Source organism: Rhizobium sp. 862_C5_N1_2 (assembly GCF_051811205.1).
Taxonomy (GTDB): Bacteria; Pseudomonadota; Alphaproteobacteria; order Rhizobiales; family Rhizobiaceae; genus Rhizobium; species Rhizobium leguminosarum.
In genome coordinates, this window is record NZ_JBPWPT010000002.1 from 1 (window position 1) to 57,105 (window position 57,105).

Annotated in this window: 53 protein-coding genes and 5 pseudogenes; 34 read left to right on the plus strand and 24 right to left on the minus strand. The window is 59.4% G+C overall.

The genetic code is table 11. The features are described 5' to 3' along the window. The 9 genes from repA to ACD590_RS24380 all read left to right on the plus strand — a co-directional run. On the plus strand, window positions 1–1,194 hold a 1,194-nt coding region (gene repA, locus ACD590_RS24340), incomplete at its 5' end, for a plasmid partitioning protein RepA (RefSeq protein WP_018245756.1). Between the two features lie 4 nt (window positions 1,195–1,198). After that, window positions 1,199–2,200, plus strand: a complete 1,002-nt coding sequence (repB, locus tag ACD590_RS24345; protein ID WP_047620582.1) for a plasmid partitioning protein RepB — start codon at window positions 1,199–1,201, stop codon at window positions 2,198–2,200. Window positions 2,201–2,354: 154 nt separating this feature from the next. Beyond that, window positions 2,355–3,659: a plasmid replication protein RepC gene (gene repC, locus ACD590_RS24350; RefSeq protein ID WP_439003570.1), complete on the plus strand. Its 1,305-nt coding sequence runs from the start codon at window positions 2,355–2,357 to the stop codon at window positions 3,657–3,659. 113 nt (window positions 3,660–3,772) lie between these two features. After that, window positions 3,773–4,657: a dihydrodipicolinate synthase family protein gene (locus ACD590_RS24355; RefSeq protein WP_047622954.1), complete on the plus strand. Its 885-nt coding sequence runs from the start codon at window positions 3,773–3,775 to the stop codon at window positions 4,655–4,657. A gap of 7 nt (window positions 4,658–4,664) precedes the next feature. Then, window positions 4,665–5,342: a GntR family transcriptional regulator gene (locus tag ACD590_RS24360; RefSeq protein WP_018245752.1), complete on the plus strand. Its 678-nt coding sequence runs from the start codon at window positions 4,665–4,667 to the stop codon at window positions 5,340–5,342. Between the two features lie 55 nt (window positions 5,343–5,397). After that, entirely contained in the window at window positions 5,398–6,726 is a 1,329-nt protein-coding gene (locus ACD590_RS24365) for an ABC transporter substrate-binding protein (protein WP_018245751.1), read from the plus strand. After that, a complete protein-coding gene (locus tag ACD590_RS24370; RefSeq protein WP_113543068.1) occupies window positions 6,726–7,664 on the plus strand; it encodes a carbohydrate ABC transporter permease in 939 nt (312 codons plus the stop codon). Before ACD590_RS24365 ends, ACD590_RS24370 begins: the two co-directional genes overlap by 1 nt. Then, window positions 7,664–8,479: a carbohydrate ABC transporter permease gene (locus ACD590_RS24375; protein ID WP_003550140.1), complete on the plus strand. Its 816-nt coding sequence runs from the start codon at window positions 7,664–7,666 to the stop codon at window positions 8,477–8,479. The genes ACD590_RS24370 and ACD590_RS24375 overlap by 1 nt, the downstream gene beginning before the upstream one ends. An 18-nt stretch (window positions 8,480–8,497) precedes the next feature. Next, complete coding sequence (locus tag ACD590_RS24380) at window positions 8,498–9,451, plus strand: sugar kinase (RefSeq protein WP_439003571.1); 954 nt, start codon at window positions 8,498–8,500, stop codon at window positions 9,449–9,451. Between the two features lie 78 nt (window positions 9,452–9,529). Here ACD590_RS24380 and ACD590_RS24385 read toward each other — a convergent pair whose 3' ends face one another. The 3 genes from ACD590_RS24385 to ACD590_RS24395 form a co-directional block, all read right to left on the minus strand. After that, complete coding sequence (locus ACD590_RS24385; protein WP_334545746.1) at window positions 9,530–10,375, minus strand: carbohydrate ABC transporter permease; 846 nt, start codon at window positions 10,373–10,375, stop codon at window positions 9,530–9,532. Between the two features lie 5 nt (window positions 10,376–10,380). Beyond that, window positions 10,381–11,319, minus strand: a complete 939-nt coding sequence (locus ACD590_RS24390) for a carbohydrate ABC transporter permease (protein WP_334545745.1) — start codon at window positions 11,317–11,319, stop codon at window positions 10,381–10,383. Window positions 11,320–11,405: 86 nt separating this feature from the next. Continuing rightward, window positions 11,406–12,653 (minus strand): ABC transporter substrate-binding protein, encoded by a 1,248-nt coding sequence (locus tag ACD590_RS24395; protein ID WP_018245746.1) that lies wholly within the window; start codon window positions 12,651–12,653, stop codon window positions 11,406–11,408. A 574-nt stretch (window positions 12,654–13,227) separates the two neighbouring features. On the opposite strand from ACD590_RS24395, the gene ACD590_RS24400 reads away from it, so the two are divergent. Beyond that, window positions 13,228–14,262 carry a LacI family DNA-binding transcriptional regulator gene (locus tag ACD590_RS24400; RefSeq protein ID WP_018245745.1) on the plus strand — a complete coding sequence of 345 codons (1,035 nt, stop codon included), beginning with the start codon at window positions 13,228–13,230 and terminating at the stop codon, window positions 14,260–14,262. A gap of 19 nt (window positions 14,263–14,281) precedes the next feature. On the opposite strand, the gene ACD590_RS24405 is transcribed toward ACD590_RS24400, so the two are convergent. Together ACD590_RS24405 and ACD590_RS24410 are read right to left on the minus strand one after the other, a co-directional pair. Continuing rightward, on the minus strand, window positions 14,282–15,217 hold the full coding sequence (locus ACD590_RS24405; RefSeq protein WP_439003572.1) for an alpha/beta hydrolase: 936 nt from the start codon (window positions 15,215–15,217) through the stop codon (window positions 14,282–14,284). Further along, a complete protein-coding gene (locus ACD590_RS24410) occupies window positions 15,214–16,362 on the minus strand; it encodes a Gfo/Idh/MocA family protein (RefSeq protein ID WP_439003573.1) in 1,149 nt (382 codons plus the stop codon). The genes ACD590_RS24405 and ACD590_RS24410 overlap by 4 nt, the downstream gene beginning before the upstream one ends. A gap of 278 nt (window positions 16,363–16,640) precedes the next feature. Between ACD590_RS24410 and ACD590_RS24415 the strand changes: the two genes are divergently transcribed. After that, a complete protein-coding gene (locus ACD590_RS24415) occupies window positions 16,641–17,459 on the plus strand; it encodes a sugar phosphate isomerase/epimerase family protein (protein ID WP_439003574.1) in 819 nt (272 codons plus the stop codon). A gap of 92 nt (window positions 17,460–17,551) precedes the next feature. Here ACD590_RS24415 and ACD590_RS24420 read toward each other — a convergent pair whose 3' ends face one another. Further along, complete coding sequence (locus ACD590_RS24420; protein ID WP_018245741.1) at window positions 17,552–18,313, minus strand: DeoR/GlpR family DNA-binding transcription regulator; 762 nt, start codon at window positions 18,311–18,313, stop codon at window positions 17,552–17,554. 245 nt (window positions 18,314–18,558) lie between these two features. On the opposite strand from ACD590_RS24420, the gene ACD590_RS24425 reads away from it, so the two are divergent. The 8 genes from ACD590_RS24425 (at window position 18,559) to ACD590_RS24460 (ending at window position 26,316) form a co-directional block, all read left to right on the plus strand. After that, window positions 18,559–19,359 (plus strand): class I fructose-bisphosphate aldolase, encoded by an 801-nt coding sequence (locus ACD590_RS24425; RefSeq protein WP_018245739.1) that lies wholly within the window; start codon window positions 18,559–18,561, stop codon window positions 19,357–19,359. A 3-nt stretch (window positions 19,360–19,362) separates the two neighbouring features. Then, entirely contained in the window at window positions 19,363–20,304 is a 942-nt protein-coding gene (locus tag ACD590_RS24430; protein WP_439003575.1) for a PfkB family carbohydrate kinase, read from the plus strand. Between the two features lie 335 nt (window positions 20,305–20,639). Next, complete coding sequence (locus tag ACD590_RS24435; protein WP_020572891.1) at window positions 20,640–21,785, plus strand: ABC transporter ATP-binding protein; 1,146 nt, start codon at window positions 20,640–20,642, stop codon at window positions 21,783–21,785. A gap of 126 nt (window positions 21,786–21,911) precedes the next feature. Beyond that, the gene (locus ACD590_RS24440) at window positions 21,912–22,988 is read left to right on the plus strand and encodes a Gfo/Idh/MocA family protein (protein WP_193442966.1); all 1,077 of its coding nucleotides are present in this window, start codon (window positions 21,912–21,914) and stop codon (window positions 22,986–22,988) included. After that, window positions 22,988–23,833: a sugar phosphate isomerase/epimerase family protein gene (locus ACD590_RS24445; RefSeq protein WP_439003576.1), complete on the plus strand. Its 846-nt coding sequence runs from the start codon at window positions 22,988–22,990 to the stop codon at window positions 23,831–23,833. The genes ACD590_RS24440 and ACD590_RS24445 overlap by 1 nt, the downstream gene beginning before the upstream one ends. Beyond that, window positions 23,830–24,639 carry an alpha/beta fold hydrolase gene (locus ACD590_RS24450; protein WP_168298289.1) on the plus strand — a complete coding sequence of 270 codons (810 nt, stop codon included), beginning with the start codon at window positions 23,830–23,832 and terminating at the stop codon, window positions 24,637–24,639. The genes ACD590_RS24445 and ACD590_RS24450 overlap by 4 nt, the downstream gene beginning before the upstream one ends. Window positions 24,640–24,643: 4 nt before the next feature. After that, a complete protein-coding gene (locus ACD590_RS24455) occupies window positions 24,644–25,345 on the plus strand; it encodes a ribulose-phosphate 3-epimerase (RefSeq protein ID WP_439003577.1) in 702 nt (233 codons plus the stop codon). A gap of 14 nt (window positions 25,346–25,359) precedes the next feature. Beyond that, complete coding sequence (locus tag ACD590_RS24460) at window positions 25,360–26,316, plus strand: ROK family protein (RefSeq protein ID WP_439004042.1); 957 nt, start codon at window positions 25,360–25,362, stop codon at window positions 26,314–26,316. Window positions 26,317–26,343: 27 nt separating this feature from the next. Here the strand turns inward: ACD590_RS24460 and ACD590_RS24465 are convergent, their stop codons facing one another. Then, entirely contained in the window at window positions 26,344–26,739 is a 396-nt protein-coding gene (locus ACD590_RS24465) for a DUF4112 domain-containing protein (protein ID WP_018245731.1), read from the minus strand. Between the two features lie 288 nt (window positions 26,740–27,027). Then, complete coding sequence (locus ACD590_RS24470) at window positions 27,028–28,845, minus strand: methyl-accepting chemotaxis protein (RefSeq protein ID WP_113543062.1); 1,818 nt, start codon at window positions 28,843–28,845, stop codon at window positions 27,028–27,030. 224 nt (window positions 28,846–29,069) lie between these two features. On the opposite strand from ACD590_RS24470, the pseudogene ACD590_RS24475 reads away from it, so the two are divergent. Together ACD590_RS24475 and ACD590_RS24480 are read left to right on the plus strand one after the other, a co-directional pair. Next, a pseudogene (locus tag ACD590_RS24475) lies at window positions 29,070–29,319 on the plus strand (plasmid stabilization protein). Beyond that, complete coding sequence (locus ACD590_RS24480) at window positions 29,316–29,729, plus strand: type II toxin-antitoxin system VapC family toxin (protein ID WP_018245729.1); 414 nt, start codon at window positions 29,316–29,318, stop codon at window positions 29,727–29,729. The pseudogene ACD590_RS24475 and the gene ACD590_RS24480 overlap by 4 nt, the downstream one beginning before the upstream one ends. 45 nt (window positions 29,730–29,774) lie before the next feature. Here the strand turns inward: ACD590_RS24480 and ACD590_RS24485 are convergent, their stop codons facing one another. The 8 genes from ACD590_RS24485 to ACD590_RS24520 form a co-directional block, all read right to left on the minus strand. Continuing rightward, complete coding sequence (locus ACD590_RS24485) at window positions 29,775–30,023, minus strand: hypothetical protein (RefSeq protein WP_018245728.1); 249 nt, start codon at window positions 30,021–30,023, stop codon at window positions 29,775–29,777. Window positions 30,024–30,213: 190 nt separating this feature from the next. After that, a complete protein-coding gene (locus ACD590_RS24490) occupies window positions 30,214–31,290 on the minus strand; it encodes a DUF5666 domain-containing protein (protein WP_018245727.1) in 1,077 nt (358 codons plus the stop codon). Continuing rightward, complete coding sequence (locus tag ACD590_RS24495) at window positions 31,287–32,180, minus strand: DUF6502 family protein (RefSeq protein ID WP_439003578.1); 894 nt, start codon at window positions 32,178–32,180, stop codon at window positions 31,287–31,289. The genes ACD590_RS24490 and ACD590_RS24495 overlap by 4 nt, the downstream gene beginning before the upstream one ends. Window positions 32,181–32,333: 153 nt before the next feature. Beyond that, window positions 32,334–32,708, minus strand: a complete 375-nt coding sequence (locus ACD590_RS24500; RefSeq protein WP_018245725.1) for a hypothetical protein — start codon at window positions 32,706–32,708, stop codon at window positions 32,334–32,336. Window positions 32,709–32,718: 10 nt separating this feature from the next. After that, window positions 32,719–33,765 carry a flagellar hook-associated family protein gene (locus ACD590_RS24505; protein WP_439003579.1) on the minus strand — a complete coding sequence of 349 codons (1,047 nt, stop codon included), beginning with the start codon at window positions 33,763–33,765 and terminating at the stop codon, window positions 32,719–32,721. A 2-nt stretch (window positions 33,766–33,767) separates the two neighbouring features. Continuing rightward, complete coding sequence (flgK, locus tag ACD590_RS24510) at window positions 33,768–35,228, minus strand: flagellar hook-associated protein FlgK (protein WP_283186743.1); 1,461 nt, start codon at window positions 35,226–35,228, stop codon at window positions 33,768–33,770. Between the two features lie 13 nt (window positions 35,229–35,241). After that, entirely contained in the window at window positions 35,242–36,534 is a 1,293-nt protein-coding gene (locus ACD590_RS24515) for a flagellar hook protein FlgE (protein ID WP_131605106.1), read from the minus strand. A 325-nt stretch (window positions 36,535–36,859) separates the two neighbouring features. Then, entirely contained in the window at window positions 36,860–37,732 is an 873-nt protein-coding gene (locus ACD590_RS24520; protein WP_283186744.1) for an EF-hand domain-containing protein, read from the minus strand. A 163-nt stretch (window positions 37,733–37,895) separates the two neighbouring features. Here ACD590_RS24520 and ACD590_RS24525 point away from each other — a divergent pair, with 163 nt between their 5' ends. From ACD590_RS24525 to ACD590_RS24535, 3 genes are all read left to right on the plus strand, one after another. Continuing rightward, the gene (locus ACD590_RS24525; RefSeq protein WP_018245720.1) at window positions 37,896–38,543 is read left to right on the plus strand and encodes a TetR/AcrR family transcriptional regulator; all 648 of its coding nucleotides are present in this window, start codon (window positions 37,896–37,898) and stop codon (window positions 38,541–38,543) included. Window positions 38,544–38,751: 208 nt separating this feature from the next. Beyond that, complete coding sequence (locus tag ACD590_RS24530) at window positions 38,752–40,935, plus strand: DUF1217 domain-containing protein (protein WP_439003580.1); 2,184 nt, start codon at window positions 38,752–38,754, stop codon at window positions 40,933–40,935. Between the two features lie 239 nt (window positions 40,936–41,174). Beyond that, on the plus strand, window positions 41,175–42,962 hold the full coding sequence (locus ACD590_RS24535; RefSeq protein WP_439003581.1) for a methyl-accepting chemotaxis protein: 1,788 nt from the start codon (window positions 41,175–41,177) through the stop codon (window positions 42,960–42,962). Window positions 42,963–43,001: 39 nt separating this feature from the next. Here ACD590_RS24535 and ACD590_RS24540 read toward each other — a convergent pair whose 3' ends face one another. After that, window positions 43,002–43,805 (minus strand): crotonase/enoyl-CoA hydratase family protein, encoded by an 804-nt coding sequence (locus ACD590_RS24540; protein ID WP_131598596.1) that lies wholly within the window; start codon window positions 43,803–43,805, stop codon window positions 43,002–43,004. 88 nt (window positions 43,806–43,893) lie between these two features. Here ACD590_RS24540 and ACD590_RS24545 point away from each other — a divergent pair, with 88 nt between their 5' ends. From ACD590_RS24545 to ACD590_RS24565, 5 genes are all read left to right on the plus strand, one after another. Continuing rightward, window positions 43,894–44,478 carry a TetR/AcrR family transcriptional regulator gene (locus ACD590_RS24545; RefSeq protein ID WP_439003582.1) on the plus strand — a complete coding sequence of 195 codons (585 nt, stop codon included), beginning with the start codon at window positions 43,894–43,896 and terminating at the stop codon, window positions 44,476–44,478. 273 nt (window positions 44,479–44,751) lie between these two features. After that, the gene (locus ACD590_RS24550) at window positions 44,752–45,591 is read left to right on the plus strand and encodes a transporter substrate-binding domain-containing protein (protein WP_012755573.1); all 840 of its coding nucleotides are present in this window, start codon (window positions 44,752–44,754) and stop codon (window positions 45,589–45,591) included. Between the two features lie 167 nt (window positions 45,592–45,758). After that, window positions 45,759–46,421 carry an amino acid ABC transporter permease gene (locus ACD590_RS24555; RefSeq protein WP_047622998.1) on the plus strand — a complete coding sequence of 221 codons (663 nt, stop codon included), beginning with the start codon at window positions 45,759–45,761 and terminating at the stop codon, window positions 46,419–46,421. Window positions 46,422–46,427: 6 nt separating this feature from the next. Continuing rightward, entirely contained in the window at window positions 46,428–47,087 is a 660-nt protein-coding gene (locus tag ACD590_RS24560; RefSeq protein WP_011648868.1) for an amino acid ABC transporter permease, read from the plus strand. Window positions 47,088–47,099: 12 nt separating this feature from the next. After that, on the plus strand, window positions 47,100–47,870 hold the full coding sequence (locus tag ACD590_RS24565) for an amino acid ABC transporter ATP-binding protein (protein ID WP_018245713.1): 771 nt from the start codon (window positions 47,100–47,102) through the stop codon (window positions 47,868–47,870). Window positions 47,871–47,965: 95 nt separating this feature from the next. On the opposite strand, the gene ACD590_RS24570 is transcribed toward ACD590_RS24565, so the two are convergent. Together ACD590_RS24570 and ACD590_RS24575 are read right to left on the minus strand one after the other, a co-directional pair. Next, complete coding sequence (locus tag ACD590_RS24570; RefSeq protein WP_018245712.1) at window positions 47,966–48,394, minus strand: type II toxin-antitoxin system VapC family toxin; 429 nt, start codon at window positions 48,392–48,394, stop codon at window positions 47,966–47,968. Beyond that, a complete protein-coding gene (locus ACD590_RS24575; protein ID WP_017991284.1) occupies window positions 48,391–48,657 on the minus strand; it encodes a type II toxin-antitoxin system Phd/YefM family antitoxin in 267 nt (88 codons plus the stop codon). The genes ACD590_RS24570 and ACD590_RS24575 overlap by 4 nt, the downstream gene beginning before the upstream one ends. A gap of 256 nt (window positions 48,658–48,913) precedes the next feature. Here ACD590_RS24575 and ACD590_RS24580 point away from each other — a divergent pair, with 256 nt between their 5' ends. From ACD590_RS24580 to ACD590_RS24600, 5 genes are all read left to right on the plus strand, one after another. Further along, window positions 48,914–49,663, plus strand: coding sequence for a GntR family transcriptional regulator (locus ACD590_RS24580; protein WP_018245711.1), 750 nt, complete (start codon window positions 48,914–48,916; stop codon window positions 49,661–49,663). A gap of 3 nt (window positions 49,664–49,666) precedes the next feature. Then, window positions 49,667–50,452 (plus strand): transporter substrate-binding domain-containing protein, encoded by a 786-nt coding sequence (locus ACD590_RS24585; RefSeq protein WP_018245710.1) that lies wholly within the window; start codon window positions 49,667–49,669, stop codon window positions 50,450–50,452. An 80-nt stretch (window positions 50,453–50,532) separates the two neighbouring features. Continuing rightward, a complete protein-coding gene (locus ACD590_RS24590; RefSeq protein WP_018245709.1) occupies window positions 50,533–51,204 on the plus strand; it encodes an amino acid ABC transporter permease in 672 nt (223 codons plus the stop codon). After that, window positions 51,201–51,860: an amino acid ABC transporter permease gene (locus ACD590_RS24595; RefSeq protein ID WP_018245708.1), complete on the plus strand. Its 660-nt coding sequence runs from the start codon at window positions 51,201–51,203 to the stop codon at window positions 51,858–51,860. The genes ACD590_RS24590 and ACD590_RS24595 overlap by 4 nt, the downstream gene beginning before the upstream one ends. Next, complete coding sequence (locus tag ACD590_RS24600; protein ID WP_018245707.1) at window positions 51,838–52,563, plus strand: amino acid ABC transporter ATP-binding protein; 726 nt, start codon at window positions 51,838–51,840, stop codon at window positions 52,561–52,563. Before ACD590_RS24595 ends, ACD590_RS24600 begins: the two co-directional genes overlap by 23 nt. 151 nt (window positions 52,564–52,714) lie before the next feature. Here the strand turns inward: ACD590_RS24600 and ACD590_RS24605 are convergent. The 5 genes and pseudogenes from ACD590_RS24605 to ACD590_RS24625 all read right to left on the minus strand — a co-directional run. Beyond that, a pseudogene (locus tag ACD590_RS24605) lies at window positions 52,715–53,083 on the minus strand (type II toxin-antitoxin system RelE/ParE family toxin); the annotation flags it as partial. After that, window positions 53,083–53,340 carry a ribbon-helix-helix domain-containing protein gene (locus ACD590_RS24610; RefSeq protein WP_018245705.1) on the minus strand — a complete coding sequence of 86 codons (258 nt, stop codon included), beginning with the start codon at window positions 53,338–53,340 and terminating at the stop codon, window positions 53,083–53,085. The gene ACD590_RS24610 and the pseudogene ACD590_RS24605, both read right to left, overlap by 1 nt. Window positions 53,341–53,608: 268 nt before the next feature. After that, window positions 53,609–53,698: pseudogene (locus ACD590_RS24615) on the minus strand (PspA/IM30 family protein); the annotation flags it as partial. A gap of 293 nt (window positions 53,699–53,991) precedes the next feature. After that, window positions 53,992–54,992: pseudogene (locus tag ACD590_RS24620) on the minus strand (IS30 family transposase). A gap of 459 nt (window positions 54,993–55,451) precedes the next feature. Then, a pseudogene (locus ACD590_RS24625) lies at window positions 55,452–56,878 on the minus strand (ISNCY family transposase). Between the last annotated feature and the right edge of the window lie 227 nt (window positions 56,879–57,105).

The window sequence follows — 57,105 nt, forward strand, 5'->3', positions numbered from 1 at the left end:
ATGCAGCCGAGTCTTGCTGTTCAGGACGATCAAGAGCACCTCCCATCGCTTCTGGCAACAGATGCGAAGGAGTTATCCTATCAACTTCAGCAGCATCAGGCAAAAATCTTCCCCCCGCTGTCGCAAAAGACGATCAGAACATTTTCGCCGGCGGAAGCTGCGGCCTTTATCGGCATCGGCGAAGGTTATCTCCGCCAGGTGGCCGCCGACGGCCATGGGCCCGATCCGCTCGCAAACGGACGGCGGCTTTACAGTGCAACGGATATGGATCGCATTCGCCGGGTCCTCGACGAGCGAAACGGAACGCCGAAATATGTGCCGGCGCGCAGGCCGGGCGAGAAGCTCCAGATTATCTCCGTCATGAATTTCAAGGGCGGCTCGGGCAAGACCACCACTGCGGCCCATCTGGCCCAGTTCATGGCGCTGCGAGGCTACCGCGTGCTCGCCGTCGACCTCGATCCGCAGGCCTCCTTGTCCGCCTTGTTCGGTCATCAGCCGGAGTTCGACGTCGGAGAGGGCGAAACGATCTACGGTGCGATCCGATATGAGGAGCCGCGCCCCATCGCCGACATCGTGCGCGCCACCTACACGCCAAATCTCCATCTCATTCCGGGCAATCTCGAGCTGATGGAATTCGAGCACGAGACGCCGAAGGCGATGGCGTCGGGGACGGCGGAGACGATGTTCTTTGCCCGCATCGGCGAAGTCCTGACGGAGATCGAAAGCCTTTACGACGTCGTCGTCATCGACTGCCCGCCACAGTTGGGTTTCCTCACGATGTCGGCGCTCTGCGCGGCAACCTCGGTCTTGATCACGGTCCACCCGCAGATGCTGGATGTCATGTCGATGTCGCAGTTTCTGACGATGACGAGTGAGCTGATGTCGGTCGTCGAAAAGGCCGGCGGACGTACCAGCTATGACTGGATGCGCTATCTCGTGACCCGGTTCGAGCCGAACGACGGACCGCAAAGCCAGATGACCGGCTTCATGCGGGCGATCTTCGGCAATCGAATGCTGCACAATGCCATGGTGAAATCGACGGCAGTCGCCGATGCCGGCGTTACCAAGCAGACTCTCTACGAGGTCGAGCGGTCGCAGTTCACACGCGGAACCTACGATCGGGCGCTGGAATCCCTCAACCTCGTGAATGGCGAGATCGAGGCGCATATTCGCTCGACCTGGGGAAGGAAATAGATAGATGGCGCGCAAGAACCTCATCGAAATTTCCGCTCCGAACCCGGAAAGGATGGACGCGGTTGCACCACGCGACAATCGTCCGATCGCCGGATTCGTGCCGCAGGAGCGCAGTGCTGCGCCTGTCGGCGGCATTACGAAAACACTCGGCAACATTACCGAGAAAATGGAGCGTGCGAGTGAACTGGAACGGCAGCTTGCCACCGGCCAGACCATCGTCGAACTCGATCCCGGCCTGATCGACGCTTCCTTCGTCAGCGACCGATTGGCGATCGATGCGGCCGAACTCGCACAGCTCGTCGAGCAAATCCGTGAGCACGGGCAGCAGGTTCCGATCCTAGTCCGCCCACATCCCGAAACCAGGGGACGCTACCAAGTCGCCTATGGCCATCGTCGCCTGGCTGCCGCCCGAGAAATCGGCATCAGGGTGCGCGCGGTCGTCCGCGATCTTACCGACGGTCAACTGGTCGTCAGCCAGGGACAGGAAAACAGCGCTCGAACCAATCTCTCCTACATCGAGCGCGCGCTCTTTGCATCGCGGCTCGAGGAACGCAGCTTTGGCCGCGATGTCATTATGGCGGCTCTCGGCGTGGACAAGGCGGCGCTGTCGAGAATGCTGATCGTCATACGACAGGTCCCCCTGAGGCTCGTCAACGCCATCGGTGCGGCACCTGATATCGGCCGCCGGCGATGGTTGGAATTGGGCGAGCGGCTTGAGAAAGCCGACGTCGAGAAGATCATCGCGGAGTTGTCCGCGGACGACGCGCGCAAAATTTCGAGCGACGAGCGGTTTCAGCGGGCACTCGTTCTGGCAACGAAGAAGACGGCTGCGCCGAAGCCGGCGGTGGCCAAAACCCAGGTTACTGGCGTGCCTGTCATGATCAAGAAGACAGTATCCGGTGCGACCTTCGTCTTCGACGGCAAGATCGCGCCCGGTTTCGATCAATTCGTCCAGGAACGGCTGAAGGGCCTGTTCCAGGAGTTCAACAAGGACAGAGGAGCGTAGAGCGCAAAAGAAAAAGGCCCCCAACGACGCCGTCGTGGAAGCCCTTCTCAGATCTTAAGCACATCGAGAATCGCATTTCCACGAATCACAGTCAAGCGTCTTAGGCACCAAATTGGTGGATGGTTTTCTTTTGCCTGAACGAAGGTGAAGGCAAATGGAGAGTGGATATGTGACGACGCCCTTCGGGCGGCGGCCGATGTCGCTTGGCATGCTGGCAAGTCAGCAATTGGCCGAGACCATCGAGCCGGGAATGAAGCGCAGCAAGTGGAAGCTGTTCAGGGCGATCTGTGAGGCGCGGCCGGCGCTCGGCGTGACCGATCGGGCGTTGACGGTGCTCGATGCGCTTTTGACCTTCTACCCAGACGACGAGATTTCCGAGGAGAAGGGCCTGATTGTCTTCCCGTCGAATGCGCAGCTGTCGCTGCGTGCTCGCGGCATGACGCCGGCCACCCTCAGGCGGCATCTTGCCGTCCTGGTCGACGCCGGCCTGATCCTGCGCAAGGACAGCCCGAACGGAAAGCGCTATGCGCGCCGCGACAGGGCAGGGGCCATCGGCGAGGCCTTTGGCTTCAGCGTCGCGCCGCTTCTGGCGCGTGCTGTCGAGATCGAAAGCCTGGCCGCCCAGGCGGTTGCCGACCGGGAACTGTTGCGGGTGACCAGGGAACGCCTGACGGTGGGCCGGCGCGATGTCTCCAAGCTGATCGCGACGGCTATCGAAGAAGGAGTTTCCGGTGATTGGGAAGGCATTTCGGCGATGTTTCGAACGCTCCTTGCCCGGATTCCGCGCGTGGCGACCGCAGAAGAACTGGCACCGTTGCTCGATGAGATGGGGCTGCTGCGTACCGAGATCGTCAACGTGCTGGAAAGACGGATAAAAACGAAAAAAATAGACGCCAATGAGTCTCAAATTGAGCGTCACAAACAGAATTCAAATCCCGACTTCATTTATGAACTTGAACCAAGCTTCGCAACGAAGCAGGGCGAAAAGGCAGCAGCCGATCATGAACCGAACGCCGGACCGCCGGACGAGCGAAGATTGAAACAGCCGAAGCCGTCCGGCGGGATGAGCAACAGGGCGGGAGGCGCGGTCGATCGAGGGGCCGGGCCAAGCCTGAAATCCTTCCCGCTCGGCCTCGTCCTCCAGGCCTGCCCCAGTATTCTCGACTACGGGCCAGGCGGAACCATCGGTAACTGGCGAGACCTGATGTCGGCCGCCGTCGTTGTCCGCTCGATGCTCGGCGTCAGTCCCTCGGCCTATGAGGAAGCCTGCTCCGGTATGGGGCCAGAAAACGCCGCAACCGTGATCGCTTGTATCCTGGAAAGGGGAGGGCACATTAACTCGCCCGGTGGTTACCTCAGGGATCTGACCCGAAGGACCGAAAGGGGCGAGTTTGCGATCGGCCCGATGCTGATGGCGCTCGTTCGGGCGAACGGACCGGCAGCAAGGCATGCCAGTTGATCGTAAGGAAGCTACGGCCGCGACAATCGCGTAACGAGGCGGTGTGTAATCACCTCTTTACAGCTAACATGTTAGTCTGCTACGTCTGACGCGGTAATTGGGAGGAAGCATAGTTGACACAGAAATTCGGGCTCTCGGTCGCGCTTGCGACACCGTTCGACAGCAATGGCGATATCGCGATCGAGGCGATGATCGAGCAGGCGCGGCGCAGCCTCGCGGCCGGATGCTCGAGCGTTACGCTGTTCGGGACGACGGGTGAAGGCTCTTCCATCGGAACGCAGGAACGTGAACGTGTCCTCGCTTCGATGCTTGATAGCGGGATAGCAGCAAAGCAAATCATCGTCGGCGTGCTGGTCGACGCGGCCGAGGATGCCGCGATGCTGGCAAGTCACGCGCTTTCCAAAGGAGCCCGAAATATCCTTCTTGCTCCCCCTTCCTACTTCAAGAACGTGAGTGATGACGGCGTCTTCCAGTGGTTTTCGGCTGTATTCGCCATCCTCGGCGACAAGGCGCGAGACATTATCGTCTACAACATTCCCTCGCTCACCATGGTTCCGCTGACCATATCGTTGATCGGTCGGCTGCGGACCGCCTTTCCCAACATCGTTATCGGCGTCAAGGATTCCTCCGGCGACTGGCCTTTCACGGAAGCACTATTGAAGGCGCATGGCGATCTCGTCATCCTGGTGGGGGACGAACGTCACCTGGCGAGGGGCGTGCGGCTTGGCGGCCAGGGTGCGATCTCCGGCATGGCGAATTTCGTGCCACGCGAGGTCAAGCTGATGGCGGAGGAAGGCATGGACGATTCCCGCATCGAGGATTTCGTGGAGGAACTGCTGAAATTTCCGGTGACTGCGGCCGTGAAAACCATGGTCACTCACGTGACGTCGGATGAAATCTGGCTTGCGGTTCGTCCGCCACTCGTCTCAATATCCGCAGAAGGGCAGGCGCAACTCTTTCGTGCCTTCGATACTCTTTTCCGCTCGAAAGCGGCATAGGGCGGACATGTTTCTGGGAGAGGCGATGGACGGAACCGACGAGCAGCCGACACTGCGGGAAAAGGCGTATGAAAGCTTCACACGCCACCTTCTTGCGCGTGATGTGCGCCCCGGCCAGTTCGTTTCGCAGCGTCGCCTCGTCGAGCTGACGGGGCTGACGCTTGGCGCCATCCGCGAACTTATCCCGAGGCTCGAAGCCGAAGGGCTGATCAAGACAGTGCCCCAGCGGGGTTTGCAGATCGCTCATATCGACCTTAACCTCATTCGCGAGGCGTTCCAGCTGCGCGTCTTCCTGGAGAAGGAAGCAGTTGCGCTTTTCACCCGCTCTGCGTCTGACGAGACGATCGCCAAGCTTCTGAAACAGCATCGGGATATTGCCGATGCCATTCGAAACGGCGATGGATCGCACGAATTGGAGGTGCACGCGCAAGCTGTCGATTGGGGCATGCACGACGCCTTTATCGATGCTTTAGGAAATACCATCATCTCGAACGCCTACCGGGTGAACTCGATCAAGATGCGCCTGATCAGTCAGGATCGTTTTCGCATCGATGGTCACGTCGGACCTGTCATGGGCGAGCACCTCAAGGTGCTCGAGGCAATCGAACGACGATCGGCGGAGGACGCCGTCAACAGCCTTGTCGCACACATCAATCATGCAAGAGATCGTGCGCTCAGGATATAATCGGAAATAAACAGCCGGGGGTGAGGAGATCGCCGGCAAAAGGAGGAGGAATCACATGTCATCGTTTTTAAATCCGACGAGACGCGGCTTTCTGGCGGGTACGGCCGCTTTTGGGGCCAGCAGCATGCTCGGCGTGCGGCTGGCATCGGCTGCGGTCGATTGGAAGCGCTTTGCCGGCACGACGCTCGAAGTCAACCTGGTCAAGAGCCCTCGCAGCGAAATACTTCTGAAGTACCTGCCTGAATTCGAGGAGCTCACCGGCATCAAGGTCAATGCCGAGGCGACGCCCGAACAACAGCAGCGTCAGAAGACGACCATCGAGCTGAGCTCCGGCAAGCCGAGCTTCGACGTAGTGCACATGAGCTATCATGTCCAGAAGCGGCAGTTCGAAAAGGGCGGCTGGCTTGCCGATATCAGCGGTTTCCTCAAGGACCCCTCTCTGACCGACCCGTCTCTGGTTGAAAGCGACTTCGCCGAAGCCGGCCTGACTTTTGCCAAAGATCCGGACGGCGTTTTGCGTTCGCTTCCATTCTCGGTCGATTACTGGATCATCTATTGGAACAAGGCGCTGTTCGAGAAGAAGGGGCTTGCCTACCCGACGACGTTCGAAGAACTCGCCAGTGCTGCGGAGGCGCTCACCGATCCTTCCACCAACACCTACGGTTTCGTCGCCCGCGGCCTGAAGAACGCCAATACGCCGGTCTGGACGTCGCTGCTGCTCGGTTATGGTTCGAGCCCGCTCGGTCCTGATGGCAAGCTGCGCACAACATCGCAAGAAGCGATCGATGCGGCCAAGCTTTACCAAAGGCTGATGACCAAGACCGCCCCTCCCGGCGTCTCCGGCTTCAACTGGGCCGAGGCGCAGTCGGCCTTCCTGCAGGGCAAGATCGGTATGTGGCTGGACGGCGTCGGTTTTGCGCCGCCGATCGAGAATCCGGAAAAGTCACGCGTCGTCGGCCAGGTCGGTTACGGCATCATGCCGAAAGGTCCGAAGGCACAGGCCGCTGGCACCTTCGGCGACGGGCTTGGCGTCGTCGCGGCAAGCCAGAAAAAAGAGGCCGGGTACCTCTTCTGCCAATGGGCGATTTCGCATGAAATGGGCGCACGTCTGCTGCAGGCCGGCGCCGGCGTTCCTTTCCGCCAGTCTGTCCTCGAGGATGCGAAAGTCCGTGAAGGCGTCAAGATGCCGAGCGCATGGCTTGATGCCGTCGTCGGTTCCGGCAAGATCTCGAAGCTCGCGCTGCCGGTCATCATTCCGGTCACCGAGTTCCGTGACGTTTATGGCGTCGGTCTTACCAACATGATCGGCGGCGCCGATCCCGAAACCGAACTGAAGGCAGCGACGGCACAGTTCGAACCCGTCCTGGCGAAAAGCGAGGGATAATGGCCTCGACAAGTATCGAAACGACCGCAGTGGCCAAGACGTCGAAAGGAAGGAGCAAACCGGATCGGTTTGCTCCCAACTACTGGCCCTTTGTCATCCCGGCGCTCATCGTCATATCAGCCGTCATCGTCTTTCCATGGGTGTTTACTGTGTGGATGAGCGTCAACAGCTGGACGCTCGGCCAATCGCAGGTCTTTGCTGGGCTGGACAATTACGCGCGCCTCGCCACCGACATGCGCTTTTGGGAGTCGCTGTGGCATACGGTGCTCTATACGACGCTGTCGGTGGTGGTTCCCCTTTTTCTGGGGACGCTCGCGGCGCTGATCTTCGATGCTCAATTTCCACTGCGCGGTCTTATCCGCGGCATATTCGTGATGCCGATGATGGCGACACCGGTCGCCATCGCACTCGTCTGGACGATGATGTTCCATCCGCAGCTGGGCGTCCTCAACTATCTCCTCTCCTTCATCGGCATCGGCCCGCAGGAGTGGATCTATAATCAGAGCAGCGTCATCCCGTCGCTGGTGCTGGTCGAGACCTGGCAGTGGACGCCGCTTATCATGCTGATCGTGCTCGGCGGTCTGGCGGCGGTTCCGCGCGAGCCCTATGAAAGTGCTGAAATCGACGGAGCCAATGTCTGGCAGAAATTCCGCTATCTGACGCTGCCGATGATCGCGCCGTTCCTGATGATTGCCGTGATTATCCGCAGCATCGATGCGGTGAAAAGTTTCGACATCATCTATGCCATGACCCAAGGCGGCCCCGGCACGGCGTCGGAGACGATCAACATCTATCTCTACAACACCGCTTTCGCCTACTACGACATCGGCTATGGCTCGGCCATGGCGGTTGTTTTCTTCATCCTCATCGTCCTGCTCTCCTTCGTCCTTATGATGCTCCGGCAGCGCGTAAATTGGTCCGACGGGGAGGCACGCTGATGAAGCGCAAGACACTCGATCGCATCGGATTGCTATTTGTTGCTTTGGTGATGATCTCGCCGGTCGTCCTGTTCTTCCTCTGGATGATCTCGCTGTCGCTGAAATATGAGATCGACAACGGCGCCTATCCGCCGATCTTCATCCCGGAGCGTTTGGCCTGGTCGAACTATCTGAAGGTCTTCGAAGAGAACAACTTCTTCCTCTATCTCTGGAATTCGGTGCTGGTGACGGGTGCGGCCACGCTTCTGGCGTTGCTGATCGGCGTGCCCGCCGGATATGGCATCGCGCGGCTGAAGGCGGAGAAGTCCGCGATGGTCATCATGATCGCACGCATGACGCCCGGCCTTTCTTTCCTGATCCCGCTCTTCCTGCTGTTCCAGTGGCTGAATCTGCTCGGCACGCTCATGCCGCAGATCATTATCCATCTCGTGGTCACCGTGCCGATCGTCGTGTGGATCATGATCGGTTATTTCGAGACGACGCCGATGGAGCTGGAAGAGGCTGCAAGCATCGACGGCGCAACACCCTGGCAGGTTTTCCGGTTGGTGGCCTTGCCGATCGCAAGGCCGGGCATCGTGGTCGCCTTCATCCTGTCAGTCATCTTCTCGTGGAACAACTTCGTCTTCGGCATCGTGCTCGCCAGCCGCGAGACACGCACGCTTCCGGTCGCGGTCTACAACATGCTCTCGTTCGAGCAGGTCAGTTGGGGTCCGCTGGCGGCGGCGGCGTTGATTGTCACCTTGCCCGTGCTGATATTGACGGTGTTTGCGCAACGGCAGATCGTGGCGGGCCTGACGGCCGGGGCCGTCAAGTGAGCGGGTGAGACAACGGTTTTGACGACTTCTGCCTTCGACCCGCCTCCCGGTCAGGCGCGCCGCGTTTTGTGTGTCGGCGCGGCGGTTATGGACACGTTGTTTCGCGTGCGCTCGTTACCGACCGGCCAGGGAAAAATTCTGCCTTACGATATGCTGCAGATTGCCGAAGGCATGGCATCGAGCGCGGCCTTTGCGGTCACCCGGCTGGGCGGCAAAGCCAGCCTCTGGGGCGCAGTCGGCGGTGACGCCACCGGCGACCGCATCATCGCCGACCTCAGCGATAGCGGCATAGACACGAGCGGCATGGTGCGTGTGGCAGGCGCCCGCTCGGCCGTCTCGACGATCCTTGTCGATGACCAGGGCGAGCGCTTGATCGTGCCTTTCTACGATGCCGGCCTGCACGAAACGGTCAAGCCGGTCACAAAACAGGACGTTTCTGCTTTCGATGCGGTGCTGGTCGACGTCCGGTGGCCGAAGCTTGCTCTGCGGGCGCTGTCGGCGGCCCGAGAGGCGGGCAAGCCGGCCATTCTCGATGGTGACGTTGCAGGCGATGGCGTGATCGAGATGTTGGCACCGGCCGCCAGCCATATCGTATTCTCGCAGCCGGCCGCCGAACGGCTTGTCGGGACAGCAGAGCTGTTGAAGGTCGTCGGCGTTCTGAAGCGAAAGTTCGAGCATGCCTTCATCAGCGTCACGGCTGGCGAAAATGGCTGCTTCTGGTTCGACGACCGAACCGGCGAAATTGTCCATCTTGCCGCTCCGAAGGTGAGGGCGGTCGATACACTCGCGGCCGGCGATATCTTCCATGGCGCTTTTGCGCTGGCTACTGCGGAAGGCTTGCCGATCGAAGAGACGATGCGATTGTCATCCATGGCGGCGGCACTCAAATGCCAGGTATTCGGTGGACGTATCGGTGCGCCCACCAGAGCCGAAGTCTGCGATGCCCTGCGGGATTGGAGCGCTGGGCGGTAGTCTTGGCGGGCAGGCAGATCGGAAAAGCGATCTGCCTGCGGTATGCGTTCTCAAAGCCAGTTTAGGATCAGCGCTCCATCAGCTTTTGACCGAGCCGGCTGTCATGCCTGCCAGGAAGTAGCGCTGAGCAACGAGGTAAAGGACCAGAAGGGGAAGGGAACCGAGCACGCTCATCGCCATCATCTCGTTCCACTCGAAGGCGTGCTGGCCCATCAGAAGCTGGATGCCGATCGGAACGGTTCTAAGATCCATCGATTTCGTCAGCGTCAGCGCGAAGAGGAATTCGTTCCAGGCCAGCAGAAATGTGTAGACCGCCGTGGCGACGATCCCGGGGATGGAGACCGGAACGATGACGCGCCAGAGCGCCGTCCAGCTCGAGCCGCCGTCGACAAGGACGGCCTCGTCCAGCTCTTTCGGCAAGGTGTTGAGATAGCCTGTCATCAGCAGGATGGCATAAGGCAGTGTGAAGACCATGTAGGTCAGGATCAGCGCCAGATAGGTATCGAAGATCCTGAAGGCGACCACCATTCCGAAATAGGGGATGAGAAGGGTGATCGGCGGAACGGTCTGGGTGCTGATGATGAAGATGTTCAAGGTGTTCTTGAATCGGAACTTATAGCGGCTGAAGCCGTAGGCGGTCACGATGGCTACGACGAGGGTCAGGCAGGTGACGACGCCGGCAACGAAGTAGCTGTTGATGAAGAACCGCACTTTCACCGGATCGTTGAAGATCGTCAGATAGGCGGCCACCGTAAAATCCTGCGGAAAAAGCCGCGGCGGAAGGGCGAAGATTTCGGTATTCGATTTCAGCGAACTGAAAAACATCCACACGATCGGGAAGGCCGAAAAGACCAGGCCGATCGCCAAGCCGAGATAGGTCAGGATGGTCGGCAATACCGAGCTCTTGAAGGAACGCTTTGCCATGGCGATCACCTGCGCTGCTGGTGTTTGATGTAGAAGTAGGTGACGCTCATCGAGATGATGAGGATGATCATCGCGCTCGCCGAAGCCAACGAGAATTCGTACTGGGAGAAGGCGAGCTTGTAGGTGAAGGTGGAGAGCACTTCCGTCGAATAGATCGGCCCGCCGCCCGTCGTCATCCAAACGAGTGGAAAAACCTGCATCGTCCAGATGAAGTCGAGAAGCGCGATGCTGATGATGATCGGCATCAACTGCGGAATGGTGATGTACCAGAACTTTTGGAGTCCATTCGCGCCGTCGATACCGGCTGCCTCGTAGAGCTCCTTCGAAATGCCCTGGAGGCCGGCGAGCAGGCTGACCATGTAGAGTGGATAACCCGCCCAGATATTTGCGAAGGTCAAAGCGTGGATGGCGGTGCGCGTGGACGAAAACCACTCGACCTTGAAGTTGATGATATGGAGCGCCAACAGCACGCTGTTGACGACACCGTTCGGGTCGAGCAACAGGCGCCAGATGATGGCGATGATGACGGCGGTGAACAGCCAGGGCAGGATGAAGAGCACACGCAGGATGCTGCGAATGAGCGGATCGACGCGGTTGGTGTTCAACAGCAGCGCGAAGGCCAGGCCGATGATGAAGTGGAAGACGACGCTCATGATCGTGAAATAAAGCGTCTGCACCACCGACTGCCAGAAGACCGGATTCTCGAAGATGGTCAGATAATTCTGGAAGCCCGCGAAGGCAGCGTCCTTTTTCATGATGGCGCCGTCCATCAATGAATATTTGAAGACCATCACCATCGGGAACAGCATCAGCAGAACAAGCAGGAGGGTCGCCGGCGAAACGTAGAAATACGGCACCAGCTTCCTCAAGGTGCTGTAACGAAGCCATCCTTTTCTTGGCGCTTTGGCGTGCGCAGCGACCAGAGCCGGAGCGGAATGATTCATGAGCTGTGACTTCCATTCTGCCGAGATTTGACGACTGCACCGGCAGCGCCAGGGCGCGCTGCCGGTGATCCGTGAAAGCGACGTGCTTAGAACTTTGCGAGCCACGCCTTCTGGGTATTGGCAGCCGCATCCTTGGCTGACTGCCCCCCGTCGAACATCTTTTGAACTTCGACGTTCATGTCGCGCATCAGCTCTTCGGCGACCGGAAGGCCGACGAATTCGTTGGCAGGATAACCGCTTTGGAAGATTTTGAAAGCTTCAGCGAAGATCGGGTCCGAGGCCACGAAATCCGGCTTGGCATGGACGTTGCCGGGGAAGGCGTTGGCAATCGAGACCAGACGGCCGTTGACGTCAGGGCTCATCAGATATTCGACGAGCTTCCAGGCTTCTTCCTTGTGCTGGCTGCCCTCGCTGATGCCGATGCCCCAGGACGCATAGGGCATGCCGCGCTTGCCGGTGTAGCCGTCAGTGGCCGGCAAGGCTGATATGCCGAAATTGAGCTTTGGATTTCGCTCGCGGATGAGGGTCACATGGGCGAGGGAATCCACCATCATGCCGACGCGGCCGTTGACGAATTCCTCGACCTTGTCCTGTTCCTTCTTGGCGAAAATGCCGGGAGAAATAACGCCTTCTTTATTGAGGGAAGCGATATAGTCGAGCGTTCCGACGACAGCGTCATTTTCGAGGTCAGGCTTGCCGTCCTTTAGCATCGAGGCGCCGGAGGCCCAGACCCAGGACATCACGTCGTTCTGGATTCCGCTCGGAGATTGCAGCGAGAGCGGCAGAACCCAGCCATACTGGTTCTTCGCGGCGTCGGTCATCTTCTTCGCGGCGTCTGCAAATTCCGTGCGGGTCGTCGGCAGCTTGTCGACGCCGGATGCCTTGGCGATATCGAGGTTCACGAAGACGGGATAGACGAAGGATGCGAGCGGGAACATCACGCTCTTGCCATCGACCTTGACGATATCGGTGATCTGGCTCTTGTCGTACTTGGCCTTCTCCATCAATTCGTCCATCGAGGCGATTGCGCCCTGCTTGGCGAGCCCGTTTACCCAGGCGCCATCCAGCCCCACTACGTCGCTCAGCGTTCCCGAGGCGGCGCCGACGACGATCTGGTCACGCGTCGTGGCATAGGGACCGCTGACCAGCGTCACCTTGATGCCGGGATTTTTGGCTTCGAAATCGTTCATAATGCCGCGCAAGGCGCCGGACGGCATTTCGGGTTCCCACCATTGAATGAATTCGATGGTGGTGTCGGCAAACGCGGATGTGGCGCAGAGCGCCCATACCGCTACGGCAGCCCGCATGGTCACGCCGAATTTTCTGATATTCATCTGTGCCTCCCAAAGATTGTCAGTTAATCGATCCTCCTCAAGATCGTAGGCAAAGTAGGTTCCCTGAAGCCCCCATCTGTCAATGAAGAACTGTGATCGGGAAAGGATGGGAGGTCGACATTCGCGGCGCGTGTTCAGTTAAATCATTGATAGAAAATAATAAAATTAATTGACATCGTCAGTATTTTTCTGCAGCATTTGTGTTGCTTGTGACGTATTTTTTCTTTACTTTCGTAAACAAATGAAAGTTTACCCAACAAAATGAAAAGAGTGGCGCCCGGCAGTCTTCACTGTAAATTTTCGAATTTAGGCGCTGAAACAAGCGCCTTTTGCAACCACGCGGCGCAGACTGCGCAAGTCGCAGATGAAGGGAACATTTCGATTTTCGAAAGGGAGGGGATGGCCCGCACCAAAATGACGGATCACACCGGCTTACGTGTTGGTTTTCGACGATTCCGGAAAACGAAGATCACCCTGTACAAATTGCCGAATGCGTGATTTGGCGCGTCAGTGGACCTGCCGTTGAGTGAGAAATCATTCCTGACCAGTTGTCGTCTCGCCAATAAGGAATTGAATGGCCAAGAAAAGCTATAAATCGATGGATGACTTCGCAACCGCCGCCGGCGTATCGCGTCCGACATTGTCGAAATATTTCGATGATCCCTCGCTGATCAAGGAGGTCACCCGCAAGCGTATCGAGGCGGCTCTCAAGAAGTCGAATTTCGAGCCGAACCTTTTCGCGCGGCATCTCAATCGCAAGCGGACCAGGAATATCGGTATTCTGGTCCCGACCATGTCGGATCCCTTTTATGTGCAGGTGGTGTCGCTGATCGAGCTGGAGTTGCGCGAAAAGGGTTTCTGGCCCGTCCAGATATCTTCGCACACGCGGCCAGAGCTGGAGGCGGAGGCCGTGCGGACCCTGCTCTCGCTGAAGGTTGCAGGTGCGATCGTGGCGCCGCTCGGGGCCGGTTCTCGCCGTTCTGCGCTGGAAAGACTAAGCGACGCAATCCCCGTCGTCTGCTTCGACAACCCTGCCAGCGCTGACCTTCCTTATGTCGGCAACGACAACGCGCAAAGCATGGCAGCCATTGTGCAATATCTCTGCCGATCCGGTGAGCCACCGATATTCCTGGAAATTCCGCATTTGACAGAAAATGCCGGCGAGCGGCAGGCGAGCTACCGCGCGACCATGGCGAGGGAAGGGCATTCCCCGCTCGTCATTGATTGCGACGCACCACCTTCCTGGGAATTCGAGCGTCTCGGATACGAGCAGATGCAGAGAATTCTTGCGAATGGCGGTCTTCCCGGCAAAACGCTGCTATGCGCCAACGACCGCTTCGCTTTCGGCGCGATGGCAGCCGCATTCGCTTCGGGACTGAAAATCGGCCGGAGCGACGCTTGTGACGTACGCATCGCCGGGCACGACGATCACCCGCTGAGCCGATATACCTGTCCGTCGCTGACGACCATGGCCCAGAACGCGCCCGAGATCGCGGCAAAATCCGTCGAGCTTTTGCTGGCGCACATCGAGAGCGAGGATGATGGGACGACCCCTGTGACCAACAGGGTGATCCTCGAGGCGACGCTTGTTATGCGCGACTCGGCTTGAGACTGGGCGGGTTCCCGCTTCAACGGGCAAGCGCAGGGTCCATGGCGCGCCATGCCATTGCAATGGCTTCAAGGGCCTCTTGCCCCTCCGGAATGGCCCGTCTCTTTGATACGAAGCCATGGATCTGTCCGGGCCAGGTCCGGCTTGTGGCCTGCGCTTCCAAGCTCAGCCGCTCGGCATAGGCCGCCCCTTCGTCAAATAGTACGTCGTATCCGGCAAGGATCACGAAGGCTGGCGCCACCCCCGCCAGCGACGCTGCGCTGAGCGGCGAGGCGCGCCAATCCGGCCCGCTCGCGGCTTCCGGCAGATAGTGGTCTCGGAACCATTTCATCGCCGCGGCCGTCAGACCGAAACCCTCCGCATAACGCAAGTAGCTGTCGCTTGCCTGCGACTGGTCGGTCACTGGATAGATCAACACCTGTCCGATGACAGCCGGCACCTGTCCGTCCCGCGCCAGGAGGGCGACGACGGCGGCAAGATTGCCGCCGGCGCTATCGCCGGCGACGATAATCCGCAAGGGATCGATGCCGAGGGCATCAGCTTGATCGGTCATCCAGACGAGTGTTGCGGCGCAATCATCGATCGCGGTCGGAAAGGGGTGTTCCGGGGCCAGGCGATAGTCGGGTGAAACCACGACGGCGCCTGCCATATTGGCAAGCGTCCGGCAGATATCCTCATGGGTTTCCGGCGCGCCGATCACAAAGCCGCCGCCATGGAGATAAAGCAAGGCCGGTGCACCCTGGCGCGGCGCGGCCCGACCGCGCCATATCTTCAACCTGATGGCGCCCACATGGCTTTCCAACATCTCGGCCACGTCCTCGAGTGGCCACTGGATGTCTGCGAAACTGTCCAGATACTGCTGCCGCGCCTGCGCCGGGGTACAACTTTCCACCGGCGTTTCCGGATCGCCCGGCCAGGCAAGGGCGCGTTTGGCGGATTCGTCCAGTTGCGTCATGCCAGCAAGTTCCTTGCTTCGTCTTCCCGCAATTCTTTTGGCTGCGCGACGATACCCGTAATAGTCTGCGCGATACCGGTTTCACCTGCACGCAGGATCGCTTCCATGACTTCGAGCACATGCAGGGCGAGATCGCCCGAAGCGCGTGGCGCACGGTCTTCGATGATTGCGCGCGCGAGATCGGCAAGGCCAAGCATGCGGTAGTTGGCACGATCCGGCGCTGCGATCGGCCAGTTGACGGCACCGAAGAGTTCGCCTGATGTATCCGTTTCCTGCCAGGGAGCGCCACGGCTGGAGAGCGCGACGGAGCCGCCGAAATTGTCGGGGTCGGGCAGGCGCAGCGAGCCTTCGGTACCGTGGAGCTCGATGGGGTGGTTGGAGTGGCGGAAGACGTCCCAGGAGCTGCCGAAGGTGACCGTGGCGCCGCAATCGAATTCAAGCAGCGAAAGCACGCTGGTCGGCGTGCCCACCCTGAATGTGGTGCCCCGTTTCGGCCCCTCGGCGGTGATGAGCCGCTCTTCCTGCCCGCTTGTGGCGACGGCCTGCACACGGCGGATCGGCCCCATCAGATTGACCATCATCGTGAGATAGTAGGGCCCCATATCCATGACCGGGCCGGCGCCGGCCTGGTAGTAGAAGCTGGGATCCGGATGCCAGTGCTCCATGCCGCGCCCCATCATGAAGGCTGTTCCAGTCACCAGCTTGCCGATAGCGCCGGCTTCCATCTGCCGCCGGGCATGGCGTCCGGCCGCTCCCAGGAACGTGTCTGGCGCCGAGCCGAGCATGAGGCCCTTGCCGGCGGCGGCATCCACCAGCCGGCGTCCTTCCGCGGCCGTGACGCCGAGCGGCTTCTCCGTGAAGACATGCTTGCCTGCCGACAGCGCTCGTATCGAAACGTCAAAATGCGCAGCCGGGATTGTCAGATTGAGGATCAGGTCGATGTTCTTGTCGTCAATGAGGCTATCGACGTCAGCCGCCCGCAGATCGAATTCCGCCGCGCGGCGCTTGGCGGCGTCTGCGTTGAGGTCTGCACAGGCGATGATTTCGACGTCGCGGAATAGCGGCGCGTTGCGCATATAGGCGAGCGAAATATTGCCGCATCCCACAACGCCTATCCTGAGTTTCATACCATTGGTCTGTGTCATCGAAGAACCTGATTTTGCCGTTGCGGTGCGAAGGGTTGAGGTGCGTTACATTTTAATCGCAAGGAATAAAATATATTGACGCACGGTAACATTTGACCGTAGGTAATGGCAAGACGCTGGCGTCGCAATCCCCGCTGAAGAGCGCGCCGTTCCGATCTTCCGCCGCCTCTCCAGGCGGAAACGGTTTGGCAAGGCCGGCGAAGCCACGAGGATTGCTCGCGCGGGGAGCCGCCGGCTTTGGTACCGGCTGTCATCAACGAATAGGTCAGGACCGAGATATGAAAAACGCTGAGCTGCAGATCGGCTGCCAAACATTCACCTGGGAGATGCTGGGTACCGGTTGGAGCGGCGGTGCGGACGATCTGGTGCGCGCCATTGCCGATGGCGGATATGCCGGTGTCGAAATCACCGATACGATGATCGGTCACTACGCGCTCAAGCCTGCCGACTTTGCCCGCACCCTGACGGATGCCGGCTTGGCGCTGGTTTCCTTTGCCTTCGGCTCCCCCAGCGGCTTCACGATGGCGGAAAAGATTGCCTCCGATCTCGACGCGGCGCGGCGATGGGTCGATTTCGCGGCGAACTTTCCCGGTGCGATGGTATCGATGGGATCGGCGACGGTCGTCTCGGATGGTCCACTCGATGAGAAATTCGCCATTGCGGCCGAGTGCTACAATCGTGCGACCGAGATCGGACAGTCGGCTGGCGTCGCCGTTGCGGTCCATCCTTCCTCGCACCACAATACGCTCCTCTTCACCCGCAACGACTATGATCGCCTCTTTGCTCTCTTGGATCCAGGCGTGGGTTGGGTGCCGGATACCGGCCATATCCTGCGTGGCAGCCAGCAGATCGACGACACGCTGGCGGCCCACCGGGACCGGATCCGCTACTTGCATCTGAAGGATGTCGACGCCGGCGGGACCTGGGCGATGCTGGGCGAAGGCGTCTGCGACGTGCCTGCCGTGATTTCGGCCGTTCGGGATGCGCCGAACTTTATCGGCTGGATCGTGGTGGAAGAAGAATCGGACCATGCCGGAACCGATCCTGCCGCGGCCGTTCGCGCGAACCGCGAGACGCTTCGACGTCTGGGATTTTAGCCCTTCTCGTATTCCATGGCGTCGGCCAAAGCCATCCGTCGACGCCAAAGCCGCTCCTGTCTCTCTTGTAAATTGGAGAGGTGGACTGCAGGTCACGCGTAGCGAACCTCCACGCCCAGCTTGTCCAGCCGGTGGCGAATGCTGTGCGGCATGTTGCTGTCCGTGATGATCAGGTCGACGCGCGATAGCGAGAAGGCTTTGGAAGAGGCGCCGATGTCAAATTTGCTCGAATCCGCCACGAGGACGACACGCCGGGCCATGCGAACCAGGTTGCGCTTGGTTCGCGCAATATCCTCGGAGACATCGACGACATCGAAGGCCTGATCGATCGCGTGAGCGCTGACAAAGGCCTGGTGGGCGACGAGGCCGCCGACCGCCTTGTCGGAGTCCGATACGATCGTGCTCACGGTGCTGGGAAATACGCGGCCGCCGATCATGTGCACGTCGAGCCCTGGCCGGTACATCAGATGCTGCGCGATGTTCATCGCCGTCGTCGCAACCACGACGTTGTTGACCGGGGGCATCTGCATGGCCACTTGCAACAGCGTCGAACCGCTGTCGAAGACGATCGACTGATTGTCGATGATCTGCCGCGCAGCCATCTGGGCGATGCGTCGCTTCGCATCGAAATTGCGCTGCATGCGTTCCTCGAAGGCCGCCGCTGGCGAGTCGGATGGCAGGGCGATTGCCCCGCCATGTGTTTTGATCAGTTGCTTCTTCGCGTCCATGATTTCGAGGTCGGAGCGGATCGTCACTTCCGAGACCTCAAAGAATTCCGCGAGCTGGCGGGTGCGTGCCTGACCGACCCGTTGAAGTTCCAGCATGATCTGCTGCCGCCTCTGCTCCGCAAGCATTTGTGATCCCGACCTGTCGCTCTTTGCGACCAAATGACTTTTGAAAAACGAAAGTTTGCCGCCTTATCCTACGACTCCTGCTACAAAAATAGCCGCAGGGCGACGAAAATGCACGTCAAAAATTCATCATCCATGTAAAAACGAAAGAAATCGAAATATTGAATATTTGTTTGTTTTCGAGTTAGGGTTTCCTCAGCATCGGCGCCAGCAATCGCAAAGCCGGCAATCACGAAGGAAGTATCGCCATGGGTCTCGGAACCAAAGTCCGCCTCGCACGCCTGTTCTCGAACCCATCGGGTCATCTTTTCGGAGGCGCCGTCGATCATTTTGTCGGTTATGGCAATGTTCGTGAGGGCGGGCTTGCCGACCTGCCGGGTGCGCTCAGACGCGTCATGGCGGGGGGACCCGACTACATCAGCATCCAGCCCGGCGCGGCGCGCCACCTCTGGTCGGAATATGCCGGGAAGGCAGCGCTCGTCATTCAGGGTGGTTGCTTCACCGCTGACGACCGCATTCGCCAGCTTATTGCGACCCCGGAAGACGCGGTGCGCTATGGTGCGGACGCTCTGGCTGTCGCCATTCCCGTGCGCGGCGCCACCGAAGGAGAGTATATCCGCTGGCTCACCGATACGGTCAACGCCGCCGCCCGCTTCGAGATGCCGGTCGTTGCTCATGTCTATCCCCGTGATTTCTCCGACGGCGGCAAGATCGTGTTCACCCCGGATGAGATTGCCTATGCCGTGCGCATCGGATTCGAGGCCGGAGTCGACGTGATCAAGGTCGGCTATACCGGCGATTTCGAATCCTTCCGCGAGACCGTTGCGACCTGCCCGATTCCGGTCGTGATCGCCGGCGGCCCCAAGACCGAAACGCTGCTCGGAGCGCTCGTCCAGACCTCGGAGGCATTGCGCGCTGGAGCCAAAGGCGCGGTCGTCGGTCGCAACCTTTGGGGCCACGGCGATACGACCATGGCCGCGCGCGCCTTCAAGTTCGTCATTCATAAAGGCATGACGCCGGAGGATGCGCTGGCGGCGGCCGGTGCTTGAGACGTGTCGCGCCCTTTCCAGGTTCTGGGCTTCGGCGCCCTGGCAATCGATGACATCATCTATGTCGATCGGGGGCTGACGGCCGGCAAGGGAAAAGTGATTAAGCGTGCCACGGACCATGGCGGCAACGTGGCGACGGCCCTGGTTGCCGCCGCCCGGCTTGGTGGGCGGGCCGGCTTCATAGGCTGGCTCGGCGATGAGCCAATGGCCGATGTGGCGGGTAGCGAACTCGAGCGTAACGGCGTCGACATATCGCTGGCTCCCCGCCACGCTGATGCTGCACCGATCCGTTCCGTGATCACGGTCGGTCCCGACGGCGACCGATTCATCGCTTATGACGACGATGTGCTGCACGGCACGTCGGATGCGCTGCCCGACGATGTTCTGATGCAGGCCCCGGTCCTGCTGATCGATGGCTATGCCACGCACGCCGAAAGTGTCGTGGCGCGCGCACGCGCCCTGGGTCTGGCCGTGATTGCCGATATCGAATGGACGGTCGGTGCCGCGACAGACCGGATCCTGGCTTTTGCCGATCACCTCGTGCTGCCGCTCGCCTTTGCGCAGGAATACACCGGCGAAGGTGATTCCACGATGATCCTGGAGAAGCTCTGGTCCGGGGATCGGTCCGCGGTTGTCCTTACTGATGGCGAACGAGGAACCTATCTCCGCCAGAAGGGCGATACCGTCAGGTGGCATGTGCCGGCCTATCAGGTTCAGGCGGTCGATACGACCGGCGCCGGTGATTGTTTTCACGGTGCCTACGCCCTTGCCCTCGCTAGGGGTAAGCGCCCGCTTGATTGCGTTGCCTATGCCACGGCGGCGGCCGCCATTTCCGTGACCGCACGGGGAGGGCGCCGAGGCCTGCCAGATCACCGGACATGTCTGGCATGGATGGCGGCGGAGAATGCACCTGCGCCGCTCCCGATGTCGAGATGCCAAAAGTGAGCGCAGGTGTGACCGGTGTCGACACTGGTCGACCGACCGAGCGGTGCGTCGCTGATCTGCAATTGAAGCGCCTTGCGAGATCTCTTGACAGTCATGGCGTTGGCCATAAAAGTTACGCGCGATAAAAAATATAATTCCGCAAATGAATATTCGTTTCATATAGAATGATAATATTTTTCAACTAGATACGATTTGTTTCCGATAGATTGTGATGAATTCACCTCGATTCTTTTGTTGACTTTGACGCTCAGGCCTGAGCTTTCTTGTCAAAAGGATCGGAGACGGCGGGGAGCGCCGTTCAAGATGTGATCCGGACTGGTACGGGAGGACGAGACGTGGCTGTGGTTGTACTCGACAAAATCTGCAAGACCTATGGAAACAGCTACCATGCGATCAAGGATCTGAGCCTGACGATCCATGATGGCGAGTTTCTGATTCTGGTCGGGCCGTCCGGATGCGGAAAATCGACCGCTCTGCGCATGATTGCCGGGCTCGAGGAAATCAGCAGCGGAACATTGAGCATCGGCGGTCAGGACGTCGTGGATCTCGCGCCCAAGGACCGGGACATTGCCATGGTCTTTCAAAGCTATGCGCTTTATCCGCACATGACAGTGTTCGACAACATCGCCTTTTCGATGAAGCTGGCCGGAAAGAACAAGGCCGAACGCACCAAACGCGTGCATGAGATCGCCAAGATCCTGCAGCTGGAATCCTTGCTGGGCAACAAGCCCGCACAGCTTTCCGGCGGCCAGCGCCAGCGTGTTGCGATGGGCCGCGCCATGGTCCGTGAGCCCGCGGCATTCCTCATGGACGAACCGCTCTCGAACCTTGATGCGAAGCTGCGTGTTCAGATGCGGGCGGAGATCGCCAGCCTGCAGAGACAGCTGGGCGTGACGACGATCTACGTGACGCACGACCAGACCGAAGCGCTGACCATGGGCGATCGGGTCGCGGTGCTGAAGGGCGGCGTGCTTCAGCAAGTGGATACGCCCAAGGCTCTGTATCACCGCCCGGTCAATGCGTTTGTCGCCGGCTTCATCGGTTCGCCGTCGATGAACCTTTTCGAAGGGCGTCTGGAGGGCGGGCGGATCCATCTGCCGGGCTTCTCCATTCCGTTGTCCGACGGCGCCTTCGAACGCGCTCCCGGTCTTTCCGCCTTCGAGGGAAAGGCCCTGATCTTTGGGGTCAGGCCCGAGGACCTCTACGACAGCCGGTTGCCGTCGGGTGCCTCCCATCCGACGATCCCGGTTGTCGTGAAGTCGATCGAGGAGCTAGGCTCCGAGTTGATCGTGCATTTGAAGATCGACGCGGTCCGGATCGACTCAGGCGACCCCGATGCTGTCGAGGACTTGAGCGGGGCCGCCAACGCCGTTGCGCGGTTCGAGGCTGTCAGTGCGGTCGAGACAGGCCAATCGATCAATGTGGCGATCGACCCGGCGAAACTGCACTTTTTCCATCCGCAAACGCATATGGCGCTCTGAATTGACGAGGGAGCAGCGGGCGGCGCTGGTGGCGGCCCGGCCAGAAGACGTCGTTGACGTTTGAAAGCATTCCATCCGACGCCGAAACCGGCGTTCACTTCAATATCCGACCCGAAGGGCTTTTCGATGCCAGCAAAACAGGAACGACGTCTCCGCATCGGCGTATTGGGAGCGGGCCAGATTGCCCAGGCCGCGCACTTCGAGAGCTGCACGAAGGCAGCCAATGCCGACCTCTATGCGATTTGCGACGTTGCCGAGGATCTCCGTGAGCGTATGGCAATCACCCACGGGGTGGAAAAAACCTATGACGATTACGATAAGATGCTGGCCGATCCCGACCTCGATGCCGTGGTGATCGCGACCGCCGATGCCTTTCACGTCCCGGCTTCCATTCGCGCCCTTCAGGCAGGCAAACATGTCCTGTGCGAGAAACCCGTCGGTGTCACCGTCGAGGAATGCCTTGAACTGAAAGCTGTAGTCGACAGGGCGGGAAAGGTGTTTCAGGTCGGGCATATGAAGCGTTTCGACGCGGGGCTCCAGGCTGCCAAGTCCTTCATCCGCGATGAAATGGGCGAAATGGTTGCTCTGAAAGCATGGTATTGCGACAGCACGCACCGCTATCCAATGACCGATGCGGTCCAACCCCTGATCGTCACCAGCGCCAATGCGCGGAAGCCCACCGCCAATCCGAAAGCCGACCTGCGGCGCTACTACATGCTTGCCCACGGTTGCCATCTGATCGACACCGCACGTTATTTCGCCGGCGACATCGTTTCCGTCAACGCTCGCCTGTCGGAGCGCGCCGGTATCTGGTGCTGGTTCGTGGACGTGGAATTTGCCTCCGGCACGCTCGGCCATCTCGATCTCACCGTCCAGGTGCGCATGGACTGGCACGAAGGCTTTCAGATCTATGGCAAGAATGGCAGCATTTTGGGCAAGACCTATAACCCGTGGTACTACAAGACCAGCGAGGTGGACATTTTCCGAGAGGCGGACGGCGCGACCCATCGAGTTCTCGGTGCCGACGGCCATTTCTATCGCCGTCAGGTCGAAGGCTTCGCCCGCACCATTCTGGATGGCGCCGTGATGGAAGGCGCCGACATCGATGATGGTCTGGCATCCGTCCGGGCCATGGTCGCCGTCGCGCGTTCGGCCGAAAGCGGCAAGGCGGTTGCGCTGTCCGACGTCACGGGTGGCGTGTGATGAAGCTCGGCATCTTCGCAAAGACCTTCGAGGGAACTGAACCCGCAACCGTTCTCAACTCGGTCGCCGCGGCCGGATTCACCTGCGCCCAATATAATATGGCCTGCTCGGGCCTTGCGCCGATGCCGGAGATCATCACGGAAGCCCAGGCCCGCTCGGTCGCCGAAGCCGCGCGCGAGAGCGGCGTCGAAATCGTTGCCGTTTCCGGCACCTTCAACATGATCCACCCGGATACTGCCGTTCGCGCGGCCGGCCTTCGTAACCTCGCGACGCTGGCCGAGCGCAGCACCGGCATGTCGACCGCCCTGATCACGCTCTGCACCGGCACACGCGATCCCATCGACCAGTGGAAGGCCCACGCCGACAACAATACGCCGGAGGCCTGGCGGGACCTCCTCGAAGCGATGGGAACGGCCATCGAGATCGCCGACCGCTACGATGTCGATCTCGGCATCGAGCCCGAGCTTGCCAATGTCGTCAACTCGGCTGAGAAATCCCATCGGCTGATCACGGCACTAAAGAGCCCCCGCATCAAGATCGTGCTCGATCCGGCCAATCTCTTCGAGCTCGCGACGTTGGATGAGCAGCGGAGCATCGTGTCTTCCGCCATCGACCTTCTGGCCGATCGGATCGTCATGGCGCATGCGAAAGACCGCAATCGCGACGGTAGTTTCGCGACCGCCGGCAAGGGCGTCCTCGATTACGCGCATTATCTCGGCCGTCTCAAGGCGATCGGCTTCGAGGGCAGTCTCGTCACGCATGGTCTTTCGGCTTCGGAGGCGGCCGGTGTGGCGGCCTTTCTGAAGAATAGCCTCGACGGTCATTCTGCGGGGGCAGGAAGATGAGACGGGCTCAACCGTTCGAAACCAGCGACGGGACCATTCTCAATGTGGATATGGCGGGCGAGGGCGCGTCCGCCATATTCCAGCATGGCTTATGCGGAGACGCGGCGCAGTCCGACGAAGTCTTTCCGCTCGAAGCGGGTTTTCGCCGGGTAACGATCGAAGCGCGTGGCCACGGCCACTCCCAAGCCGGCAATCTGGAGCGGTTGTCGATCGCGACCTTCTGCGATGATATCGCCGCCTATATCGAGAAAAACCTTACGCCGCCGATCATGATCGGCGGCATCTCGATGGGTGCTGCGATCGCCTTACGTCTCGCGGTCACGCGGCCCGATCTTGTCAAGGCTCTGATCATCGCAAGGCCGGCCTGGCTGACGGCAACCGCGCCGGAGAATATGGCGCCCAATGCCGAAGTCGGGCGGCTTTTGAAAACTCTGCCGCCGGATGAGGCAAAGACCACGTTCCTGGCAGGGCCGGTGGGCGTGCGGCTCGCCGCCGAGGCTCCGGACAATCTGGCGTCACTCGCCGGCTTTTTCTCCCGCACGCCTTTGGATGTGACCGCCGAACTGCTCACCAGGATCTCAAATGACGGTCCTGATGTGACCGACGAGGAGGTCGGCAATATCGCCGTACCGACGCTCATCATCGGCCATGATCGGGACAGCATTCATCCTCTTGGCCACGCATGTGCTCTTGCCGAGCGCATTGCCGGCGCGCGTTTCGTGCAGATCACATCGAAGACTGTGAGCCGTCCGCAATACGTCGCCGACTTCCGGCTTGCCATGGGCCATTTTCTGAAGGAGCTCTGAAACAATGACGACCCCCTCCAAGACCTGGATCGCTGATCTTCCGAAGGATCGCTTGATTGCTGAATTCTCCGTCTGGTCGGCCGATCTTGTGCGTCTCGCCGATGATCTGATGCGTGTCGATCCGCACGTCGACATCCTCCATATCGATGTCGCCGATGGTCATTTCGCGCCGGCAATGTTGTTTTTCCCCGATCTCGTCGCCGGGGTGCGCAAAATTTCCGCGCGCCCGATCCATGTTCACCTGATGGTCGCCGACAGCATCATCCTGTCGCAGATCGAGCAGTTCGCCGATGCGGGCAGCGACCTGATTAGCCTGCATGTTGAAAACGAAAGCGTCGCCGACCAGGCGCTCGATCTCCTCGATCGCCGCGGCGTCGCCGCCGGCATGGTCCTCAAAGTCGATACTCCCGTCGAGCGGGTCGAAAGATACGTTTCCCGGCTGAGTTTCGTGACGCTGCTCGGCACGGCGATCGGTGTGAAGGGCCAGGGCCTCGACGAAAAGGCCGGCGCCCGGCTTCAGCAGGCCAAGCAGATCATCGCCGGCTGCGGCGCGGCGCATCGGATCGTGCTTGCGGCCGACGGCGGTATTCGCGAGCACACCGTGCCTCACCTGCGCCAGTCGGGTGCGGAGACGGTCGTTCTCGGTTCCCTGGCTTTCAATGCGCCGTCGCTCGACGAGCGGATGGCATGGGTCCGCGCACTCTAACTGATGGTCTTCACATGCAGCAGGTTGCCATTGGAATCGACCTCGGTGGGACGCAGGTACGCGCTGCCCTCGTCGACGAGCAAGGCCGGATTCTGGCGCGCGCAGCCGAACCGACGGATGCGCTGGGGGGTCCCGACCGCGTGCTCGCCCAGATTTGCGGCCTGGCGGATGGACTGCTTGCAGCATCAAACCCTGCTTCGGTGGTGGGCGTCGGCGTATCCGCTCCGGGCCCACTCGATACGGTTGCCGGTGTCGCGACTGATATCCCGACCCTCTCCGGCTTCGTCGATTTTCCGCTGAAGGCGGAGTTGCAGAAGCGGTTTCCGTTTCCGGTCGACCTCGAGAATGATGCTATTGCCGCTGCCATCGGTGAGTGGCAATTCGGAATTGGCAAGGGGCTTGATAACCTTGTCTATGTCACGGTCAGCACCGGAATCGGCGGCGGCGTTATCTCGGATGGTCGCGTGGTGCGCGGCCGCAAGGGCATGGCGGCTCATGTCGGCCACATGTCGGTCGTGCCGAACGGCGAGCTTTGCCCTTGCGGCAACAGGGGCTGTTTCGAGGCCTATGGATCCGGGCCGGCTTTTGCGCGGCGCGCGCAAATGCGAGCGATGGAAAGCCGCGACACGACGTTAGGCAGCAATGACGGAGCCATAGACAGCCGCAGCGTTTTCGCGGCCGCCAGAAATGGAGACCGTCTCGCAAATCAACTGGTCGACGAGGAAGCGGAGATTCTCGGCCGCGGCTTCACCAGCCTGATCCATATCTTCAGTCCGGATATCATTGTGATGGGAGGCGGGCTTTCCCACGAGTTCGATCGGCTGCAACCGGGCATTCAAGCCTACATCACGCAATGGGCCATGCCGGCATTCAAGGATGTCAAGGTGATGCTGGCAGCATTGGATCAGAACTCTGGCCTCGTCGGCGCGGCGGCCCTGGCGTTTCTGACGAGAAAGGGCGCTCGGACGTGATCCAGACCGGCGAAGCGATCGGCTTCGTCAGATGTGCCGATTCAGCTCGTCTTCGCCAATCCCAAAGTGGTCGAGGATGATACCGACGTTTCGGCGATGAGACTTGAAATAGACGTCGAAGAGATCGCCGATCAAGGGAACCGTTCCGCCTGCGGCGTCGATCCCGAGATTGACGGCCATACGGGCGAGCTTATGGGTGGGAACACCGAGGCGTCTTGCCTCATCGATGATGAAAAGACCGATCAGAGATCCGGCAATGTCGCCGACGGCCGGGATAAGGCCGAGAATTGAGTCCGCGCCGATCCGCACGCCGATGACAGGCAATCTGACCGCAGTATCCATCATGCGCGCTATGCCGACAGCGCGCCGAATTCTTCCAAGCTCGATAGAGGTCAGGTGTTTCGCGCTGGCGGAAGCTGGCATCAGCAGCCTTTTGGCACGAACGATCGCTCCGCCCCCCTCGAGTATGGGCGTGGGAGCGATTTGGTCGCATTGCCGCGAAATAGTCCGACGCAACGAAAGGCCGGTGCCATCATGATTTTCCATTGCCGTGAAACGCTGCAAACCCGATAAGGTTCGCCCGCGAAAGCAAGGATCATCTCTCGTCGGGAACCACGATCAATTTCAAGGCCGGCGATTGCGTTGCCGTCGTGGCGATTGTCTTGGACTAAGGTTGCCGAAAGAGCAGGGGCTTCCGTTGCCGCTCCCGCCTCAAGCAGCTTTCTGCGGTCTGGACGTGCTGGCTCCCGCATCGACCTGAAAGCGGTTGACGACCCCCTCCAGTGTCTGCGTTTGGCTACCGAGGGCGCGGCAGGCCGAGGCAGTTTCGACGGCCATGGCAGCGTTGCGTTGGGTTACCTGATCCAGGGCGTTGACGGAGGTGTTGATCTCGCCGATCGCTACCGCCTGTTCGGAGGATACCGAAACGATGCGGGCGATCAGGCCGGCAACCTGCTCGACCTGGCCCTCGATTTCCAGGAGCGCCTTGCCGGTGCGGTTGACGAGTTCCACACCGGTGGAGACCTGGGCCGAGGAGGTGGAGATCAGAGCTCTGATCTCCTTGGCGGCGTTGGCCGAGCGCATGGCAAGTTCACGCACTTCCTGCGCCACGACGGCAAAACCCTTGCCTGCTTCGCCCGCGCGCGCTGCTTCAACCCCGGCATTGAGCGCCAGAAGATTGGTCTGGAAGGCGATTTCATCGATGACGTTGACGATGGCGCCAATCTGGGAGGACGAGCCTTCGATCCTTTCCATGGCGGCGATTGCTTCGCGAACGACGGCTGCCGAATGTTCGGCGCTGGTGCGGGTCTGCGCCATCATGCCGGTTGCCTTGCCGGCATGGTCGGAGGCGTCTTTGGCTTTGATATTCATTTCATCGAGCGCGGCTGTGGCCTCTTCGAGCATCGCGGCCTGCTGTTCCGTGCGCGACGCAAGACTGTCGGCTGCATCGGTGATGCCGGCCGAGGAGCTGCCCACTTGCTTGGAGGTCTGGGCGATCTCCGCCATCGAAGCGCAAAGCGCGTCCATACTATCGTTGAACTTCGCGCGCAAAGTCTCGTAGGCAGCGGCAAAGGGTGTCTTGATCCGGCAATCGAGGTTGCCGGTCGATAGCTGTTCCAGTCCGTATGTCAGCTGATCGATCACCGTTTCGCGGATCTGCTCCTCTGCGGCCCTTTCGGCCAGCTGACTGCGTTCACGCTCGAATTCCGCATCGCGAAGTGCGGTCTCGCGCTTCTGTGCGTCCTGCCGCTCGAGTGCGTTGCGGCGGAATACCGCGACGGCCTTGGACATGGCGCCGATCTCGTCGGAACGGTTGGCGTAGGGAACGTCGGTCGAAAAATCGCCTTCGGCAAGATTGCCCATATAGGCTTTCATGCCATCCAGGGGCACGATCGCCCGGCGACGCAAGAGATACAGTCCCACCAGCAATAGGCCGAACGATCCGAAGCCCGCAGCACCCGCATAGATCGTCCAGGTCACGATCTCCGAGGCTGCATTGCGTTCCTCACCCTTCAGGAAGGCGTCGGAATTGGCAACGAGTTTCTCGACCGCGTCCTGGTGCGAATGAAAGGCGACGCGCAACTGCTCGATTGCACCGTGCGCCTTGTCTTCATCCCTGGCATTCAAGGCCGGGATGATCTCATGGTTCATCACTTCCCAGAATTCATCGCCCTTGGCGATGACATCGTTTTCAAGCTCGTCCTTCAAGGCTTGCGGCAGCCGGGTGGTTTTCCAATAGGCGCGGCGGTCGTCGTAAGCGGCCTTGAGATTTGCGATCTTGGCAAGATTGGTGTCGGTGAGTTCGGGAAATTTGCTCGCCTCGAAGGAGAGCATGTAGGATTCGACCACAAACAGCGGCGGCGGCAGAATATCGGCAATCAAATCCTTGCCGTAGACGACCTGCTCGTAAACCGGCCCGTTGACCTTGAGCCGTTCGAGCGCCGATTGCTGCAATCCGATCGACATGAAAAGACCGACTGAAACGGCGACGCCGAACGCCACCAAACTGCGAGCAATGGTGAATGCCAAGACTGTCTCCAAATAACTTTGGCTTCTCTACTTCGAGAGACCTGATCTACGTATGGCATTATTTCGCAAGAACACTGAAATGTGGTTAATTATTCTGACATTGGAGCTTAGCGGCAGCCGTCCATTATTGGGTTGATGATTTACGAAAAGCAATGGTATCAAGCCATCACTTGCCATCTTGATGGCTAACGCTGCCTTTATATCCTATCGCAAAGGAGATCGGCATGGCCGAACCTCAGCTTTCTGTACGGAGCGCAAAAGCGCGTGATCTTGCTCACCGGCTTTCCCGCCGTGAAAACCGCTCGATAGCCGACATTGTCGAAAGGGCCCTCGAATCGTATGAAATACGCGAAGCCGGAAGAGAGCCGGCTGTGTCCTTCTATGCCAGGGCTTTCGCAGCAAAGCGGGACGGATATCGACCTCGAAGCCGTTATCAACGAAGGCAGGCAGGTTCATAAGGGCATCGAGCTTTGATTTTTCTCGATACCAACATTGTTTCGGAAACTTTGATAAAATCACCCAATGAAGCTGTGATCTCATGGCTCGTCCGCCATGATGCTGAATTGGCGCTGCCGACAGTAACGATTGCCGAGATCGCTTTCGGTATCCAGAAGATCCGGCCTGATCAGCGAGCCGAACGCCTCGAGCAGGGACTGTCCGACTGGCGTCGTCGCTTTGCAGCCCGGATTTTTGGCCTGACCGAAGAGGCCGCTCTTGCTTATGGTGACATTATGGGTTTGGCCGCTCGTCAGGGGCGCGGGATGTCAGTGCCGGATGGCATGATCGCCGCTATCGCGCGGGTCAATGGTGGGCGACTTGCGACGCGAAATCTGGGCAATTTTGCGACCTCAGGTCTTCAATTGATCTCGCCATGGGAGTTTTGACGTCTCGGAAATGCGTGGGCGCTGGTACTTGGGTATCGACACCTTTCAGGCCAATCGCATGAGCATTTCATTCAGGTTGCCGATCTGGCGGAGCAGTTCGACCAACTTATCCGTGTCGTCTTGACTGAGCCGGCCCGTTCCGCCGCTGCTTTTCCAAAGATGTTGAAATTCTTGGCTCGTCTGTAGCGCGATGCCCATGATTTCGATGATTTGCGTACGGTTTTCCCAGGTTGCAACGACCGTCGGTTGGTCCATTCCCATCGACATATCCGGTTCGCGTTCCAGCAAAAGCAATTCCTGATTCCTCTTGGCGATGGTGGGTTGGTTCGGCAGTCAGCAGCGATTGAAAATCAAACGATTGTCTGTCGGGTGTGGGGCGGACCCGATAGACAATCGGCAAGTCCTTCTTGGGAATCCAAATCAGGAATCGCAGGAACAATAAATGGGAAATTTTCCCATATGTCAATGTGCTCGACTGAGCCTTTCAGCGGGGACCTGGAAAATCTGGAGGCGGCGGGCCGCGAGGCGCGGTATCCCCCGGTGGCGGACCTCGCCTGTTCGGGTCGGGATAATCTCCACCAGGCCCGCCTCTGCCGAAGGAGGGGCGATCATGCGGCGGCCCGTCCGGAGGGCCATCCGGCGGGCGAGGACCAAAGCCGTCTGGGCCCTGCCTGTCCGCAAAGCCCGTCATTCTGCTTGAATCGCGTACGGTGACGTCGACAAACCCATGGCCGTCAGGGGACATTCGCATCGAGCCGTAAGGCGTTGAGCCCCCGGGTCCCGAGCCAGCCCCGCCTTTGTCCGCGGACCTGAAGGTCTCGACGTTGACGATGCCGCGTTTCAGACCCGGCACCACAGGCTCGGCCTGAATGCGTATAATCATCAATCGGTCGGCGACTGTCTTAAGACGTACGAGCGTTTGCTTGCCGACCAGATATCCATGCGTGTTGCCAAGCGAAAGGCCGCCGATCCGGACGCGATGACCGCTCTTCGATGGCACGCCTCGGACATGGGCGCCATCGGAAACGGAACGAGGCTCGATACGCCGAGCAATGATGGTGCCATCCGGTTTACGGATGCCGAACACGGCAACGCGATTGCCTTTTCGCAAGCCCTTCGTCACCAAACCTGTCGTGTCGACGGTTTGCGACAATATGGTGATACCGGTCTTGTCAATCCGGTCGATGCGGCCCTGAACCTCGCTGACGATCGCGATGCGGGCAGCACGCTTTCCCGTCAGCAGCACCCGGGCCACATGACCGACCTTCATCGCGCTTGCAGGAGCGCGCCGTCCATCGATCTCGATCGGGGTCGTCGCGCTGAAAGGTATGTGGACGTTGTTGACGATGATGCTTCCAAAGCCCTGGATGGTCCCGACGATGCCGGTTCCGCCGATCCCGTGATCTTCGTTCTCCCCACCTCCCTGAATGGAAAGACCGGACCCGCCGATTCCATGATCGCTGGTCCCCGTCGGTTGCGCGGCTACGGTCTCCGGTCGCACGATCTGAAGTGCGATGCCGCCCAGCAGAAATTGCCTCCTGGAGATCATTGACGGGCTCATTCGTCTGTCTCCGTCCTGGAAGCGGCGTCCGGCTGAAGATCGGCCTCAGCCGCCTCGGGCATGACATAGACCCCCGCAATCCAGCGGCTATTGCCGCCGGGATCATCCGTGATGGCCCGATGGGCGATCTTGTTGAGCTTCAGGAGCAGCGCCATCCCTTCCTCACGCGCAATCTCGTCGAGTTGGGCCGCCAGCTCAGGGGATATCCCGTCGTAGTGAACCGCGCGTTCGAAGAAGGGGGGAGGGTCGTTCATCAGATTCATGACCGCTGCCTGCACATGGTCACGAAGATTGCGTGTAAAATAGTGCCGGCGGGCTTCGTCACCGGCATTCGGAACAATTGATGAGAGGTTGAGCTGGACCTGGCCGTCCTGATCGAGAACGACAATGCCTTTATCCAGCCAGTCGTCCAGGATGGAGCGGGGATGAACGTCCTTGGTGATGTCGCTCACCAGGCTCTCGAATGACGGACCGCCGTCGCTGGAGGTCCGGGGCAGGGCGCTTGGCCTATCCTCCGCATCGCAATAAAGCGGATCGGCAAGCCATCTTGCAAGGATGCGGCTTGTCTGTGAAACGCCGACGGTCAGAAACGATGCCGTGAGTGCCTGTCCACGCAACCGGTTGACGTCCTTGCGGTGGATGCCGGTCAGAAGCGAGATGCGGCTATCCGTCTGCTGCTTGTTCGGCAGCGCGAACTCCTTCTCCGCAACCTCGATATAGAGGCGACGAAGAACGGTCGAAAAGGAGATGAAGTTGAAGCCGGAGGCGAGTGCAAGCTTGACCAGCGGGCGAAGCACGCGGATCAGCATGGCCTGCAAAGTCTCTTCGGAGAATGGAAGCTTCGCGCGCGGCTTTGACATTAACAACACACTCGGTCTCTGAAAGACCATTGCCGGCAGACTTCGGCAGTCGCCCTCAGCCTCCCTATGGTAAAGTCCAGACTGCCGCAACGGACAAGCCACATGCAAGCCCAGCCTATGCCATGCTCCCGAGCGGCGCGGCCGTACAGCGCCGCCTTCGAGAAGAGAATTTAGCGTGTTCCGTTAATGAGTTACCGGATGCGGCTCGGGTGACAGCACTGCGCCATGGCGCCAGTCGATCAGCCGGTCGATGCGCGCAATCTTGTGGAAAACCTCGAAAACGTCGAATGACGTGCCCTTCTCGATATGGGCTGCCAGCAACTCGCAAAGCTCGAATATTTCAGGGGGCGTACCCGTCATCTCGACGCCGTCATCCGTGAAGACACCCGATCGCGGCCATGCCCGCGTCTGTTGTTCGTCGAGTTTGCTGCCGACGAAAGGGATCGTATCGATGATGCCAGAGGCGAGCGCGAAGGCCGCCTCCGCCACGATTTCGGAACACGTCGTGTTGGGTTCCCTCGTTAGGGCCGGTATTTGCATCCGCTTGAATTCCCGCATGTTCAACCCGTCAGAGATAGTTGACCAGACTCAGACCCTGGAGTTTCGAGACGAGCGTGTAAGCTGTCTCCAGTTGCGTCTGCAGCTGGTTGACGAGCGTCGAAGCCTCGTAGGCATCCACGCCCTGGAGATCGACAAGGTTTCCCTGAAGCAGAGTGGATTGAGCGTCGAGGGCGTCATTTGCCTTTTCGAGCCGCTCCTGTGAAAGACCGAGCTCACTTTGCTGCGTCACGATGCCGGCGGTCGCCTGCGCCGCATAGGCGATCGCTTTGGATGCGACGGTGCTCTGCGCGTCGGAGCTGAGATCCTGGCCGAAGAGGGCGGAGACGACGACGGAGGCCAGTGCGAGATAGCGCATACCTTCGGAATTGGCGTTGGTCGACGAGGTGATGGTTTCCGATCCGCTGATCCGGCTCGTCATGTCGGTGCTGGAAGCGGTGGACCAGCCTTCGGAAGCGTCCGTCCACGCGCTCTCGGAGAACATCGGCTCGACCGTGTCGGTGATGAAGCTGCCGATTTCCTCGCCTGTCAACTCGTTGACGTCTTTTCCGAGACCGGTTGCATAATCGTTCAGAGCCGAAACGATCGTATCCGAGATCGCCGAGGATTGGTCGGTCAGAGGCTGGCTGTCGAGGTTCGTTCCGCCGAACAGGAACTCGCCATTGACCGACGTGTTTGCCGTCGAGACCAGCTGCGAAATCGTGGCGCTCGCCGTCTGCAGGGCAACGGCGATGCTCGTCGTATCCTGGCTCGCCTGGAGCGCGGTCAGGTTCGAGACCAGGCTGTCGCCGGCATCCTTGAGGCTCGAAAGGGCGGTTTGCGATGCGTTCATGCGCAATTCGACGACGGCATTGCTCGTCTTGAACGAGGCGGCCTGCGCGATGGCGCTGGTGAGATTGATCGACTTTGCAGCGCCGGCGCCGAGGGATACGCCGATATCGGCGTAGGTTCCTGTGGTCGCTTCCGTCGAGGCCTGCTGCAGCTTGTTTTGGGACTGGCTGATGGTGAGCCGCAAAACATTCTGCATCGCCGATGATGAGACAAAAGATGCTTTCATGACTAGCTCGCTATGTCGAGGAGCGACTGGAACATCTCGTCGATGACGTTCAGGATCTTCGTCGCTGCTTTGTAGGATTGTTCGATGTCGAGAAGTAGCGTCAGTTCCTCGTCGAGGTTGACGCCCGTTTCGTTGGAATAGGCCTCGTCGGAGCGTGACAAGGCCGCAGCCGTGGTTTCGGAAGCCGCCGTTGCATCGCTTCGATATTGTTCGAGCCAGCCGATGGAGGCGCTGGCGTAGTCCGTCAGGCTTTGCGACGTCGAGAGACCTGCGTCGGAAGAGAACGAACGCTGTTCCGTCAGCGCCTGATACAGGGCGTCGAGATTGTCCGAGAAGCCGCTGTCTCCCGAGGTGTTGAGATCGGTGATGCCGCTGATCGTTCCGTCGCGCAGCTTCGTCGCATCGCCGCCCTCGCTTGTGACGACGGCTGAATTGACCGAGATAGTGGAGGCGATCCCTGTGGTATCGTCGGAAGCAGCAGGTGTTGCCCCGGTTGTGCCCGACGCCGTCGTCCACACGAAAAGTCCCGGTGCGCTCGTGCTGCCGTCGGTTTCCGAGAAGATCTGGACGAGCGATTTGGCGATCTCGTCGAGCTGGTCCTGGAATGTCGGGGCGATTTCGTCGCGAAGCTGCAGCAGCGCCTGCAGGCTGCCCGAGGCACTCGTCGTCGATCCTTCGCCGGCGTCGAGTGCAACGCCGTCGATATAGATGGAATTGCCTTCCGTTCCGGCAACGTAGGTTGCCGTCGACGCGAACGTGACGGTGCGGGGAATGGTCTCGAACAGCGCGGTGCCATCAGAGGTATAGAGCGCCATGTCGTTATTGTCGCGCACGGTGGAGGTGACGCCGACGATCGAGGAGATCTGCTTCAGGAGCTTTTCACGCTCGTCGAGCGCCGAGGATGTATCGGTGCCGGTCGATGTCGCCAGCTTGACCGCATTGTTGGCCGCCTCGAACTGCGACAGCAGCGTGTTCAGGGTGGAGACCTGTGTGGCGATCTCCGCATCCGCCTCGGCTCTGATCGACTGGACGCCGTCGCTTGCGGTATTCAACGAATTGGCAAGATCCTGCGCGGCGGTCACGGCCGATTGCGCTGATGTCGTGCTGCTCGGGGATGTGGCGAATGTCTGGAGCGCCTGCTGGAATGCTGTGAGATAGGTACTCGGCGAGGTCTCGTAGTCATTGCCGCCCACCAGCGACTTCAGGCTTTCGAGGCCGGTCACCAGCGTCTGCTGGGCGCTGTCCTTGGCATTCGTTTGCAGATACTGGGCAAGCAGCGCCGTTTCCTGCGCCCGGCTGATGCTGACAACTTGGGCGCCGGAAAGAGACGTCGTAACCGACGCCTCCCGTCTCACATAGTCGGAATTTCCGACATTGGCGATATTCGTCGAGATGACGCTGCTTTGTTGGCCGGTCGTGTTGAAAATACTTTGCACGCTGTTCAAGGCGGAGGTGAGCGACATGCCGGCGTCCTCCCTATCGTTTCAGATTGACGAGGACATCCATGATATCGGAGCCGGTCTGGAACACCTTCGAATTGGCGGTATAGCTGCGCTGCGCCTCGATCATCTCCGTCAGTTCACCGGCGAGATCGACATTCGAGCTTTCGAGAGCACCGGACTGGATGGAACCAAGCCCGTTCGTCTGCGGGAAGCCGGTGACCGTTACCCCGGACAATCCGTTGGCACTGTAGACGTTGCCGCTGAGCAGCGTCAGATTGTCGGGGCTGGCGACCGTCGCCAGAGGGATCTGATAGAGAGCCTTCGTCGCGCCGTTTGCATAGGAGACCGACACCACGCCGTCCGCACCGATAGACACCGAGCTCACGGCACTTGCGGCCTGGCCGTCTGCGGAGCCCGTCGCCGAGAAGTCGGAGGCGAGCTGGGTGAAATCGGAATAGTCCATGGTGATCGTCTTTGCCGTCACCGGATCGACGATATCAGTGTCGGTCGCGGAGGTGAGCTGCCCGTCGGCGTCGAAGGAGAGCGTCGCGACGCTGACGGCATCGGAAGAGTAGGGAAAGGACGTCGTGCTGCCGGTGGATGCATCGGCATTGCGGTAAACCGCGACCTCCCAGGTGCTGCCGGTGACTGCGCCGCCCGCGTCCGTCGTGACGCCGGTCTTGGTGAAGTAATAGTCGTACTGGACGGTGCCGCCGAGGCTGTCATAGGCAACCAGCGACATCTTCTGCGTGTCGTCGGTGACGCTCGCCGTGTTGGCGCTCGGCAGCGTCGTGGTATCGGTGACGACGGTTGCCTCGGAATTCAGGTTGCCGCTGAAATAGGCGCTGCTCGAAGCGACAGCGCTCAAGCCCGATTGGGATACGTTGACCGGCACCAGGCCGTCGAAGCCATTGACCACCACCGCCGGTACGCCGGAATCATAGGAGTATCCCATGAGCGTGAAACCGGCGCCGTTGACGAGATTGCCGTCGCTGTCGACCGAGAAGTCGCCGGCCCGGGTCAGCACCGGCGTGCCGTCGGCGCTTTCCACGATGAAGAAGCCGTCTCCTGATATCGCCAGGTCGTAATCGGAGGTCGTATAGGAGATGTCGCCCTGTTGAGAAATCGCCTGGCGCACGGATGTCTGGACGCCGCCGGAATTATAATTGCCCGAGGAAGAGGGCAAAACCAGCGACGAGAAGGACGTGGAAACGGCTTTGTAGCCGGTGGTGTTCGCATTGGCGATATTGTCGGAAACCGTGCTCAGCCGGTTTGCCTGGGCGCTCATGCCGGAGACGGCGGTTTTCATGCTTCCAAAAATGCTCATGGCTCGATCCTTTAAGGTTTGGGAACATGCCATGTGACGAGGGGCTTCCAGAGCCCGGATGGCGGGCGCACGACATCGCGGGCGCCGGGCAAAGGCCGACACCGGTCGATGATCTGATTGTCTGGACTAACCCCGTGATGGCGATAGGCGCTTCGGCTCATCCGCGCGCTAGTTATCCGTGCGCCTGTGACGGCGCACCATTCGAGTGGTTCCACATGTCAGTAGCGACCCGACTGAAGGCTCTGCCGGCTCGACTGCCGGGTCGCTTTCAAACCGTCTCAGTGCAGATCCTCCAGCGACCGCAATGGCGACGGCTTAACGACCGTCAGCTCGCGGACTGTGCAGACAATGAACCGGTGCGTGACGTGTCGAGCAGACTAAAGAGCTGGCTTGCCTGACTTTCGGTGACGTCGTCCGGCTTACCCGCCATGAATTCATCCAATGTCACGAGCCCGTCTCCGTCCGTATCGAGATCGGAGAGCAGAGATGCAAACTGGTCGTCGTCAGCGGACGGCGGCGGTCCTTCGGGACGTTCCGACTGCTGAGCTGACATGGCCTCGGTCAGCGCATCGACCGATAGCGAACCGGAACCTTCGCTGTCGAAGCTGTCGAACAGCGTGCCGGCCTGCTCCTCGCTCACATCGGACGGCCGACTTGCAACGAACTCGGCTTTGCTCACAAGCCCGTCGCCGTCGGTATCGAGATCGGAGAGCAGGGATGCAAGGTCGTCATCGTCGGAGGGTGGCGGCGGCGGCGGCCCCTCGGCACGTTCCGACTGCTGGGCGGACGTGGCCTCGGTCAGCGCATCGACCGATAGCGAGCCGGAACCTTCGCTATCGAAGCTGTCGAACAGCGTGCCGGCTTGATCCTCCGACACATCGGACGGCCGGGCTGCGACGAACTCGGCCTTGCTCACGTAGCCGTCGCCATCGCTGTCCAGCTGCGCAACGTCCATGTCTGCGCCGCCGTCCTGCTGCTCGCCGGAGCCGGACTGACCGGCGAGGCCGTTCATCGTCAGCGACATCAACTGCGACATGAGTTTCTCGGCGCTGTTGGTCGCGTCTTCGTCGAGCTGCTGGGTTGTGGTTGATTTTTTTGCCGAAATCGTATTACAGGATAGGGCGTCCTGGGATGCTGACGTCGAATTCTTGCTATAGGAATAGGAAGAAATTGATGTTGCGGCGGAAATGGTCGTCATAAGCGCTCCATCGCTAGAGGGTGGGGATGCAACGCATTACAGAACTGATGAGTTCTCTAAATCGAAATTGCTAATGCCACAACCGAAAAAATCGTCCCTCAGAAATCGTAGTTTCCTTTCTGCGGCCGTCGGCTTGTGCTTTAACGGGGCGGTCTAGACCATCATGGATGTTGCCGACGAGCCTGTAGATGAGCCGCGCAGACGGGGCCGGCCGAAAGTCTCGAGCGACGATGACAAGCGAGTGCATATCGTCGAGATTGCCCGCCGCGTTTTTGTAAAATACGGGTATGCCGGAAGCACGACCGCGGTCGTCGCCACCGAGGCGGGAGTTTCAAAACAGACGCTTTACAAGCTCTTTCAGAGCAAGGAAGAGCTGTTTGCCGCTGTGGTCGGTGCTCATCGACGCATGATGCTCGATCTGCCTCGGCCTCCGGAAGATCTCTCGATCGCCGAGAGCCTCGAACGCATCTTCATGATCGATATGGATGAGGACAAGGATGCGGATCGTGCCGGTTTCCTGCAGCTCGTCTTTCGCGAAGCCGGGCAGTTTCCCGAACTCGTGGACATTCTGCAGCGCGAAGGCATGCTTGCCAGCCGGCAGCAACTTGCCAACTGGCTGAGCGACCGTAGGGCGGAAGGCCGTTTGTCGCTCGACGATCCGGCCAGCGGAGCCCGCATGCTGATGGATATGATCTTTGGTGGCATGGGACCGCCGGAAGGACGCGCTCAGGCCTGGCCCGACCGGGCGGCGCTGCTTGCCCATCTCCGGCGCTGCATTGCCATCTTTGCCGCGGGCGTCGGCGCCGCCTGACCCGATAAAGCCGCGATCCCTCGACTTTTGACGTCCTGTTGCATTTTGGACGAATTATAGTACCATATAGTTCTATTAAATTGATTCGGCCGCATGAGTGCGGTCCGTATGCGCCATGAGCGGCGGCAAGATCTCAGCAAATATGAAAAGTTTCAACCGTGGCTGCCGGCAGGCTTTCGCGCGCGCGTGCTTATGAAAGGGACAGAAGTTGGTTTCCACCTATGTGAGCTATCTCTCGGTCGCGCGAAATCTGGGCGCCAGTCTCTCGAGTGTAGCTTCTCAGGCAACGGTTGCCCGCGACAGCAGCTATTACAAGGAAAACATTGGCAAGGTCACGACAGTCGATGAATTCATGGGCGATTATAAGCTCTACTCCTATGCCATGAAGGCCTACGGCCTTGAAGACATGACATATGCCAAGGCGTTCATGAAGAAGGTGCTGGAAAGCGATCTCAGCGATTCATCCAGCTTTGCCAACAGTCTGAGTGATGGCCGCTATGCCGAGTTTGCGGCCGCTTTTAAATTTTCCGGCGAGACGGAGACAGCCCAGTCGGATGCGCAGCGGGACAGCCTGCTCGACGCCTATGAGGAATCTTTCGACACCGAGGCTGACGATATCGCAGACCAGACGGATTATTTCGAAGAGAATATCTCGTCGATCACCTCGGTCGACGATCTCCTGTCGAGCTCGAAGCTGAAGAACTATGTGCTGACGGCTTTCGGCCTCAACACCGAATACACCTCAACCAGCTTCCTGAAGAGTGTTCTGACGAGCGATCTCGACGATGCCGATAGTTTCGTCAACCAGCTCGACGACGATGTCTATGTCAACCTGGCGAAGGCCTTCAACTTCAACGAGGATGGCTCGACCGACGGCGACGTGATGTCGGAAGATCAGCTCTCGTTGGTCACAAGCGCTTATGCGGTGGCCTCGGCGACGATCGCTTCCTCGGAAACCGGGGAGGCCTATGACACCTATTTCGCTGCACAACTTGGAAACATCACCTCCGTCGATGAGTTGATGAGCGACGACAAGCTGGTTTCCTATCTGAGAACTGCCTACGGGCTTACCGATAGCGAGACCGATAACTTCATTTCCGCGGCGCTGAAAAGCGCCGACGTCGCCGACGCGATCGGCTTATCCGAACTGCACGATGCCTTTAATTTCGATGAGGACGGCGCGCTTGCCGATGGCGACACGGCCCAGACATCGGAACAGACGGCCGCGACCACGGCGGCCTTCGATGAAAATTATCAGCTGCTGATCGCCAATACCGACACCGAAGACGCCGTCGACAACTATACGACGCGCATCGCCAGCGTCACTTCGATCGATGATTTCCTGGTCTCGAACGATGACGACGACGATGACGACAACGACGATCTCCCGGAACTGTGGGAAATGGCGTTGCGAGCCTATGACATAGACCCGGACAGCGTTTCGAGAAGCGAGGTCCGGAAAATTCTCGAAAGCGATCCCTCGGACTCGAAAAGCTATGTCAACAGCCTCGACGACGATCGGTTCGTAGCCTTTCGCAAGGCCTTCAACTTCGACAGCAATGGCGACGTTACCGTTCCGCTGCAGGCCATGTCGGAATCCGTCGTCGACGACTATGCTGCCTATTACAAGCAGAACAAGATCCGATACCTCGAAGGCGACGAGCTGACGGAAGCAACCGACGCGGCGGACGAGGAGATTACCTATTTTCGCGAGCAGATGGCGACGATCACCACGGCCAGCGAATTTCTGGCCGACGATCGCCTGGTTTCCTTCGCGCTCGAGGCGAAGGGGCTCGATCCCGATGATGTCACGTCGGACGAGTTGGAGAAGATGTTTTCTTCAGACCTCGACGACGAAGATAGCTATGTCAACAAGCTGGACGACAATCGTTTCGCCGAACTCGTCGGTGCGTTCAATTTCGATCAGGACGGCAATATTTCCGCCGAGCCCACCGGCACGGTGCAGCAGCGCGGCGATGTGCTGGAGACGATCGACGCCTATGTCAGGCTGACGCTCGAGGATGATCAGGGCGACAGCAACACCGGCGTGCGCCTCGCCCTCTACTTCGAGCACAAGGCGCCCGAGATCTCGAACGCCTATGACATTCTGGGCGATAGCGCGCTCTTCGAATTTTTTACGACGACATTCAACCTGTCCAGTTATGTCTCGAACATGGACGTCGACAAGCAAGCCGAGATGATCAGCAATTTTATCGACATCAAGGATCTGTCGGATCCGGAAAAAGTCGACGATCTGATCAAACGCTTCACTGCCATGTATGACATGGCCAATGGCACGGGCACCACGTCGACAGCCCTTTCGATCCTGACCGGATCATCGACGATAAGCGCTGACACGCTACTTGCGATGGCGCAGTTGAAAAGCGGGTGAGTGGCCGGCAGGCCGCTGGTCCCGGAGAACCTGACGGAAATTCTATATCGCCCAACGCAGGATAGGGATTGGCCCTTGGCGCCGACGCGCGTCGTCACGACGCACCTTACTGATGCAGCGCTCATTCAAAACGAAACATACCTGCAACGTTTATTCATAATTAAATATCCATTAATGATCATAAGCGAATATTCGGGGCATGGCTGGATACACAGCAGTGAAATCTAGGGGGATTGCGTGTGAATATTCTTGATCGTGGTGCAAATGCTGTCGCGGTTCTTGCCGCTTTGTCGAATTCGCAAGCCATGATTGAGTTTGACTTGTCTGGCAAGATCCTCACTGCGAACGAAAACTTCTGCAGGGCGCTTGGCTACGAGTTGAGGGAGATCGTCGGAAAGCATCACAGCATGTTTGTCGAACCTGCCTATGCATCCTCGGCAGAATACAAGGCTTTCTGGACGAAGCTGTCAGCCGGGAAATTCGATCAACAACAATACAAACGCGTCGGAAAAGGCGGGCGCGAGGTCTGGATCGAGGCATCCTACAATCCCGTATTCCGACGTGGGAAGCCGGTGAAGGTCATCAAGATTGCAACCGATATCACCGCGCAGAAGCTGAAATCTGCCGAGGATGCGGGCAAGATCGACGCGTTGTCCCGGGCTCAGGCGATCATCGAATTCACGCCGACCGGCGAAATCCTGACCGCGAACGACAATTTCCTGACCGCCCTCGGTTATTCGCCTGCCGAAATCCAGGGCAAACATCATTCGATGTTCTGTGAAGCCGATTACTCGAGGTCGGAGGCTTACAAGGAGTTCTGGCGGAAACTTGCGAGCGGCCAGCTGGTTGCCGACGAATTCATGCGTGTGGGCAAGGGCGGACGGAAGGTTTACATCCAGGCTTCCTACAATCCGATCTTTGACCTGAACGGCAAAGTGTTCAAAGTCGTGAAGTTCGCAACCGATGTCACGGCGCGCGTCGAGAATGTCGAACAACTTGCCCGTTGCCTGACGAACCTTGCGGATGGCGACCTGGCGCAGACGATCCAGAAGCCTTTTATTCCTTCACTGGAAAGGCTGCGTGCCGACTTCAACAGCGCCTCGGAGAAGTTGAAGGGCGCAATGGCAACGGTTGCCGAAAATGCCAAGGCGATATCAGCCGGTTCCAACGAAATCCGCACGGCGGCCGACGACCTGGCAAAGCGTACCGAGCAGCAGGCGGCATCCGTCGAAGAGACGGCGGCTGCCCTTGAGGAAATCACGACGACGGTCAAGGATTCGAGCCGCCGCGCCGAGGAGGCCGGTCAACTCGTGGCGCGCACCAAAGATCATGCGGAGCATTCCGGTGAGGTGGTTCGTGACGCGATCGGTGCGATGGACCAGATCGAAACCTCGTCGCGCGAAATTTCCAATATCATCGGTGTCATTGATGAGATTGCTTTCCAGACCAACCTTTTGGCGCTCAATGCCGGCGTAGAGGCGGCACGAGCAGGGGAGGCCGGTAAGGGTTTTGCGGTCGTTGCCCAGGAGGTTCGCGAACTGGCTCAGCGGTCGGCGAAAGCTGCGAAGGAGATAAAGAGCCTGATTACCGCGTCCGGCTCTCATGTCGCAAACGGCGTCGCCCTCGTGACGAATGCCGGATCCGCACTTCAGGAAATCGCCAGTCAGGTTCACGAAATCAATACCAACGTCACAGCGATCGTGGAGGCGGCGCGCGAACAATCGACTGCACTCGGCGAGATCAACCAGGCCATCAACACCGTCGATCAGGGTACGCAGCAGAATGCCGCGATGGTCGAGGAGCAGACCGCGGCAAGCCACGGGCTCGCGCGAGAGGCCGCCGCGCTTTTCAAGCTTCTTGAACAGTTCCGTTTCGACGATGCACCGAGATCGAGGTCGTCGTTCGCGCAGGCCGATCGTCACCCCGTCGCACCGACGGCTTTGAAAGTCGTTCGTACTTCGCCCCTCGCATCCATCCAGCGCGGGTCAGCCTCCGCCGCGCTGAAGTCTGATTGGGAAGAGTTCTGATTACTCTGACTGAGCCATTCTCAGCAGTATTGGCGACAATCAATCGAGCGACCACGAGCCGGGATAGTTCGGCTTGCGACGCTCGATCCACGCGTCGAGCCCTTCGCGCAAATCGTCGGTTGGCGCCATGCGGGCGAATTGTTCGCCTTCGATCAGCAGCCCCTCCGCAATGCTCTGGTTGATGCCGCGCGTCACCGCCGTCAGAATGCTCGCCGCCGCCAGCGCTGAATGACGCAGAATGCGCCGCGCGAGGTCGTGGGCGGCCGGCATGAGAGCGTCATGCGGGACAAGCTGGTTGACAAGGCCGAGTTCGAGGGCGCGCTGCGGGGAGAATGCGTCGCCCGTCAATAGCAATTCGAGGGCGCGCTTGCGCCCGGCCAGCCTTGGCAAACGCTGCGTTCCGCCAAAGGTCGGCGGCATTGCGAGATTGATCTCGGGCTTGGCGAACAGGGCGCGTTCGCTGGCGATGGCGAGGGGCACAGCCTCGGTGATTTCGCAGCCTCCGCCAAAGGCAAGGCCGTTGACGGCGGCGATGACGGGTTTGCGGAAGGCTTCCAGCCGCGCAGTTAATCGCTGTCCGCGCGCGACGAAATCGCGCATGGCGACATCGGCGCCCTGCGCCACGCTTTCCGAGAATTCGTAGATATCGCCACCCGCCGAGAATGCCCGCTCGCCTGCGCCGGTGAGGATGATCACCCGAATTGAACTGTCGGTTTCGATGGCGTCGAGGATCGCGAGCAAGCGGTCTATCAAGGCATAATTCAGCGCATTGAGCTTTTCCGGGCGATTGAGAGTGAGCGTGGCGATTCCGTCGTGGCTGTCGATCAAAACAGTGTCGGCCATTCGGTTTTCCTTTCCGCTATGCTGCGTCAGGAGAAGTATGCCGCCGGTCGATGCTTGTGTATATTCACTAGTCGGTATACATAGCGACATGATCTCACAGCCAATCCCGACGCGCGAACGCATCATCTCGGCGGCCGCCAAGCTGTTTTACAACGAGGGCATCAGGAGCGTCAGCGTCGATGCGGTGGCTGAAGAGGCCGGTGTCACGAAACGCACCCTTTACTACCATTTCGCCAGCAAGGACGATCTCATCGGGGCCTATCTGGAGGCGCGCGACCAGCCTAACCTCTCTCTGTTCAAGCGCTGGTACGCGGAAACGACGGGCGAACCGGCGGATAGGGTGCAAGGCATCTTTCGCAATCTCGCCCGCGCGGCCCGCCATCCGAAATGGAAGGGCTGCGGCTTCCTGCGCACCTCTGCGGAACTCGCCAATATGCCTGGCCATCCAGCCATGAAAGTCGGGATTGAACACAAGAAGAGGGTCGAGGCCTGGTTGCAGGTTACGTTCGAGGCGGCCGGAATCAAGACGGAAGCGCCGCAGCTCGCTCGGCAGATCGTCCTGCTGCTCGATGGCTCGTTCGCCGTCGTTCTGTTGCATCGCGACCCGACCTATATGGAAGCCGCAGGCGAGGCGGCTGGTTCGCTGATCCGCGCTGCGACCGCAAACGCCTAAGGCGGGCGGTTCCTGAGGCGCTCGCTCTGAAGGCCACATCTTCCGCCCTCGGCTTGGCTGTCAGGTCGCCGAACGAGAAGGCATGATGTTGAGCCTCTGAAACAAGAGAACAATGCTGCACTGCCGAAAAAATCACCACGCGCACCACTGCGCGTTTTTTCGGCATGACCCATTGACAATTCATCCTTGATGGCACTTCATAACATTGTTCCAGTAAAACAGACATGCGTCCATTATACTGGAACAATAGGAACCATCCATAAGGGGAACGCCATGACCATTTCCTTTCGCACCGGCGTGATGTCGCTGGCCGTCGCCGCTCTGTTGTCCACGCCTGCGCTGGCCGACGGCAGCAAGCTCGATGAAGTGCTGGCCCGCGGCCATCTCGTCCTCGGCACGGGCAGCACCAATGCGCCTTGGCACTTCAAGAGTGCCGACGACAAGCTTCAGGGCTTCGACGTCGACATGGGCCACATCATCGCCAAGGCGCTCTTCGGCGATCCTGAGAAGATCGAGTATGTGAACCAGTCCTCCGACGCCCGCATCCCGAACATCACCACCGACAAAGTCGACATCACCTGCCAGTTCATGACCGTTACCGGCGAGCGCGCCCAGCAGGTTGCCTTCACCATTCCTTATTATCGCGAGGGTGTCGGCCTGATGCTCAAGGCGGATGGCAAATATGCTGACTACGCAGCCCTCAAGGCGGCCGGTTCCTCCGTTACCATCTCGGTTCTCCAGAACGTCTACGCCGAGGCGATGGTGCATGCCGCCTTGCCAGAGGCGACCGTCGATCAGTACGATTCCGTCGACCTGATCTATCAGGCGCTGGAATCGGGACGCGCCGATGCAGTCGCCACCGACCAGTCGTCGCTCGCCTGGTACATGACGCAGAATCCGGGTCGCTATAAGGATGCCGGCTACGGCTGGAACCCGCAGACCTATGCCTGCGCCGTCAAGCGCGGCGATCAGGATTGGCTGAACTTCGTCAACACCGCCCTGCATGAGGCCATGACCGGCGTTGAATTCGACTTTTACGCCAAGTCTTTCAAGACCTGGTTCGGCAAAGATCTGACGCCGCCGCAGATCGGCTTTCCCGTCGAGTTCAAGTAACAGCCATGCGGAGCGGGACTTTTCTCCCGCTCCGCTAGCAGGATGATTTCAGGCCGGGTCGGCCTAAAATCTGAATCCTGTTCTCAATTGAGGAGTGAGAGCATGATGTTGTCCGAAAAGAGCTCACACTTTTCGGCATCATGCTCTGGTCTGAAAGGGCGGCCCGTATGGGTTATACGTTGAATTTCGCCGCCGTCTGGCGCAATTTCGATTTTCTTTTGAGCGGGCTTGCACTCAGCCTCGGTCTTGCGGTGATCTCGATCCTGATCGGGGCCGCGATCGGCCTCGTCGTGGCCTTCGCACTGACATCCAAAAGCCGTTTTGCGATCGTGCCGGCGCGGGTCTATGTCACTGTCATTCGCAACCTGCCGATTCTCGTCCTGGTGCTTTTTGCCTTTTTCGCGCTGCCGCAGATGGGTTTGCGCCTCGACAAGATAAAAAGCTTCGTCCTGGTTCTATCCCTCTATTCCGGGGCCTATCTGGCCGAGGTGTTCCGTGCCGGGCTGTTGTCAATTCCGAGAGGATTGACGGAAGCGGGTCTTGCCATCGGCCTGACGGGGATGCAGATCCGCAGTTCCATCATCGCTCCACTGATGTTGCGCAACGTGCTGCCATCTCTGTCCTCGACGATCATCTCGCTCTTCAAGGACACCTCGCTCGCCGCCGCCATCGCCGTGCCGGAACTGACCTTTGCTGCCCGCAAGATCAATGTCGAGAGTTTCCGCGTCATAGAGACCTGGATGGTCACCTCAGCCCTTTATGTCGCGACCTGTTTCCTCATCGCCGCCGTAATGCGCTTCGTCGAGCGCCGTCTGGCCCTGCCGAGATAAACCCGGATGTCCCACACCTTTCTCGAACAACTCTGGATCGCCCGCTACGTCATCATGAACGGCATCGGCGTGACCGTATCGATCTCCCTGCTGGCCATCCTCGCCGGTTCCATCCTCGGCGTTTTCGTCGGTCTGGCGCTCGTCTATGGCGGCGTTGTTTTGCGTCTGGCCGTGCGCGCCTATACGGATATCATCCGCGGCACGCCGGTGCTCGTGCTGGTTCTGGCGAGCTATTATGTCTCCGCCGCCGTCGGCCTCGATCTCGGGCCGTTCTCGGCCGGCGTGCTTGCCCTTGCCATCTTCTGCTCCTCCCATGTCGGTGAGATCGTGCGCGGAGCGCTTCAGGCGATCCCCAAGGGGCAGACCGAAGCCGCCAAGGCGATCGGCCTGACCTTTACCCAGACCTTCACCTCGGTGCTGTGGCCGCAGGCCATGCGCCAGTGTCTGCCGGCCTGGGTGAATACGGCGGCCGAGATGGTGAAAGCCTCAACGCTGCTCTCCGTCATCGGCGTCGCCGAGCTTCTCCTGCGCACGCAAGAGATCATCTCCCGCAATTTCATGAGCCTCCAGTTCTATTTCCTGGCCGGTGGTCTCTACTTCATCATCAACTACGGCATCGAGCACTTCGGCAAATATGTCGAGCGCAAGACCGCCCTGCCGTCCTGAGGAGACACCCCGATGGCCAAGACCATTCTCGACATCCAGGGTCTGCGCAAGACTTACGGCATCCACGAAGTCCTCAAAGGCGTCGATTGCGCCGTGCAGGAAGGCGAAGTCATTTCCATCATCGGCTCGTCCGGCTCCGGAAAAACCACCTTGCTGCGTTGCATCAACATGCTCGAAGAATTCCAGGGCGGCACGATCAGCCTCGACGGCGAAGAGATCGGCTACCGCGCCGAAGGCGCGACGCGGCGCCGCAAGAGCGAGAAGGAGATTGCACGCCAACGCGCGCTGACCGGCATGGCGTTTCAGCAGTTTAATCTTTTCCCGCATATGAGCGCCGCTGAAAACGTCATGCTCGGCCTCGTCAAGGTGAAGAAAATGACGAAGCCGGATGCGCGCGCAATCGCGGAAAAATGGCTCGATCGTGTCGGCCTTTCCGCCCGCGCGAACCACTATCCCGGACAGCTTTCCGGCGGCCAGCAGCAGCGCGTTGCAATTGCTCGCGCCATCGCCATGTCGCCGAGGCTGATGCTGTTCGATGAAGTCACCTCCGCGCTCGACCCGGAACTGGTGGGCGAAGTGCTCCAGGTGATCAAGGGGCTTGCCGCCGACGGCATGACCATGCTGCTCGTCACGCACGAGATGCGCTTTGCCTACGACGTTTCGTCACGGGTCATCTTCATGAACCAGGGCGTCATCTGCGAGGAGGGCGATCCGAAGGACATGTTCGTGCATCCGAAGACTGAACGGCTGGCGGAATTCCTCAAAACCTCGAGTTTCAACTAATGCATGTCGCCCAAAAGTGCGCAGCGGTTTTGGGATAACGATTTGCATCAACAAAACTTAAAGAATGATCCCGTGACGGTCCGCTCTGCGGATCGTCACGGGCGCTCGGTCCAAGGGTCGACAAGCTCGATCTCAAAGCCCTCGAAATCCTTTATATTGCGAGTGGCGAGGGTGAGATCGTGAGCAATCGCGGTGGCGGCAATCAGGCCGTCCATTGACGACAAGCCGCGCCCGCTTCGCTTTGCGAGCCCCATCAAGTCGCCCCAAGCTATCGCAACCGGCTGATCCACAGGGATGACACGCTGCTCGAAGCGCTGCGGCAGGTCCTGGGCAAGCCATTCAGCCAGCGCGTCGCGCTTCCGGCCGCTTTCCATCAATGCAACACCACGCCGGATCTCCGCGATCGATACGACGCTGATGAATGAGCGATCCTCGTCGAGACTGTCCAGCCATTGTAGGACATGTGCATCGGGACGCGGCCTTGTCACCTCGGAAAGCACATTAGTGTCCAGCAGAAGTCTCACAGCTGAAGATCACGCGGTTCGTCGCGCTGCCGTTCGAGGTCCAGATCAGCGCCGCGCAGCGGCGATTGCATCAGAAACTCTGCAAGGGTGCCCTTGCGCGCGGTCTTCCGCTGCCATTCCTCGGCCGAAACGACGACGACGCTTGGTTTGCCATTGCGCATGATTGTTTGCGGCGTTGCTTGCGCGCGTTCGATAACCTCAGACAGCTTGGCCTTCGCACTGGCGACGGTCCAACTTTTATCCTCTGGTCGTGATGGCTGCATTCGCTTTATCCTGACTATAGTGACTATCCTGACTATATAAGCCGAACCGGTCTAGCCGCAAGCAACTTTTCGATAGGGAAGGGGCTTTGTCGGCTTTGGGCGGCCGACGCTGATCTGGGTTCGCAAGGCATTGTGGGCTCGCTCAATTTGCGCTCAGTTTGCATTCCCAGCGTGCAAATTCCAGGGGGAGGGATCCGAGACATCTTGGAAATCCTGAACGCAGAATTTTGGCACGAGCTTTGCTTTCCTGTCTTGTATGCAAGATAGCCAGACATCTGAGACCACGCAGAAGACCATCGAGGAGACCATCGTCTCCGGGATTCTTTCAGCCAAAATTCGGCCTGGGACGCGTCTCAGCGAAAACCAGCTGGCAACGCTCTTCAGCGTGTCTCGAACCCGCGTTCGTGAAGCCATGATGCGCCTGGAAACACGCGGCATTGTGCATGTAAGTCCAAGACGAGGCTGGTTTGTCGTCGAGCCGTCCGCTGAAGAGGCGATCGCGGTCTATGAGGCACGGCGTGTCATCGAGGCCGGGTTGCTGCGCAGCATGCGCGTATTGACGGACGAGGGACGCAAAGCTCTCGACGCGCATTTGAACGAGGAAAAGACCGCAATGGCTGCGGGCGACCGCCAGCGCCTGACCTATTTGATGGGTGATTTCCACATCCGCATCGCAGAATTAAGCGGTAACGCCATCATCGTCGATATCCTTCGCGATCTCACCGCGCGGACGATCCTTATTTCGATGCTCTATCAGTCTGAATTTCACGCAGCACAGTCCCATGATGGGCACTGCCGCATCTTCGAGGCCATGCAAGCGGGCGATTTCGTCAGGGCTGCGGAGCTCTCCGTCGAACATCTGGACGAAGTGGAAATGGGCCTCGACCTGACCACGCGCCCGGATCCGCTCTCGGAGCTGCGCAGTTCCCTGTCACTCCCTCCCAAGGCCGTGTCCTCCGGCCCAACTGTCAAACCCAAAAAACCGCAACTTCAAAGGAGCAATTAAAACATGCTGACAAGACGAGTATTTTTCGCAATCGCGACCCTGGCTGCAACCTTTGGCTTCGGCTCCACGTCTCACGCCGATGCTCTCGCCGACATCACGGCGCGCGGTACGCTGCGTGTCGCCGTCCCGCAGGATTTTCCGCCCTTCGGCAGTGTCGGCACCGATATGGCGCCGATGGGCTATGATATCGATGTCGCCAATCTCATTGCCGAAAAGCTGGGCGTCAAGACCGAACTCGTGCCGGTCACCAGCGCCAATCGCGTCCCCTATCTGCAGACGAATAAGGTCGATCTGGTCATATCAAGCCTCGGCAAGAATGCCGAGCGCGAAAAGGTGATCGATTTCTCCGTAGCTTACGCACCCTTCTTCAACGGCGTGTTCGCGCCGGCCGATGTTTCGATCGCCAAGGTGGAAGATCTCGCGGGCAAGAGCATCGGCGTCACGCGCGGCGCTGTCGAAGATCTCGAGCTGACGAAGATCGCGCCAGCCGACGCGACGATCAAGCGCTACGAAGACAACAACGGCACTATCTCGGCCTTCCTGTCTGGCCAGGTCGACACCATTGCGACCGGCAACGTCGTGGCTGCTGCGATCCTCGCCAAAAATCCCCCCAAGCGCCCTGAGATGAAGTTCCTCATCAAGAACTCACCCTGCTACATCGGTCTCAACAAGGAACAGGCAGCCCTTCTGGAGAAGGTGAACGGCATTATCGCTGCGGCCAAAACCGATGGCGCGCTGAACGCCATATCGCAGAAGTGGCTCGGCGCCGATCTCCCGTCGGATCTGTAAGGAACCCGGTCTCACGGATGTCATCCCGCGCCGCGCGCGGGATGACATGACGCTCCGTCACCGCAAGAGGGGACAATTCCTTGAGTTACCATTTCGAATTCGGCTGGCTGCTTGAATATTATCCTGACATCATCAAGGGCATACTGATCACCCTGGAGCTCATCGCGATCGGCGGAGTGCTCGGCATTTCGCTCGGCATTTTCTGTGCCTGGGTGCGCGCACTCGGCCCGGCCTGGCTGAAGCCTGTCGTTGCGACCTATGTCGAACTGATCCGCAACACACCGTTCCTCATCCAGCTCTTTTTCATCTTTTTCGGTCTGCCGTCGCTCGGCCTCAAGCTTTCCGAACTGACGGCCGCCAACCTTGCGATGGTCGTCAACCTCGGCGCCTATAGCTGCGAGATTATCCGCGCGGGAATCCAGGCAACCCCGAAGGGCCAGTTCGAGGCAGGCGAGAGCCTTGCCATGACGCGCTTCGAAACCTTCCGGCATGTCGTTCTCGTGCCGTCCCTGCAGCGCATCTGGCCGGCGTTGTCGTCGCAAGTCGTCATCGTCATGCTCGGCTCATCGGTCGTGTCGCAGATCGCCGCCGAGGATCTGACCTTTGCCGCGAACTTCATACAATCGCGAACCTTCCGCGCCTTCGAGGCCTACATCGTCTCGACAGCCATCTATCTTGTGCTGGCGATCCTGCTCCGGCAGGTGCTGGCGGTGGTCGGCGGGTTCATTTTCCCGAGGAGGGCGGCGCGATGATCGAGTTCACACTCTGGGACATCCTGCGCAACCTGCTGCTCGCCACCCGCTGGACGGTCCTGCTTTCGCTCGTCTCGTTCATTGGCGGCGGTGCGGTCGGACTGGGGCTGCTCTTCCTGCGCATTAGCAAGCGCAAGGCATTCAGGGCGCTTGCGAAATATTATATCGAGCTCTTCCAGGGCACGCCGCTGCTGATGCAGCTCTTCATCGCTTTTTTCGGTCTCGGCCTTTTCGGGATAGATGTGCCGGCCTGGCTTGCTGCGGGATTGGCGCTCACTCTGTGGAGCGCCGCCTTCCTCGCCGAAATCTGGCGAGGCTGCGTCGAAGCGGTGGCGAGGGGTCAATGGGAAGCCTCCGCCAGCCTCGGCATGGGGCGGTTGCAGCAGATGCGCTACGTCATCCTCCCGCAGGCGCTGAGGGTCGCCATACCGCCCACGGTCGGTTTCTCCGTTCAAATCGTCAAGGGAACGGCGCTGACCTCGATCATCGGTTTTGTCGAATTGTCGAAAGCCGGCACGGTGGTCACCAATGCCACCTTCCAGCCCTTCACCGTCTACGGGCTCGTCGCCCTCATCTACTTCGCCCTCTGCTGGCCTTTGTCAAAAAGCAGCCAGATCCTGGAAAGGAAGCTCAATGTCGCTCATCGAAATCACTGAAGTCCGCAAGAGCTTTGGCACCACCGAGGTGCTGAAAGGCATCAATCTCGATGTGGAGGCCGGCGAAGTCATCGCCATTATCGGGAAGAGCGGTTCGGGCAAATCGACCCTGCTTCGCTGCATCAACGGCCTGGAGGCCATCACCGACGGCTCGATCTCCGTGGCCGGCGCGCAGCTCCTCGATGACGAAGTGCATCTGAAGGCATTGCGTCTCAAGGTCGGCATGATCTTTCAGCAGTTCAACCTCTTCCCGCACCTGACCGTCGGCGGCAACGTCATGCTGTCGCAGACCGTGGTCAAGAAGACCCCGAAAGCCGAAGCCGAGGCGACCGCCCGCAAGATGCTGGAGCGGGTAGGGCTGGGCCACAGGTTCGACGCCTATCCCGACGAGCTCTCGGGCGGCCAGCAGCAGCGCGTCGCCATCGCCCGCGCGCTCGCCATGCAGCCGACCGCACTTCTCTGCGACGAGATTACCTCCGCACTCGATCCGGAACTGGTCGCCGAAGTTCTGGCCGTGGTGCGCGAGCTTGCCGCCGAGGGAATGACGCTTCTGATGGTAACGCACGAGATGAAGTTCGCCCGCGATGTCTGCAGTCGCGTCGTCTTTATGCACCAGGGCCGCGTTCACGAAATAGGCCTGCCGGAGGAAGTCTTCGCCAATCCGCAGACGGCCGAGCTGAAGCAATTTCTCGGCGTCAATTAGGAAACGACGACATCTCTCGCTTATACCGGCCGGCATCGTCGTCGGGGATGGCGCGCGAGCGCCGCTTTGCTCGTGCGGAGGCAGACGAGGGAAGAGGCCGCGCATGCCAGACTATTGTGTCCGGTGGGCTGCTCATGGTCGACCGTCCGCAGGACTTCGACCGAGGGTGTCCCATCAACGTTTCATACTCTCTGTCGGTCAATCGTTCGACTGCCCGCAGCTGTGCGGGAATGTCCATCCGCTCGTGTAAGACCGCGGCAATGACGAAGGTTGCATCGTCAGCGACAATGTAGACGGCGTAATGGTGCTCGACTTTGTGCAATCGGAAGAGTGAGTTCCCGACGCGCTCGTCGCTCTTTGTCCTCACGCGGGCATAGGCTTCGGGGATGCCTTCAAATCCTGCCCGCAGCAGGCGGCCGTACGCCTTTGCCTGTTCGGGGGACCATTTGCGCGCCGTTTCGCGGACGGCCAAACGATAGTTATCAAGTGCGGCCGGCAGGATGAGAACGCGTGGAGCCACTAGCGCAGTTCTTCATCCAGTTCCGCGTCGACGGCATCAAGAGCCGAAAGGGGCAGCATTTCTCCGCGCCGGAATTCCCCTTCCGCCCGCAGCAGTGATCGGATGGCATAGCGGCGGTCTTCTTCGCGTGCCATATCTTCGCGAATAAGGGCGCGCACATATTCACTCGGGGTCGTGTACTGGCTCTTCCCGTTGGCGCGCATATCGACAAAGGCGCGCATTTCATCGGGCAAGCTCACATGCAGGCTGCTGGTCATGCCGCACCTTCCTTCAAATTTCTGAATGAATTGTTGTGTATCCATACCTCGATGTCAATATTTGACATCGAGACGTTCGGTTGCAGACCGGGATGCTCGCCTGGATCATGCAGGGACTCGCCAGATCGTAAGGGAATCCGTCTGATTAAGGCATCCAGCCGCAGATAGCGACGATGAATCTTTCCACCTGCTGGCCAACAAGCGAGCAGGCGCTCCAATCCGCAGGCGTGCCGGGAACGGCAGGCAATGCTGCCGTTCCCGGGAATTGTCAGTCTTTGCTGCCAGTAGGGGCGGGCAGCAAGACGGGCTCGGCCGAATGTCTCGGCAGCATCAATTGTGCAAGAATGTAGTCGGCTGAGCCCAAGCAGCTCGGCGGCTTGGACAACACTTAGGCGTCGATCACGGATCTTCTGAATGACTTCGAGGCGATGCAATTCTTTCTGCGACATGGTGATCAAACAGGGCATGACGACTCCGACCGCTCATGGTCTCGACCAGGCTGAAGGTCGTCATCCTTGCTCCCAACGTTGGCATTGACCAGAACGTCGAGAGGCGAGACTGTCGCATCTCTAACTGGCCCAACTGTCGCATTACTAAATAGCCCTGGAGAATCTACACCAAGTGCAACATGGGCGTTTGAAGGGTAGGGGATCAGCCGCATTCACGCAAATGCGCCATGAAGACCTCGGCCGGTGTTTTGTAGCCCAAGCACTTTCTTGGCAGCGAATTCAGCTGATGGGCGAGGTCGACAAGTTGCTTCTGAGCGACATTGGACAGATCCGTATCGCCAGGCATGAAGCGTCGAATGCGCTTGTTGGTGTTCTCGACAGCGCCTTTCTGCCAAGGCGAATTGGGATCGCAGAACCAGCTCCTGGCGCCGATCCCATCTTCCAAAGCCCTGAAAGCGGAGAACTCCGTGCCGCGATCAAAGGTGAAGCTTCGGCGTGCAAAAGACGGCAATGGTGAGAAGGCATGGATGATCTTGTCCATGATCGGTCGCGAGTGACGGCTGCGGTTCTTGATCATCACCGTATAGCGGCTCTTGCGCTCGACGAGAGAGGTGACGTTGGTCTCTCCGAGTTCACGCCGGAAGATCAGGAGATCGCCCTCCCAATGCCGAACTGTGATCGATCATCAATAAAATCAGGTCGTTGGGAGATTCTGTAGTCGAGTGGGATTAAGCCGTCGCGCGGTTTGCGTGCGCCGCGGCGCCGACGCCTGCGCCGTCGTTCCGGCAGGTGCTGATACAGCCCGAGCGGATAATCTTCCTTGCAATAGATGAAACGATAAATCGTTTCCGGGCAAATGCGCACAGGACTGACGCCATCGGCGAGAAGCCGGCCAGCGATCTGCTCAGGTGACCAATGCGCCTTCAGCCGGTCGATGACGAGATCGCGCAGATGCGGATGGCGTCTGAGTTTGCGCAGCCGTCGTCGGCGCTCCTTGCTCATGTCGTTGGCGATACCGCTGTAATAGCCGCTGTATTCCGGAAATTCGTGATCCTGGAACGTATTGCGTTTAAGCTCGCGATAGATCGTCGAACGATGACGACCGAGTTGGCGGGCAATCTCCGAGACGGAAATCTTGCGTTCTCTAAGATGAAAAAGACGCTTGCGATCAGGCAGGGTGAGCTGCGAATAGCAAAGGGACATGCATATATCTCCAAGGCGAAGCCATTGTTTTTATAAGCATGTCGCACTTGGAAATAGAATGTACCCCCCTTACATCAATTGTCAAAGCTGATTAGAGATGCGGCGGCGCTGGCCAGTTAGAAATGCGACACTGGCTCCTTGGGTCAGCCCCCGATCCGACCGGCTGGGGCGGGTTGCAAGGAAGGAGCGGGTGCGGGTGAGGGAGTGCCTCTTTGGCTTTAGCTTCCTCAATCTTCAAATGAAGTCCCTTGCGGTTTTCGCCGGAAGCGGACGTTGATGCATTAGCTATGGGCTGCTAAGAGACAGCCCGTCCAGACAAGAGCCACGTGGGGCGGCGCAACAAAATCCGACAATGAATTGGCCGCTCGCTGGATGGCAGGCTACGCGAGGCACGCGACCGGTGTCCAATAAGCTTGAAGGAAACCCCACAAATCGTCCGCAAGGGCCGAATGCGATCTATCACTCGGCCGCCTCCATGCGCGCCAGCGCCTTTTGCCTTTTGGCAATGACTTCCGGATCGTTCATGAAATCCGTCCGCCGGCCGGGTTTGCGACCGCGCTTCTGATAACCATTGCTCTTGCTGCCATCCGGTATCCCAAACATATGATCCGTCTGGCCAATGCGGCGAGGGCCGCTCTTGCTACGCTGCTGTTCCAGCCCAGCCTGCAGCTCGGCGACGATCGACAGGACGTCATCCAAACGCTTGTTCTCAACGACTTCGGATCGATGCACCGATCGCAACTTGTCGAAGGTTCTGTAGGGCAGGGCAAAGCTCTCGTGCATGATCTCGAGGCGACCGTCCGGGTAGTCGCAGACGACGACCTTCTTACCCGCCAGGGGGTAGAAAGGTCCGTCGGATCAAGAATGAACAGCACCTTGTCGTAGCGCAGCGTCAGGGCCTGCGACAGCGTGCGGACTTCCTTCCGGCACATGGCGCCGTCAAGGTTCTCATGATCGGCCAGTGGCCGATGCATATCCTTCGGATTGCGTGGCGGTTTGCCAAAACGGGAATTGAAATCCGCAATGAATTCTGATGCATAAGCGTTGGCCGCCTCGATCGTATCGATGCCACGAAGCCGCAATTCCTTGACCAGTCGATCCTGCAGCGTCTGGTTGGCGCGTTCTACGCGGCCTTTTGCTTGCGGGGTATTGGCGCGGATGATGTCGATGTTCAGCTCATAAAGCGCACGGCCAAACTGCGTCAGGCCGCTCGTCCGGTCTTTCTCCGACGCATGCGTGCTACGGAAAACACCATGCTTGTCGCTGTAGAAGGCCAGAGGTTTGCCCCATTGCTGCAGATAAGCCTTTGTCGCATGCAGATAGTCGAACGTGTTCTCTGACCCAGCGAACCGCAGATGCAGCAACTTGCCGGTGGCGTCATCGATATAAACAAGCAGAGCGCATTTGGGGCCGCGATTCTCGAACCACCAGTGATGTGAACCATCGATCTGCACGAGTTCACCGAAACAGTCGCGCCGGCCGCGCGGCTGGAAAACCCGCTTCTTACGCTCGCGTCGCGAGACCCATATGCCGGCCTCGGTCATCCATTGACGCAGCGTCTCCTTGGCGACCGAAATATGATGCAGTTCGATCAGCTTCTCGCGAGCCAGCGTCGGACCGAAATCCAGATACCGTTCGCGGATCAGGTCCAGCGCCGCATTGCGAAACTCCTCGCTGTGGCGCCGATTGCTTGGTCTCGATCGCTTCTTCGAAATCAGGCCGGCCGCACCGGAATGGTCATAGGCCTGCAGCAGCCTGTGCATCTGACTTCGGCTGAGCCCAAGCAGCTCGGCGGCTTGGACAACACTTAGGCGTCGATCACGGATCTTCTGAATGACTTCGAGGCGATGCAATTCTTTCTGCGACATGGTGATCAAACAGGGCATGACGACTCCGACCGCTCATGATCTCGACCAGGCTGAAGGTCGTCTCCTTGCTCCCAACGTTGGCATTGACCAGAACGTCGAGAGGCGAGACTGTCGCATCTCTAACTGGCCCAACTGTCGCATTACTAAATAGCCCCAACATCAATTGTGGCGGCAAGGTTGAATTGTCCGCCGGTTTGCAAAGTAGAAATGTCACTTTGGGCGCGTCTTCAGCCATTTAGAAATGC

Bases quoted from the DNA above. Each gene is read 5' to 3' on its own strand.
- ACD590_RS24360 (WP_018245752.1), top strand. From the start codon at position 4,665: ATGTTTCTGGGAGAGGCGATGGACGGAACCGACGAGCAGCCGACACTG.
- ACD590_RS24410 (WP_439003573.1), bottom strand. From the start codon at position 16,362: ATGACACAGACCAATGGTATGAAACTCAGGATAGGCGTTGTGGGATGC.
- ACD590_RS24385 (WP_334545746.1), bottom strand. From the start codon at position 10,375: ATGGCAAAGCGTTCCTTCAAGAGCTCGGTATTGCCGACCATCCTGACC.
- ACD590_RS24425 (WP_018245739.1), top strand. From the start codon at position 18,559: ATGGGTCTCGGAACCAAAGTCCGCCTCGCACGCCTGTTCTCGAACCCA.
- ACD590_RS24575 (WP_017991284.1), bottom strand. From the start codon at position 48,657: ATGCAGCCATCACGACCAGAGGATAAAAGTTGGACCGTCGCCAGTGCG.
- ACD590_RS24525 (WP_018245720.1), top strand. From the start codon at position 37,896: ATGGATGTTGCCGACGAGCCTGTAGATGAGCCGCGCAGACGGGGCCGG.
- ACD590_RS24500 (WP_018245725.1), bottom strand. From the start codon at position 32,708: ATGCGGGAATTCAAGCGGATGCAAATACCGGCCCTAACGAGGGAACCC.
- ACD590_RS24490 (WP_018245727.1), bottom strand. From the start codon at position 31,290: ATGAGCCCGTCAATGATCTCCAGGAGGCAATTTCTGCTGGGCGGCATC.
- ACD590_RS24465 (WP_018245731.1), bottom strand. From the start codon at position 26,739: ATGCCAGCTTCCGCCAGCGCGAAACACCTGACCTCTATCGAGCTTGGA.
- ACD590_RS24365 (WP_018245751.1), top strand. From the start codon at position 5,398: ATGTCATCGTTTTTAAATCCGACGAGACGCGGCTTTCTGGCGGGTACG.
- ACD590_RS24600 (WP_018245707.1), top strand. From the start codon at position 51,838: ATGTCGCTCATCGAAATCACTGAAGTCCGCAAGAGCTTTGGCACCACC.
- ACD590_RS24440 (WP_193442966.1), top strand. From the start codon at position 21,912: ATGCCAGCAAAACAGGAACGACGTCTCCGCATCGGCGTATTGGGAGCG.
- ACD590_RS24515 (WP_131605106.1), bottom strand. From the start codon at position 36,534: ATGAGCATTTTTGGAAGCATGAAAACCGCCGTCTCCGGCATGAGCGCC.
- ACD590_RS24550 (WP_012755573.1), top strand. From the start codon at position 44,752: ATGACCATTTCCTTTCGCACCGGCGTGATGTCGCTGGCCGTCGCCGCT.
- ACD590_RS24560 (WP_011648868.1), top strand. From the start codon at position 46,428: ATGTCCCACACCTTTCTCGAACAACTCTGGATCGCCCGCTACGTCATC.
- ACD590_RS24400 (WP_018245745.1), top strand. From the start codon at position 13,228: ATGGCCAAGAAAAGCTATAAATCGATGGATGACTTCGCAACCGCCGCC.
- ACD590_RS24445 (WP_439003576.1), top strand. From the start codon at position 22,988: ATGAAGCTCGGCATCTTCGCAAAGACCTTCGAGGGAACTGAACCCGCA.
- ACD590_RS24405 (WP_439003572.1), bottom strand. From the start codon at position 15,217: ATGACGCAACTGGACGAATCCGCCAAACGCGCCCTTGCCTGGCCGGGC.
- ACD590_RS24505 (WP_439003579.1), bottom strand. From the start codon at position 33,765: ATGAAAGCATCTTTTGTCTCATCATCGGCGATGCAGAATGTTTTGCGG.
- ACD590_RS24555 (WP_047622998.1), top strand. From the start codon at position 45,759: ATGGGTTATACGTTGAATTTCGCCGCCGTCTGGCGCAATTTCGATTTT.
- ACD590_RS24450 (WP_168298289.1), top strand. From the start codon at position 23,830: ATGAGACGGGCTCAACCGTTCGAAACCAGCGACGGGACCATTCTCAAT.
- ACD590_RS24545 (WP_439003582.1), top strand. From the start codon at position 43,894: ATGATCTCACAGCCAATCCCGACGCGCGAACGCATCATCTCGGCGGCC.
- flgK (WP_283186743.1), bottom strand. From the start codon at position 35,228: ATGTCGCTCACCTCCGCCTTGAACAGCGTGCAAAGTATTTTCAACACG.
- ACD590_RS24420 (WP_018245741.1), bottom strand. From the start codon at position 18,313: ATGCTTGCGGAGCAGAGGCGGCAGCAGATCATGCTGGAACTTCAACGG.
- ACD590_RS24390 (WP_334545745.1), bottom strand. From the start codon at position 11,319: ATGAATCATTCCGCTCCGGCTCTGGTCGCTGCGCACGCCAAAGCGCCA.
- ACD590_RS24565 (WP_018245713.1), top strand. From the start codon at position 47,100: ATGGCCAAGACCATTCTCGACATCCAGGGTCTGCGCAAGACTTACGGC.
- ACD590_RS24520 (WP_283186744.1), bottom strand. From the start codon at position 37,732: ATGACGACCATTTCCGCCGCAACATCAATTTCTTCCTATTCCTATAGC.
- ACD590_RS24540 (WP_131598596.1), bottom strand. From the start codon at position 43,805: ATGGCCGACACTGTTTTGATCGACAGCCACGACGGAATCGCCACGCTC.
- repC (WP_439003570.1), top strand. From the start codon at position 2,355: ATGGAGAGTGGATATGTGACGACGCCCTTCGGGCGGCGGCCGATGTCG.
- ACD590_RS24595 (WP_018245708.1), top strand. From the start codon at position 51,201: ATGATCGAGTTCACACTCTGGGACATCCTGCGCAACCTGCTGCTCGCC.
- repB (WP_047620582.1), top strand. From the start codon at position 1,199: ATGGCGCGCAAGAACCTCATCGAAATTTCCGCTCCGAACCCGGAAAGG.
- ACD590_RS24460 (WP_439004042.1), top strand. From the start codon at position 25,360: ATGCAGCAGGTTGCCATTGGAATCGACCTCGGTGGGACGCAGGTACGC.
- ACD590_RS24370 (WP_113543068.1), top strand. From the start codon at position 6,726: ATGGCCTCGACAAGTATCGAAACGACCGCAGTGGCCAAGACGTCGAAA.
- ACD590_RS24585 (WP_018245710.1), top strand. From the start codon at position 49,667: ATGCTGACAAGACGAGTATTTTTCGCAATCGCGACCCTGGCTGCAACC.
- ACD590_RS24375 (WP_003550140.1), top strand. From the start codon at position 7,664: ATGAAGCGCAAGACACTCGATCGCATCGGATTGCTATTTGTTGCTTTG.
- ACD590_RS24610 (WP_018245705.1), bottom strand. From the start codon at position 53,340: ATGACCAGCAGCCTGCATGTGAGCTTGCCCGATGAAATGCGCGCCTTT.
- ACD590_RS24495 (WP_439003578.1), bottom strand. From the start codon at position 32,180: ATGGTCTTTCAGAGACCGAGTGTGTTGTTAATGTCAAAGCCGCGCGCG.
- ACD590_RS24395 (WP_018245746.1), bottom strand. From the start codon at position 12,653: ATGAATATCAGAAAATTCGGCGTGACCATGCGGGCTGCCGTAGCGGTA.
- ACD590_RS24455 (WP_439003577.1), top strand. From the start codon at position 24,644: ATGACGACCCCCTCCAAGACCTGGATCGCTGATCTTCCGAAGGATCGC.
- ACD590_RS24415 (WP_439003574.1), top strand. From the start codon at position 16,641: ATGAAAAACGCTGAGCTGCAGATCGGCTGCCAAACATTCACCTGGGAG.
- ACD590_RS24580 (WP_018245711.1), top strand. From the start codon at position 48,914: ATGCAAGATAGCCAGACATCTGAGACCACGCAGAAGACCATCGAGGAG.